We start from the raw sequence: 53442 nt of genomic DNA, 5'->3' as shown, positions 1-53442 counted from the left end.
CAGTTCTTTGTTGTCCGTAGTTGTTCTTCCGGAATGTTCGGTACTTCGAATATCATCGGCACATTAGATTTCAATCCTTTTCCCGCCACTATTGCTTGTCTAAATTTAAGTTTTGGTAATGATTTGGTAATTTCTTGTCCAAAATAGTTAGATAAAAATTCACTACTTGTTTTATCAAATTCTTGAAACGAGATTATAGTATTACATTGGGTTAGAATTGTTTTAGAAACATTTGCAGTTCTTTGCGCAATTACCAATAATCCAATATTATATTTTCTTCCTTGAAGTGCAATTTGTGCAATACTATTAAGCAATGGTTGAGAAACTTTATCTGAAACACCCGAAAAATTCCATTCTGGAATTACTGTATGAGCTTCTTCTAAAACTATACAAATTCGTTTTCCAAAGTTATTTTGAGTTTTTGCAATGTGGAATAAAAGCCTAAAAAATGTTTTTGTGTAAGTTAAAACACCAGATGTGTTTTCTACGTGTGGTAGTTCGAAAATAGAAAGACTATCATCTCCTTTAAGAAATGTCTCTACTTGTCCGTGAATTTTTTCAGATACTTCTTTTTTTCTTTTTCTGGAATTATCATTGTCTTTATTGTAATTGCTCGAAATCTCTCTTTCTATATAATCTATGTCTTTAAATAACTGTTCGCTAACTTCTTCGTCAATAGTTTTAATTGGATTTAAATCGGCAAACTTTCCAATATATTCTCCTGTAAAATCAATACAAATAACTTTGGTGTTTTCGTCCTGTAGATATTGTCTAATTAGATTTCTTGAGAAAACTGATTTTCCTGTACCTGTAACACCAACGACTGCCATATGATGAGATATAGCTGTATCTTTATTTAATACCACTGGGTAATTTGTATTTGGTATTTGTCCGATTTTATATTCATTTTCTTCAATTGCTGGTTCCGCAATAGGTGAAGCAACATATATAGGTGTATTAATTTCAGGCACCCAACCAAATTGTTCAAATTGAAATTTTTCTCCATTCCAAGTGCCAAGTTGTAAGGCTTCGCCTAATATCAAACCAGTTTGATTTTTATTTTCGAGTTGCTCAATCTTTGTTATTCCTTCTACTATTTGGTAAAGAACTTTTTGTCCTTGAATTGAAACTTCTAAAAGCTGTCCTTCACTAATTTTTATTTTTGAATTATAAATAAAGCGGATTTTGAAAATTGTACTGTTTTCTGTCACAATTCCAACGAACCTTTTTAAATAGTCATTTTCGGGAATGTTGTCTAATCGATAAACTACATCGGATTTGTGATTTTCAAAAATGTTCTTGTCAAAAATCTTTTCGATTTCATTATTTGATAAGACTTTTACCCATTGTTGTTGGTTTAACAGATATGTATCTAATAGCAAACCTTTTCTAATCTTTTTATCCGTAGAGTACTTGAATTCTACAAAGTCAAAAATTCTTGTATTAACTATTCTTTCTGAAGAATCATATAATCGCACCAAAAAAGTGTTTTTTGATTGAACTCCAAATATCTGTCCTAATGCTAATATGTTACTTTTATCTTTTCCAATTGAGAATAAATCTTCTATGGATTTAGCTAAAGAAGGAATGTTTAAGATTATGAAAATTGCCCAAAATAAAAGTAAACCATTGAATTGGTTGTTCCCAGTTCCAAATTGTTTGTAAACTCCCCAAATGAAAAAACTTGAAAAAAGTGTTTCTGGCTTTCCAATTTCCCTATTTATCCTTGATATTAATCGCACAATTTTATTTTCAAGTCCAAGACTTTTTTGCCTTAACCAAAGCAGAACATAACTACTCGTAGTTAGATAAATAATTATTGAAATGAAAACCCAAAAAATAAAATCTCGATTACTTTCATCCACTATAAGTAGTGAAATTCCAGCTGTTATCGAATTAATAAAAATATTCGAGTCTTTCGAAAAATGTGGTTGGTCTATTAGAGAGAGTAAAATTAAGAGTAATAATCCAGAGGTAAACCAAAAATGATTTAGAAGAAAATCAAAACTATCAGTTAATGCATATCCTAAAAATATTAAGATTATGAAAGAAATTCCTAAAAATGATAGTCTGTAAATTTTACTCATAGATGGTTTTCATAATTACGGGCAACTAGTCTACAACCAAATTTAACCAACGATACTCGTAAATCTATTTTAGCAAGAAGTATTTGTAATGCAACGCCTGCTGTCGATCAAGTGAGCTAAAGGTTCGATAAAGGTATGTTTTTAGAATAGCCATCATCTTGAAATCTGTATCAATGGGAAATTATTAATGCTTTTTTAAGCGTTTATAAGTGCGTGTAAACACAAATAAACGTAAGCAAACGTTTAAAATACTGTTACAGTTTTAACTCTGTCACATATTTGCACCGCCATCAACAAACAAAACATGATGACACGTAATACAAGCTAATATTAACCACGTAAAATCAATTATTATGAGCACGTTAAGAAACAAAGTACAGTTAATCGGTCACCTAGGAGCAAACCCAGAAATCAAAGTTTTAGACTCTGGGAACAAACTGGCCAAATTCTCACTCGCTACCACAGAGCGTTATAAAAACAAGCAAGGAGAGCAAGTGAGCGATACACAATGGCACAACATCATCGCCTGGGGAAAAACCGCAGACATCGTTGAGCAATATGTTCAAAAAGGAAACCAAGTAGGTATAGAAGGAAAACTCACTTCAAGATCTTATGATGATAAAGATGGCATCAAAAGATACGTCACAGAAATCGTTTGTAGCGAGTTGCTGTTAATGGGAAATAAAGCCTAACCATAAAAAGGCTCCTCGCCTTTCTAAGGCGAGAAGCCTTTAAGCTGTAATTATAAAAAAGCTCCTTTCCAGATCCCTGATAATTTGTTCCCACAAATTTCTGGGAAGGGAAAGGTGGGCAAAATGGAGCGTTGCTCAATTTTGGTCGGAAAGGTTGTGACACGCATGATATTGTAACCACAAAAGCAAGTTGAAATGAAACAAAAACCTTCCATTCATAACCTTAAGTATTTAAAAAAGTATAGAAAAACTTTGAGGAAGAATTTAACTCCTGCAGAGGCATATCTATGGAACCAGCTGAAGTCAAGGAAGTTTAAAGGCTTAAAATTCAGGAGACAGCATTCCGTAGGGAATTATATTTTAGATTTTTATTGTTCACAGTATAATCTTGCGATTGAATTAGATGGTGATTATCATGATAACCCAAAACAAAAGGAATTAGATGGTGTAAGAGATCTATTTTTAAAGGATAAAGATATTTATGTTTTAAGATATGAAAACAGATATGTGTTTGAGGAACTTGAGCATGTATTAAAGGGAATTGAGAATTATTGTTTTGGAAGTAGAGATTGAAATAATATTCAGGACTTTAAATTCATTCGTAATCCAACCACTCCTGATTCTACTTCGTCAAGCGAAGCTGAATCTGTCCTCGCCTTTCTAAGGCGAGGAGCCTTTAAGCTGTAATTATAAAAAAGCTCCTTTCCTTTGCAAGGAAAGGTGGGCAAAGTACGCGAAAGCGCACTTTGTTCGGAAAGGTTGCAGCACGCATGATTTTGCAATCACAAAACAAAAAAAGACCTGAATCCTCAGGTCTTTTTTTAATTTTCGTTCTAAAAATTTTAAATTAGCCAACAGCCAACAGCCAACAGCCAACAGCCAACAGCCAACAGCCAACAGCCAACAGCCAACAGCCAACAGCCAACAGCTCAAGCCTCACCGACTCATTAATACCTATAAACTATAGCATTAATATTCATTCCAGCACCTACACTGGCAAACATGACTACATCGCCTTTTTCTACTTTATGATTTTCCATTTTACCTCGCACCACTAGATCCATCACGGTAGGAACGGTAGCCACAGAGCTGTTTCCTAGTTTGTGAATGATCATAGGCATGATGTCCTTAGGAACTTCCATATCATAGAGTTTATAAAAACGTTCTACGATCGCCTCATCCATTTTCTCATTGGCCTGATGTATAAAAATCTTTTTTAAATCTTTAATATCTACACCAGCTTGATCCATAGCGGTTTTCATCCCTTCGGGAACTTTAGAAAGCGCAAAGTTGTAGATGCGACGACCATACATTTTTATATACTTCGTCTTGTCTTGTAAATCTTTGTTATATGAGGTTTCATTAAAAATAAAGAACGCCTCTTCTTCGGTGTAAGTAGCTGTAGCCTGACCTAGAATACCGTGATCATCTGTGCTAGGTTCTACTACGGCAGCACCAGCACCATCAGAATAGATCATAGAATCCCTGTCATGTGGGTCTACCACACGAGAAAGTGCCTCAGCACCTATAACTAAGACCTTTTGAGCAAGACCAGATTTTATAAAAGAGTCGGCTTGAGTTAATCCCAGTACCCATCCTGGACAGCCAAAAAGTACGTCATAAGCCACACAAGCTGGATTTTTAATTCCCAGTTTGTTCTTCACACGACTCGCCAGACTAGGTACCATATCGCTAGAACCACCATCAGGTTTTACATCACCGTAGTTATGCGCTACAATAATAAAATCTATGGTTTCGGGATCACATTGCGCATCGGTTATGGCTTTTTGAGCAGCAAAGGTGGCAATATCGCTAGTTTGCAAGTCATCACTCATGTAGCGGCGTTCCTCAATTCCTGTAATAGCTACAAATTTTTCTATAATAGTAGCATTATCACTGCCAAAGGAACTACCATCATTATTCAAGAACTCATGATTCATGAATTCTTCGTTTTTACGCACGACATCAGGTATATGACTACCTACTCCAGTAATTTTTGCTCTCATTTACTTCTTATTATACCAACAAAAAAAGCGATAAATGCTATGTTTTCCTAATTATCGCCAGCTTAATATATATAAGTTTTTCAAAACTTAAGAATCTTTCATCATTACATCGTTTTCGTTACGAATAATATAATGCACTGCATAGTAAATGGTTGTAAGTTATAGATTTTATGATACTTCCCATTTTTCGTATTGTCTTTGAAATGATTCCAGAGCATCTACTTTCTTTATAAGAATGAGAAATTTTATAAGAGAGTTGTTTTTAAGGAACACGCTTTCGCGAAAGCGTATATATCAACATTTAGATAATCGTAACTGGATCTCTCAGTGATTAATGTTTTATAATTACCTTTTCATAGCGCTGTGAAGACGCAGTGGTAACACGGAGCATGTAGTTCCCATTGTTAAACCCAATCGTGTTGATGCTGATCTGGTTAGAATAAAGATCACTAGTAACGCTATAAACGGAGCGACCGAGCATATCGTAAAGTGTTACCTCTCTAATATCAGTACTTTTTACAGTAAGCATGTCTCCTGCGGGATTAGGATAAACAATTATGTCAGCGAGCTGTTGAGAGGATATTTCCTGTAGGGATAATATATTTCCTTGAGGATCTGTTTTTTGAAACCAAATATTCAAATCGCCGTTGCGAGGATCGCCCCATACAGAGTAAACCACATCGTTTTCTATTTGAACTGACATAAAATCGTTTCCAGAGCTGGCTAGAATAGGGTCATAAGGAATCAATAAACTGGAAAGTCTAAAGTTAGGTTGAAATTGAGTCGCATTAAATGGTCTGTAAGCGGCATATATTTCTGAATCTGTGGCATAAGTGCCATCGCTACCATTTCTTCTATCTCTCCAGGTAATGATTAAGTCGCCGTCGTTATCAAAATCACCCCAAATCAGATCTTGCATTCTATTATTTGAAATAGGGTCATCATTTACACGAGTAGGAGTACTCCAGGTGGTACCAGCATTAAAAGATTCTGTAAGAAACACATCCAGATCACCATTTGTAGTTCTAAGTCCTATGACGGCTAGGTGGTTGGCATCGGCAGGATTAGAGAGGAGAAGTCCAGCTTTTTTAGCATCAGGGAAGTTAGTTAATGGAACTGGATTAATAATATTACCTACGGGCTGATGTGATAAAGTGGCACCAGCATCATTAGAACTGGCTAGAAGTAACCGAGCAAATGGACTTTGAGCAATGACATAGGAAGGATAGCTCGCATAAAAAATACCAGTACTGCTTACCACTGGCGATGGCATGGGTAGATTATTAGTACTTCCAGCGAGCCAGTTAGGTGCGTCTAAATATGTCGTGGAAAAAGTAGCGCCATTATCTGTGGAGATAGAAACATAGGGATTAAAAGGCGCATTAGTACGGTTTAAATTCATGCTGGTGACATAAATAGTACCTTGTGTACTTGTTGTAGAGCGATCTATAGCAATCCATGGTCGGTCGATAGGCCATTTATTTCCATCATAGGTGGTGTCTATCACATTCACTGGATTTCCCCAAGAGAGTCCGCCATCTATGGATTTAGTGATGTAAACGCCACCTGTTACAGGTGGAGTAGTTCCTGTAAAATCTACGTAGGAGATAAAAACCTCGCCAGCGTTATTAAAAGCGATCGCAGGATCTGCACTAGAATATGTACTAACTACATGCGGAATAAGAGCAGTATTACTCCAGCTGTTTCCTGCATCAAAACTAGCCTTGATTTTTATTTGAAACCGGTTAGCGGCATTTACCCATCCCATCCATGCGACAACTATGTTACTAGCATTATTAGGGTTGATCGCTACATAAGGCTCACCGTCAAAAACGGTTCCGTTAGACAGATTTGTGTTTTGTGAAAAGCCTTTTAAGATGCTTAAAAGTAAAAAAACGATTATAGTGTAAACTCTCATGTCTTTAACTGTAGCTTTAAAGAAGCACAAGGTATATATTTTTTAAACCATATCTCGACTTCCGCTCGATATTGCATAATCGATATTGATTATTCGATCTTCAAAAAGTCTTTTTTCAATTTCAAGTTCAAGTTCAATTTCAAACCAAGCTTTAGCTGAAACTAAAGGATGAGTTTTTTATCACCATATCTCGACTTCCGCTCGATATTGCATAATCGATAATCGATATTCGATCTTCAAAACGTCTTTTGTCAATTTCGAGTTCGAGTTCAATTTCAAGTTCTACATATACTCCTCCATAGGAGCACAAGTACACATTAAATTACGGTCACCAAAAGCATCATCAGCACGGCGTACTGATGGCCAGAATTTATTATCGGCTACGTAATCCAGTGGATATGCAGCTTGTTGTCTGGTGTATGGTAAGTTCCAGTCGTCTGTGGTGATCATTTGCAACGTGTGCGGACTGTTCTTTAATAAATTGTTAGGCTGATCTGCACTGCACGAAGCAATTTCTTTTCTTATAGAGATCATCGCATCACAAAAACGATCCATTTCTTCTTTAGATTCAGACTCAGTAGGCTCAATCATCATCGTTCCATTTACCGGGAATGATACGGTAGGAGCGTGGAATCCATAATCCATCAATCTTTTAGCGATATCAACTACCTCAATCCCATGTTCTTTAAATGGACGACAGTCTATGATCATTTCATGAGCAGCACGACCTTTTTCACCGGTGTACAGACATTCATAAGAACCTTTTAAACGTTCTTTGATATAGTTTGCATTAATAATCGCATATTCTGTAGAGCGTTTTAGTCCGTCAGCGCCTAGCATGCAAATGTATCCGTAAGAAATCAAACAAGCGAGAGCACTACCGAAAGGTGCTGCACTAATAGGCGTAATTGCTTGCTCACCGCCAGTAGGCACGATAGGATTAGTAGGTAAGAATGGAACCAGTTGTGGCGCCACACATATAGGTCCTACACCAGGTCCACCACCACCATGAGGAATGGCAAATGTCTTGTGTAAATTCAAGTGACACACATCAGCACCTATGTTTCCAGGATTAGTTAATCCTACTTGAGCATTCATGTTTGCTCCATCCATATAGACTTGACCACCATTTTCATGGATCAAACCTGTAATTTCTTTAATCGCACTTTCATAAACACCATGAGTCGATGGATAAGTTACCATTAACGCACTTAAGTTGTCTTTATATTTTTCTGCCTTTTCACGTAGATCATCTACATCGATGTTACCGTTTTCTAAGGCTTTAGTAACCACGACTTTCATTCCTGCCATTACTGCGCTCGCTGGATTAGTTCCATGAGCACTAGACGGAATTAAACAAATGTTTCTGTGATGATCTCCACGACTGTGGTGATAGGCACGTATAGCCATTAATCCTGCAAATTCTCCTTGCGCACCAGAGTTAGGTTGTAACGATGTGCCAGCAAAACCAGTACATTCATTGAGTTGAAGTTCTAATTTCTTCAACATTTCTTGGTATCCTTGTGCTTGATCTAGCGGTACAAATGGGTGAATATTTCCCCATTGCGGATTAGAAAGTGGCAGCATTTCTGCCGCGGCATTCAATTTCATCGTACAAGATCCTAGGGCGATCATCGAGTGATTTAAGGCAAGATCTTTGCGCTCTAATTTCTTGATATAACGCATTAATTCGGTCTCAGAATGGTAGGAATTGAACACGTCATAGGTCATGAATTCCGTTTGGCGTCCTTCTCCTAAGTGTGTTGATTCTAATAATTCTGTGATAGGAGTGAATTCTTTGTTTACCGCTTTCGCGAAAGCAGAAACAATATCATTCAAGTCTGCTAGAGAAGTTGTTTCATTTAAAGAAACCTGAACCGTATTTGCATCTGGATAGTAGAAGTTCATTTCTAGTGCTAATGCTTCTTTCTTTACAGCCTCTGCATCAACTTTGAAACTTAGCGTGTCAAAGAAGTTCTCATTAGTTTGGTAAATGCCTAGTTTCTCCACAGCATCTGCCAGCGTTGCCGTCTGAGCATGTAATTTACTGGCTATAAATTTTAAACCACGAGGTCCGTGATAGACGCCATACATACCAGCCATAACAGCAAGTAATACTTGTGCAGTACAAATATTTGAAGTGGCTTTATCTCTTTTTATGTGCTGCTCGCGCGTTTGTAACGCCATGCGCAGGGCACGTTTTCCATCAGTATCTTTAGTAACACCTATGATACGTCCTGGGATTTGTCTTTTAAATTCTTCACGTGTTGCAAAATAGGCTGCGTGAGGTCCACCATATCCTAGTGGTATTCCAAATCGCTGTGTGGTTCCCACGACTACATCGGCGCCCCAATGTCCAGGAGCTTCTAGCAATACCAGTGATAAAATATCGGCAGCTACGGCTATACGGATGTTTTGTTCTTTGCACGTTTTTGCAAAAGCGGTATAATCTACCACATTTCCACTCGCACCAGGATATTGTAACAGAATACCGTAGTATCCAGCGTTCATATCCATTTCTTTAGGATTTCCTTCTACTAGCTCAATCCCAAGCGGAATCGCACGAGTTTTCAGTAATTCTTTAGTCTGTGGTAAGGTATCTTGATCTACAAAAAACTTAACGACGTTTTCTTTTTTCTGAGCACGTTCCCTTACGGAGAAAAGCAAGGTCATCGCCTCTGCAGCAGCGGTAGATTCATCAAGTAAAGACGCGTTTGAAAGCTCCATTCCGGTTAAATCGGTTACCATGGTCTGGTAGTTCAACAGCGCTTCAAGACGACCTTGTGCAATCTCTGCCTGATAAGGCGTGTAAGCGGTGTACCATCCTGGATTTTCTAGAATGTTTCTCTGAATTACTGCTGGAGTAATAGGTGCATTATACCCAAGACCTATAAAAGATCTGAATTGCTTGTTCTTATCACCTAACTTATTGATGTGGCTCAAGAACTCATATTCACTCATCGCTGGATCCAAGTTTAAATCTTGTTTTAAACGGATGTTATCTGGAACGGTTTCATAAACGAGTTCATCAATGGAAGAAACTCCTATGGTTTCTAGCATAACGGCAAGGTCTGCCTTGCGTGGTCCTATGTGTCTAAGGGCAAAACGATCTGTATTCATAGTACTTATATGGTCTATTTTAAAGATATTGAACTCTTATTGAATTCATTGCAAAAGTAGTCGTTTAAGGTATGTAAACTAACAGACGTTCGTTAAGAAATCTATCTATTTTTCAACCTTTTTGAGTGAGTTATTAACTATGCGGCGTAAATTTGAATGATGAGGTTTTTAAAAAGCATTTTAGACTTTTATATACGCAGTAGTTTGCATGTGGCGGTTTGTTTTGTGGCGTTGTTTATAGTTTTTCAGTTTTGGAACTTTAAGAGTATTGATCTTTCTTTACTTGGCTTGGTGTTTTGTGGAGTGTTTATTGGGTATAATATTATTAAGTACGCTATGTTAGTGCTTCAAAAAGAAGGCTTTAGATTTAAAAAATATATTTTAATTCTCATGTCTTTGGCCTTGTTAATAGCAATTTATTTACTGGCTCATGATAATTGGTGGACTGCTTTAATGGCTTTAATGGCTTCGTCTTGTTCTTTGCTATATGCTTTTCCATTATTCAAGTATCGCAACTGGAGGCAGATACCTATTATAAAATTATTAACGGTAGCTATTTCATGGGTTATATTAATAGGTCTTTTACCGCTTAAATCTAATTATGTAGAATTTGCTTATGCTTACTCCTGTGATGTTGCTCCGGTGGTGAGTTCAGGTTCAATTCTTTATATATTAGATCTATTTCAATTATTTCTCCTGATAATTGCTTTGTGTGTTCCTTTTGAAATCAGGGATTTAAAGTATGATTCTGTGTCGTTGAAAACGCTGCCTCAGCTCATAGGCGTTTTGAATACTAAAATTCTGGGAATTTCTATATGCGTTATTTACGTCGTTATTGAGTACCTACAGTTTGGGTTTTTAATCGATCATGAATTTCTAATTAACTACTTTATTTTATTCTTAGTAGCAACATCCATCTGGTTCTCAGATAAATTCAAATCAGATTACTATGCTAGTTTCTTTGTAGAGGCGATTCCTGTGTTGTGGTTGGGATTGTATTTGATAATATAAGCACATTTCAATTTTAAAAGATATTCAATTCAAAACACACATAAAAAAAAGAGCCAAGTGGCTCTATAATTCTTGAAGGCTGTGCAATGACATCTACTTTTTCATAGCAGCTTTAAGCTTTTCTTTAATTGAATTTTTCTGAGGATTGGAAAGTTTTACCCAACCCAAGCCGTTAAGAGTTCTAGAAAATAGACGCGACTTTTTATTAAAACTTCTACAACCTATACAGTGGCCGTTGTGCAGTTTGTGTCTAAACTTTTCTTTAGGTGAAAGATCGTTATACTGATCTCTAGTGCTTAATATGCTAGCCTCATCACAGGAGATAAAAAATTTACTCATTCTATTAATCCTTCTTGTACCATTTAGTATTTAAGCAATCCATCAATTGTACTCTTGCGCGATGAATGATTACCCATAAATTGGACGCCGTAATATCATGTTCCTTACAGATCGTTTCAGTGTCCAGTTTATCAATGGTTTTTTGTACAAATATAGTAGCATATCGTTCAGGTAAGGCAGCGATACATTTATTTAATGCTTCTCCCAGTTCTTTTTGCTCTATTTCATCTTCCACATTAGGATTGCGCAAATCTCTTACTTGCTCCTCCATCCAGTCACCATTTTGGTCGCTATTCTCTAGGTAACTCATGCGTACTTCGGCTTTTCCTTTTTTAGAGTTAGACTTTCTGTAATGGTCTATAATCTTGCGTTTGAGTATGGAAATGAGCCAGGTGCGCTCTGTAGATTGCCCTTTAAAACGATGAGCGCTTTTTAAACCTGCCAGAAAAGTTTCAGAAACTAAATCTTGAGCCATAATCGGGTCATTAACACGCGATATGGTGAAATTAAAGAGATAGTCTGAATAGCGATCTACCCATTTTTCTGGTATGAGTTTTATTTCTGGCATTTTTTGTTTTAAACTGTTCTCAAGGGCGCTCGAGCTAATATTATTTTTTAAAATTCGTTATGCGTTATTCTGTTTTATCATTTCGGGCAGAATAAATTCTGCCCCATTGAATTTTTGGTCGCCTTGCGGCGTTTTTGTTTGTTAATGTGGAATGAATTCCACATTTTTATAAACTCATTACTCCTAAGCTACTAATCCAGCTCTTTTGAGCAGTGCGTCTATTTTGGGTTCGCTTCCGCGGAAGCGTTTATATAACACCATCGGGTTTTCTGTTCCTCCTTTAGAGAGAATATGATCTTTAAAACTAGTTGCTGTAGTTCTATCAAATATTCCTTTTTCTTTAAAAACTTCAAAGGCATCGGCATCGAGAACTTCGGCCCATTTATAGCTGTAATATCCTGCGCTGTAGCCACCTTGAAAAATATGTCCAAAGGCCGTACTCATACAGCTAGTAGGCACGTCTGGATATAGATCTGTTTTTTCAAAAATTTCACGCTCGTGTGCTTTTACGTCTTTTACATTATTAGGGTTAATGCCGTGCCAGTGCATATCTAACATACCGAAAGACAATTGCCTCAAGGTTTGTAATCCTTCTTGGAAATTTGCCGCCTTTTTAATCTTTTCAATATATTCCAGCGGGATTACTTCATTAGTCTCATAATGTCTGGCAAAAATTTCTAACGCTTCTTTTTCATAGCACCAGTTTTCTAAAATCTGACTCGGTAATTCTACAAAATCCCAGTACACAGATGTCCCTGAGAGGCTACGGTAATTTGTATTTGCCAGCATGCCATGTAAAGCATGACCGAATTCATGAAACAACGTAGTTACTTCATTAAAGGTAAGAAGTGATGGTTTAGTTTTAGTAGGCTTAGTGAAATTGCACACATTTGAAATATGTGGTCTGTGATTGATACCATTTTCTACATACTGACTTTTAAAAGAAGTCATCCATGCACCATTACGTTTTCCTTTACGTGGAAAGAAATCTGCATAGAAAATAGAGTTGAGGCTACCGTCTTCATTCTTTACTTCATAGGTCATGACATCTTCATGATATCGATCCACTTTATCAGTCTTTTCAAAGCTCAAACCAAACAAACGACTCGCCACTTCAAACGCACCTTCTATTACATTTTCTAATTTGAAATAAGGTTTTAATAACTCATCATCAAGTTCAAAACGTTGCTTTTTTAATTTCTCTGCATAATAAGCGGCATCCCATTTCTCTAATTTGCTCAACTGCTCCTTTGTTTCAAGTCCAGAAGTGGTTGCGATAGCAAAGTTTTGTAATTCTTCAAAATCTCTTTGAGCTGCTGGTTTAGCCTTTTCTAGAATGTCATTTGAGAATTCCATGACTTTCTCTGGTGTCATGGCCATGCGTTCTTCCAGTACAAAATGAGCGTGCGTTTCATATCCTAAAAGCTGTGCTCTCTCATAGCGTAGCTTTGCAATTTGGAGCACGTTTTCTTGATTATCGTGCGCATCGTTAAAAGCTTTGGCGCCCATCGCTAAAGAGAGTTCTTTTCTCAACTCACGATCATCCACATAAGTCATAACAGGAATATAACTCGGGTAATCTAGCGTGAACAGGTAACCATCCTTATTTTTAGATTTGGCAAGTTCTGCTGCTGCTTCTTTGGCACTTTCTGGTAAACCAGCAAGTCTAGAATCATCTTCTAAGTGTAGTTCAAAAGCATTTGTGGCAGCGAGTACATTCTCACCAAATTTTAAGGTCAACTCTGATAGTTCACTATCGATTATGCGCAAGCGGGATTTTTTATCTTCACTTAAGTTAGCACCATTACGAGAAAAACTCTTATACCTTTTATCGAGTAAGGTTGCTTGTTCTGGATTTAACTCCAGACTTTCTTTTGTGTCATACACCGCTTTTACACGTTTGAACAAATCTTCATTAAGTGTAATATCATTACCGAATTGTGATAACTTAGGACTTACTTCACGAGCTATGCGCTGGATTTCGTCATTAGTTTCGGCACTATTAAGATTAAAGAAAATACTGGTGATTCTGCTTAATGTGTCTCCAGCAGTATCCAGCGCTTCAATGGTGTTTTCAAAAGTAGGTGCTGCGCTATTTTTTATAATCGCGTCTATTTCTCCACGAGCTATTTCTATAGCACTGAGTATAGCTTCTTCAAAATGAGACTCTTTAATTTTTGAAAAAGGAGCTGTGTCTTGAAAAGTGTTGAAATTCTTTAATAAAGGATTATTTGTCGTTTTCATGCCAGGTAAAATTAATCTTGAAAAGGTAATTAGTTCTAATTATATTGTTAAACTTTTTAATTAAAAAGCTAAACAAAAAAGTAACCATAGCCGCCTAAGGCAACCATAAGAATACTGTGTATAAGTCCTAGATAATTGTAACGAGATGTTACAAACTGCCTATTAATGATGATGGACATTAAAAAATGAATACCACCAGCGGTAAGGAATTGCCATTGTGGCGTGTATTTATCAATTCCTAAAGTAATGAGCCAAAGGACAGTTATAAGAATTATAGCAATAGAGAAGATTTGAAACGGCTTACTCATTATGACGCATCTCTAGAGCTGCTTGAGTCACTTTTTCCCGGAGACTGTCTTTATAAGAAATAATGCGCTCGCGTACCTCTTCTTGTGTTGCGCCTATGATTTGTGCAGCAAGAATTCCAGCGTTTTTTGCACCATTAAGCGCAACAGTTGCTACAGGAACACCACCAGGCATTTGTAAAATAGATAAAACACTGTCCCATCCATCTATAGAGTTGCTAGATTTTACAGGAACTCCTATCACTGGTAAAGGCGATAAACTCGCAACCATTCCAGGTAAATGTGCCGCTCCACCAGCACCAGCGATGATGACTGCGATCCCTTTTTTATGAGCGTTTTTACCAAATTCAAACATCTTTTCAGGTGTGCGGTGAGCACTCACCACATCTACTTCAGTTATTATATTTAATTCCTTAAGGATATCTATGGCGTCTTGCATTACGGGCAAGTCGCTTGTAGAACCCATTATAATTGCTACCTTTTTATTCATGGCTTAAAAGTAAATATTTTGAGCGTAATCGAGGTTTAAAAATCTGTTTTTTACATTCTTATTTGTTCACAATATTGCAATGATTCTCTAGTTTTAACGACCTAATACTTAACAAATTTTAATAATGTACAGCAATAAAACGCTGTAACTTTACCTAAAAGAAATTTATGAAATACCTAATAAGTAGTATAGCCTTAATAACTCTTATAAGTTGTAAAAACGCAACTACCGAGTATGCTCAAAATGATATTCAAGAAAAAGTATATCAAGTCACTAAGAGTGATGCACAGTGGAGACAGGAACTAACTGCAGCAGAGTATAATGTCTTGCGCAGATCGGGAACAGAGCGACCACACACGAGTCCACTAGATAAAAACTATGATGCTGGGACATTAATTTGTGCAGGTTGTAACGCGCCTTTATATGATAACGCAAATAAATTTGATTCAGGAACGGGCTGGCCTAGTTATGACCGTGAGATAGAAGGTCAAGTGGAGCGTGATGTAGATTATAACATAGGATATGCTCGTACTGAGTTAAAATGTAATACTTGCGGTGGTCACTTAGGACATGAATTTAATGATGGACCACGCCATACCACAGGAAAACGCCATTGTATTAATGGAGTTGCCCTTGATTTTATTCCAGCAGGTCAGGAACTTCCTGCTTTAAATAAATAGTTTTTTAGCTTTCGCGAAAGCGTATTTAAAACAACATTTCATGATAGAAAAAACAGAAGCCGAGTGGAAAAAAGAACTCACTCCAGAGCAATATAGAATTTTAAGAGAAAAAGGAACCGAGCGACCATTTTCTGGCGAATACAACACGCACTATGAAGACGGAACATATAGCTGTGCTGCTTGTGGAAATGAGTTGTACAAGTCTGCCACAAAATTTGATAGCGGTTGTGGATGGCCATCTTTTGATGATGAAATAGAAGGAGCCATTATGAGAAAACGAGACACCACTCATGGCATGATCCGTAGCGAAATTATGTGCGCTAACTGTGGCAGTCACTTAGGTCATGTCTTTAACGATGGTCCTACAGCGACTGGAATAAGACACTGTGTGAATAGTGTGAGTATAGAGTTTAAGAAAGGTTCTTAATTTTCTATTTCGAGATCAGAAACTAGCTTTACTAGTCTTTGTCTTTGAGGAATTTTAGTTTCAGGATAATTCCAATATTTTAAAACTAAAATTCTTTCTTTTCTGATATGATCAAGTTCTTGTAGACTTAATCTTCCAAGATTTTTATTGAAGTTAAGAACAGAAAGGCTATCCATATATTTGATATAAGATTGAATAAATGTATTCAGTACCGTTTTACTGATTTCTTCATGGGCTTTTTTATCTCTATCAAAGCTTAATTCGGTTCTTTTTTTATAAGAATAAATCTCTTTCTTGTCTGAAATTATTTGGTCTGTTATGCTTAATAGTTCTAAAGAATCAGTTACTATTTCTTCTTCTAATAAGATTTTATGATTGCTGTTAATCAGAATTTGAACAACATTCTTTACCCCACAGTATATAGAATTCTCACAAGGTTGTTGTAATCTTGCTGCGATAGTTAAACTATCAATCTTAATATTAAAATCTTTGAATGTTTCACAACCGTTAGGAAGTATTTTTCGGTTTAATTCGTCAAAAAACAAGGAATCAGGTTGATCAAATTTTATTTCTAAAGTTGGGACACTATTGGGATGACTCAACAGGTAACTTTTATGATCAAATGGAGTATTGGCTTGAACGATTGGACCGTTTTCTTTTTTACAAGAATAGAAACATAGCACTAAACAAATTAAAATGTAAAAACTGTTTTTACTCATATGCTGGAAAGAATAAAGTGATTTGCTTCTCATTTTTAAGTTTTTGCAACTGATCTCTATGCAACTCTCTTAACGGCTTTTTATATTTAGCAATGCTTAATTCTTCCATGCACTTTAAATAAGCGTTAATCATTTTATTAAAAATTGTTCTAACGATTTCATTATTTGTTTTTGAGTGATGAATAATGGAAATTAAATGATTATTATCCCTATTTGAACTAAAATTTAAATAAAAAACTTCATCCATTTCTTCTATGGAATAAAGGGATGAGTTATACAATATTTCATTTCTAAAATTAACTATTAATTCTGTAGAATTAAATTGTCCAATTGGAATTTTATCATGTTTGAAATCCCACAACTCTGAACCAATTACGTATCCATAGATCTCAGCGTTAAAATCATAGATGGGTAAATCGAAAATTGCGAAAGCCTGACTGATTTTTGCTGGTGTTTTTTCATAGTCAAAATCTTCTAGTCGAATACTAATTACACCTTCATTATTCTTCAATAAATAAGCTTTATAATCAAAGGTTACTTCTTCTGGAAGATTAGTTTCAATAGAGTCTTTACATGAAATAAAAACAGGAAGGAAAAGAGAAAGTAGCAATAGTTTTTTCATACTAACAAGTCATCAAGTTTTATGCCTTTTAATATTTAAAACTTAAACTTAAACTTAAACTTAAACTTAAAACTGCAACTGCGATTGAAAACTTAAAAAAGACAGCCTGCTACTTAGAATTCCACTCAGGTAAATCCTCAGTCCAGACTTTTATTTTCATTTTCTTTTGAATGACGCGCCAGTGGTGTGCTTCTTCTGGACTTATGAAGGTAATGGCTTCTCCTTTATTCTCTGCACGACCAGTTCTTCCTATACGGTGTACAAAATCTTTAGGAGATCGTGGTAATTCATAGTTTACCACAAAAGGTAAGAACTCGATGTCTATACCTCGAGCGAGCAAGTCGGTAGAAACAAGTGCTGTTAATTCTCCTGTTTTGAATTCTGTTAAAGCTGAGTTCCTCGCGCCTTGACTTTTTTTACTATGAATCGCTTTAGAGGCGATACCGTTTTTCTTGAGTTTATCATTCACATGGTCCACTTGATAGGTGGAGGAACAGAAAATCAAGACTTGAGTCATCTCTTTTTCTTTCATGAGATGTCTTAACAAGGCTCCTTTTTTATTTTCGTTGACGCGATAACCTAGTTGTTTGATTAAAGAAATATCTTCTTCCTTTTCTTCAACTGATGCTGTTACTGGATTATGGAGCAATACTCCTTGTAATTCATTAATATCATCACTTAACGTGGCAGAGAATAATAAGTTCTGTCTTTTACTGGGTAATAGTTTTAGAATTTGCTCCAGTTCTTTTTTAAAACCTTTAGTAAGCATTTTATCAGCTTCATCCAGCACAAGAGCTTTTACTTGATTTAAATGAACTGCGTTTGACTCTATGAGTTCTAGTAATCTTCCTGGAGTTGCGATGAGAATATCCACATTATTCATCTTCCTCATTTGCGGATTAATGGAGGTTCCTCCATAAACGGCCATGGTAATTAATGGCTGTGCTAGTGTTTTAGAAAACGGAATAAATACATCACTTACCTGTGCAGCAAGTTCACGTGTGGGAACGAGTACTAGTGCTGTAATATGTCTGTTTTTTGATTCAGTTCCTTCCAGTCGTTGCAACAGCGGTAGGGCATAGGCCATGGTTTTTCCTGAACCTGTTTTTGCGATTCCTAGGAGATCTTTTCCAGCCAAAACATGGGGCATGGCTAGTTTTTGAATAGGAGTAGGATGAGAGAAATGATGTTCTCGTAGTGCAAATAATAATTGATTAGATAATCCTAAGGATTCAAAAGACATAGTATGAATTATACGGCAAAGATAGTTTGTTTTTTAGGTCTGAGGAATCAATTATTATGGGTCATTACTAAAAGCAATAGCGATGAAGTACTCAGTCATTTTCAAAGTGAGAAGTTTTTTATGTGATGTTCATTTTGGAATATGCAGTCAATTTTGTTTTTTCTTTTCAACCACTTCTTCTCTAATTCCAGTAATATGAATCTCAACTCTACGGTCATAATAATCTCCTTTTCCTGTTTTAAAATTAGATTGCTTGCCTACCGTGGTTAATCGGTCAGCAGCGACGCCATATTTAACCATAAGTTGCTTGACTTGATCTGCTCTGGCTTGAGATAAATTCCATAGACCTGTGTCCATATCTCTACCATAAATGCCAGGTGCTAAGCAGCAAATGTGCCCTTGAATTTCAATTTCATATTTTTTGTGCAGTAATAAGGAATTTATAATGGAATCCATTACGGGAAAGGAAGATGGTCTTAACTTGTGTCTACCTGGATAGAAAATAACATTGTTGAACACGAGTTTATCACCTATTTTCAGTGAATCCTTAAAAATATCATAGCTGGCGGCACCAGTTAAAGTGTCTGTTGAAACCGCTGAAATTTCAGGGATAGGTAGCTTTCTCTCATAGGTGATTTCTAGATCTACACGTCTGTTGTTTTTACGTTGTTGATTGATGTTTTTTAAGTTTACTAATGGGACTTCACCTATCGCGACCTCACTAAATGTACTGTAATTGTATTGAGGTTTTAAGTAATCAATAATGGACCAGATGCGTCTGGATGCTAGTGTTTTATTGTATGAAATAGATCCACGATCATCACAGTAACCTGTTAGAAAAATATTAGTGATCGATGTTACCGAATCTAGGGCTAGGGCTTGATCAATACTAGCTTTTGATTCTAGCGATAAAATGAATTGATCTGTCTCAAAATAGACGCTTGTTTTCTTAGTCGTTGTTTGAGCAGCAATGCTGATGGAAATCAATAAGATGATGTAAGTAAAGCTTTTCACATTTTTAAAAACGATTGTTTTGGTTAAAACGTACATTTCCATCATAGAAATTTGATGTGGTTAATTACGCTTTCGCGAAAGCGTAACTACTAAAACTCTTGTCGCTAACTACGAAATCGAGCTAAGAATTCTGCTCGTTTTGCTCTAGCTACTGGTACAGCAATATTTCCTTCTAGCACGACATATCCATCATTTAAATATTTAGTAATATGCATAGTGTTTATCACATAAGATTTATGAATGTGACAAAAATCTGGATGAGTGAGTAGCTTTTTAAAATGCCCTATACTGTGAGAACTTAATATAGGCTTTTGATCTAAAAAATGGATTTTTGTGTATCCATCCACGCCTTCACAATGAGTAATGGTTTTTACTTCTACAAACTCGAGCCCGTCTGTAGAAGGAATAACGATTTTCTTTTTCTGGAAGTTTTCTTGACTTATGTTTTCTAGTAATTGCTTGTTTTTTAAGAAAGCGTTTTTCTTTTCTATGTTAGTAGTTGCGTTTATGACTGCTTCTACAAGGTCTTCATTATCGACGGGTTTTACTAGGTATCCTATGGCGCATTGTTTAATAGCATCAAGTGCATACTGATCAAAAGCGGTGGCAAATATGATCTCAAACTGTGGATTTTTAAATTGCTCTAGGACGTCAAAACCGCTCATTCCAGGCATGGCTATGTCTATAAACACAAGTTGCGGCTGCAATTCATTTATAATATCAAATGCCATAGAAGGTTTTTCTATAGTTGCGACTATTTCTAGGTCTGGACAGAAACGCTCAATCTTATTTTTAAGTATAGCGATAGCCTTAGGCTCGTCATCTATAAGGACGGTTTTTATGCTCATGAATCTTGTAAATTTAGTATGGTTAGTTCTACCATCGTGCCTGTACCATCGTTCAAATCTGAACGGTCTGTAATCTTATAGTCAATTTCCCAATCGCCACTATCGTTTAAAATTTCAAAACGCTCTTCTATCACATGACTAGAATGTGCACTTGCGATTCCTGTGCTTTTTTTATGAATTGTTTTAGTTCTATTAATACCTATTCCATCATCTTTTATTTGCACTATATATTGATTTTCAATCATTGTTCTTGACAGTTCTATCTCAATAATTCCAGCACTAGTTTTGTGAAATATTCCATGATTCACAGCATTTTCTAGCATAGGTTGCAATAGCATGGTAGGTATACTATGCTGATTAATATCTAGTGATTTATCGATCGTTATTTCGTACGATAATTTATCTTCAAATCGTAGTTTTTCTATTTCTAGATATTTATTAATGAAGCTTATTTCTTCCTCTAGTGTAATGGTTTTAGTACGTGAATAGTCAAAGAACAAACGCATCAATTTTGAAAATTTAGTGAGGTAATCTTCACTTATTTCTACTTCATTACGCTGGATGTAATACTGAATAGCATTCAAACTATTATGAACAAAATGTGGATTCAACTGACTGCGCAGCGCATTAAGTTCAGTAGCGTGTTGTCTTTTTTGCGCTGCCAGTTGATCTTCTAGTTGCTGCTGTAATAGTTGGTTTTTACGGTTGTTGAAGGTTGCAAATATTATTGCCATACCTACCACTACAGCAAATACTGAGATAAAGAATGTGATATATAAAGTGGTAAGATCACTCATCATTTTTTATTAAGGCTAATGCCGTAAGTAAAACTTGAATATAAAATGAAGCTAATAACCCCAAGAACTGAAACGTACATATTGATATTTGCTGCTATTAGCTTTTTGGAGAGTAAAAAGAAAATTGATGCCAGTATTAATTGATACACTAAAATACCTAATGAAATCCAGAATGCAGGTTCTTTATAATAAGTCAACACTTCATTCCTTAACAGCAAAGTTCTAAAGTAAATTATCGTGTTTATGATTAATAGAATTGATATGATAAAATTAGGGAAATGATAGATTTTATATAAGAAAGAAGAGAAAAATGAATTAACGATAAAGGATATTAAAATGACAACTATACTTACGATCAATACATTCTTTTTTCTTGTATATTCATAAAACCAATACATCAGGATTGAATTAGTTATTAGGATGATAATATTATTAAACACTATTATTTTAGACTCAATAGACTTTAGGTAAAATGCTGGTATTTCTAGCATAACGGTGGTAAATAAGAAAAGGACGATCCATCTTTCAGGTTTGTTTTTAATGCTATTCCACCGTAAAATGGAGTAGGCTAGAGCTAATAGCATACTACCGTAAATTAAACATTGTGAAATATCAACAACACCCATTTTTTAAGGGTTTGTTAATTGCTGGCTGCCAGTTGCTACTCCATATGGAGGCATGCCAGTACTGCCGTGATTTAATAAATTTGCACCTTCAATATTGGGGTTTAAAATAGAGTTTTCTGCATTGGATTCATTAAGAGTGCCAGTAGGAGCGAAAACAATAGTAGTGACATCTTTCCCATCTTTATTTTCTATAGCCATATAAGCTCTTAACCCTAAATTAGTATAATCTGTGCCATATGTTTTCTCTAAATCCTTTAAATAACAAATAACATCATCAACTTTAAAGTGAACCTCAGTTGATAGACTTACTTGTTTTATGGCACCTTTATTGTCTTCATAGGTAATTATACCATTGCTAATGGAAGAAGATGAGTTCCTCATCGTTACAAATTCATTGACTTTATTTACACCAATTTCCCGATCCATTTTTCCATAATTATACTCACAGTCTAGATCTGCGCCTAGACCTTTATCACAAGAGCTGATAAGGAGTGTTGTAGCTACAATTGCAAAAATATTTTTTAATTTCTTCATAATTTTTGGTTTTTTGGGTTGTGTTAAAGTTATCTAATTTTATTTTTAAAAAAAGGACCAGCGTAGGAAATTTACTTTATACTACGCTATCCCCTTGAAGATGATTATTCTCTAATCAGGCAGTACTCGTCAAATGCGATAAACATTTTACCAAAATCTGGCAGTGGTAAATGACTATTTGTAATCATAATATGGCTAAATCCAGCTGTAGGCATGGTTAAAGTACTAGTGTCAAATGGTATCGTGACAGTAGTATAACTATTTGTAGATCCAGACGGTACTACCACTTCACCTAAATACACTGAGTTTCCTGTTCCGTATAAATTAAGATTAGAAGGTGTTTGCATACCAGTAGGATTAGGTGGCAAGGTGCCTCCAAAATTAACACCATAGATTCCTATTTTAACTGGATTACTCGAGTTTGTACTCATTACAGCATAATCAAATGTTAAGGAATAGTTTCCCGAGTTAGGTGATATGGAGGCATTTAGTTGATTAAACATTCCTTCTCTGAAACTAGGACTTGAATTATTAGAGTTTTCAATCCACATTCCTGCAAAAACGCCATTTGCAGGTGTAGGAGCAACAAAACTAGAACTACCAAAAGATGTAGTCGTAGCGTCAAATAAGTCTGCCAGGCTACCACTGGCCCATAAAGGTCCCCAGAATGTGGCAAGGTCTATGTCATTATCTATAGTGGAATTAGGATCACCAGTAATGGTTTCAAAATCACCATTTTGCATCAGCCCTTGACATGCTGTAGGTACTATTACGGAATCTTCTATACATTCACAAATATTGCTTACCGTTCCATCATCAACTCCGTCGCCGCTGCTATCACAAGGATCGCCTATGTTTAACATTAGATTAGGGCAATCAAAGGCCTGTTCACTTATACACTCACAAAATTCGTTAACAAGTCCGTCGAGATTTCCATCACCATTACTATCACAAGTATCTCCTATGTTTGCATCTATGATAGGGCAATCCTTCTCATCATCTCCATCATAGCCACAAGCTTCATCTGTATCACAAGCTATCATAGTGGCTATTATTGCTACTATGGTTAGTGTTTTATATATAGTTTTATATGTTTTCATCATTATAAGTTTTAGTTACCAGCGGTATCATTACCGCTGGTTATTTGTAAATATTTTATTGTAGACAGATTACTTTCATTTCTGTTCTTCTGTTCAGTTGATGTTCCACCTCACTACATTCAGTACCATCTGCACAGCGATTTAGTAATTTACTTTCTCCATATCCTACACCTATAACACGATTAGCGTCTATCCCTTGTGATGCGATATAGTCTCTTGCGGCGCTTGCGCGGTTCTGAGAAAGAGTTTTGTTATAATCATTTGAACCTCTAGAATCTGTGTGAGAAGATATTTCTATACGTACACCTGGATTATCTTGCATGAATTGTACAAGACGATTTAATTCAGGTTTAGCGTCTGCTCTTATGTAGTATTCATCTAGATCATAAAGAATATTTTTAAGACCTATGGCCGTTCCACAATCTGCCTCTTCTAGACATACTTCTAGTTTTACAAATAAGGTGGTGTTACGATCGTAAGAAGCCGTAGAAATGGTTTCTGTTTGTGAAAAGTAATTTGCTTTTTTTCCACGTAAGGAGTAAGTAGCCTGTTGTTTTATGTTAAATATAAATTCACCAGCTGTATTTGTTAAGGTGTTTTTCTGTTCTGCAACGTCCATATTATTTAGAATCACAGAGACTCCATTTAATGGTGTGGTGGTATTACATACTACCGCATTTCCTTTTAAAATAAAGTTCAAATCACCATAAATGATTTCTTTTTGGACAGTCTCATTTGCTTTAAACTCATTCTTAACGACTGTGTTGCCTTCTAGATTTACTTCATATAGTTTTCCTTCTATGGTATAATCATCTTTTTTAATATCATTAAAAACGGCAACACCATAGGCATTTGTAGTTGCAGATTGTACGATTTCACCAGCGGTATTCTTAAGGACTACATCAGTATCTGGTAAAATTTCACCAGTATATTTATCCTTAGCGGTTACCGTTAAATTATAGGTATCGCATACTTGACAGCTTTCATCATCATGTTTTTTAAGTTTATAACTTACTCCCGCAAAAATTCCTACTGATGAAATGTCACAGTCACATGGCTCTGATCGCTGTCTGTAAGTACGTTGTGTTAAAATGTTAACATCTTGATCATTGTTAAATTCATGATAACCTGTAGAGATACCGCCTTCATCAGATTCAGTAACGTTAAGATGTCTCATGTAATAAGCGCCTGCATGTACGCCTAATCCATTGTTAAAGAAGTAATTAAAGCGCACTTGTAGTTTATAAGTTAAAGCGCTTCCTATATCATATCCAGCATGAAAATTTAACGGGATATCAGTACTAGTTGCAGTAGAACCTTCATGAGTTAATCTTCCTCCTTTAATTGAGGCTAGTCCTATTCTAGAATTAAATTCAGAGCTGAATTTCCTACTCGGGCTGCGGTATTGAAAATTAGGACCTATACCGTAAAAAAGGCGGCTAATTCCATTTTCTGAGGTGTTAAAGGAAGTAAACGGTGATCCGTCAAAATCGAGCAACCCATCTGTAGGATAAATATTTTCTGGACTGTTACGTATGTAATCTATATCTGCACCTATTCCTATCCAGTTCCAGTAATAGTCTACACTTAATCCTGCCATAATTCCACCATTATAATCTATATAAGGTGTGTTATTATAGTAAGTAGGGAAATCATAACCTATTCTAGGTGAGATTTGTAAGTAATTATCTGTGGCATGATCTACTTGAGCATGTAGTAGGTTTCCTAGTCCTAGGAAAAATACCATTATCATTGATATTCTTTTCATTGGTTTGATCTTTAATTATATTTTCAAATTGTTACAGTACAAATGTGGATATAAGTAAGAGCTTTTTATAGCGTTAACTGACCATCGGTAAGTTTGAATCCATTAACGGTCGTATTGTTTGAATGATAAATTCTGTCAGCTTGTCATATGATCTGTTTTGGTATTTCTTTTGAGTAGCACTGAGAACATATTATAAATAATGCTTTTTGGAATTACGCTTTCGCGAAAGCGTTATCCTAAAAACAGAGCGTGTTTAACACGGTATTTAAACGATATAAAGAATTTAAAAAACAATTAACATGTCACAACAAGGAACCATTAACGTAGCGGTAGAAAATATTTTCCCGCTTATTAAGAAGTTTTTATACAGCGATCACGAGATTTTTCTACGTGAATTAATCTCAAATGCGACAGATGCAACGCTGAAGCTAAAACACCTAGCACGTATAGGTGAAGCGAGTGTGGAACTAGGCGATCAACAAATCGAGATTAAGATCAATAAGGATGCAAAAACACTTCATATCATAGATCAAGGTCTAGGAATGACAGAAGATGAGGTGCAGAAGTATATTAACGAAGTAGCCTTTTCTGGAGCTGAGGAATTTCTAGAAAAATACAAAGACACGGCGCAGGATAGTGGAATTATAGGGCATTTTGGTCTAGGGTTCTACAGTGCATTTATGGTAGCAGATAAGGTGGAGATCCTAACGAAGTCATTTAAGGATGAACCAGCAGTTCACTGGACTTGTGATGGATCACCTAACTATACTATTGAACCAGCAGATAAAGAGGCTTTTGGTACAGAGATTATACTTCATATCAGTGAAGATGAGACAGAATTCCTAGAGGAATCTAGAATACGTGAGCTATTAACTAAGTATAATAAGTTCATGCCTGTGCCTATTAAATTTGGTATGCGTACAGAGACTTTACCTAAGCCAGAAGATGCAAAAGAAGATGATCCAGCACCTACTCAAGAGGTAGATGATATCATTAATAACCCTAATCCAGCCTGGACTAAACAGCCTACAGAATTAGAAGATAAAGATTATAAGGACTTCTACCGCGAGTTGTATCCTATGCAATTTGAAGAGCCTCTATTTAACATACACTTGAATGTAGACTATCCTTTTAATCTTACTGGAATCTTGTATTTCCCTAAGATGACTCAAGATTTAAACGTGCAAAAGGATCGTATCCAGTTATACCAGAATCAAGTATTTGTTACTGATAATGTAGAAGGAATCGTTCCAGAATTCTTAACCATGTTACGTGGTGTGATAGACAGTCCAGACATACCTTTAAATGTATCACGTTCTTATTTACAGGCAGATGGTGCTGTAAAGAAAATCTCAAGCTACATTACACGTAAAGTAGCAGATAAATTAAAGTCGTTATTCAATGAGGACCGTAAAGCTTTTGAAGAAAAGTGGAACGATATTAAAATCGTGATTGAATATGGAATGTTAAGTGAGGAGAAATTCTTTGAAAAAGCAGATAAGTTTACCCTATATCCTACAGTAGATAATGAATACTTTATCTGGGATGAGTTAATAGAGAAGATTAAGCCTACTCAAACAGATAAAGATGATAAAACCGTAATCCTTTATGCTAGTAATAAAGAAGAGCAACATTCTTATATCGCTGCCGCAAAAGCAAAAGGTTATCAAGTTGTACTGCTAGATTCACCTATAGTTTCTCACTTGATGCAAAAGTTAGAAAGCTCTAAAGAGAATATCACTTTTGTAAGAGTAGATGCAGATCATGTAGATAACCTTATTAAAAAGGATGAAGATCAAATCTCTAAATTAACAGATGAAGAGAAAGAATCTTTAAAAGAAGTTATTACTACTACCATTGCAGACTCTAATTATACTGTACAGGTAGAAGCCATGAGTAGTGACGCAGCACCATTTATGATTACACAACCAGAGTTTATGCGACGCATGAAAGAAATGCAAGCTACCGGCGGTGGTGGTGGAATGATGGGCTTCGGTAACATGCCAGATATGTATAATCTAGTAGTTAATGGAAATCACGAGTTAGTACAGGAAATATTTAATACTAAAACAGCTGAAAAAAAGGAACGCTTGATTAAACAATCTGTTGACCTTGCAAAGTTGTCTCAGGGCTTGTTAAAAGGAGAAGCACTTACAGATTTTGTAACCAGAAGCTATGAGTTGATAAAATAGACTCAAATTAGTAATGAGATTTAAGCCGCTCGTTAAAACAGGAGCGGCTTTTTTATGTCTACTATTATTTAGTGAATATCATGACTTGATAAACCGTTTCATTTTTACTTAAGATTATTGCGATAGCTGCCGCTATGCAATTTTTTTTTACAAAACAATTTGAAATTTAAGTTTAAAAATTAGGTTGTTTAGTCACTCTATTTAGGTGCCAGTAAAAGACATCAATTTAAAACTTATTAACGCTAGAACTGATCGCATAATTCTAGGAGCGTTGTTGTCCCTACTTGATATATCATACAATCTAAAAAAAAGGACGGTTATTAACAGGTTATCATTGTAAGAATTAGTTATTTTGTTAACTACTGTAAGACATCGTCACAATTTAAAAACATCTATAAAACATTACTTTTGACTCTATGGAAAAAATTAAATCATTGGCCACTTCTAAAACTGATAACAGCATGGTGATACCTCTAGAAAGAGGGAAAATACCGCCGCAAGCTGTTGATTTAGAAAAGGTTGTTCTAGGTGCGTTAATGATTGATGGTAAAGGAGTAGATGAGGTTATAGATCTTTTAACACCAGAAGTTTTTTACCAGAAGTCGCATCAGTTCATCTTTGATGCGATAGATAAACTCTTTAAAAGCGGTAGTCCAGTGGACTTATTAACCGTTAGTGCTCAGTTGCGCAAGGATGAGAAAATAGAAGCCGCTGGAGGCGACCATTATCTCGTGCAATTATCTCAACTGGTGAGCTCTACTGCACACATAGAATTCCATGCAAGGATTATCCAGCAAAAGTTCATCCAGCGTAGTCTGATTAAACTTTCTACTGAGATCATTTCAGATTCCTATGAGGAATCTACAGATGTTTTTGATTTACTCGATAAAGCAGAGTCTAAACTCTATGAGGTAACTCAAGGAAATATTAGAAAAAGCACAGAGACTGCTATGGATCTGGTAAAACAGGCTAAGCAACGTATCGAGGATATTGCAAACCGTGATGGATTGAGTGGAATCCCGACGGGTTTTACAGATCTAGATCGTTTAACCTCAGGATGGCAGCCTAGTGATTTAATCATTATCGCCGCACGTCCAGGTATGGGAAAAACGGCATTTACACTTTCTATGGCGCGTAATATTGCGGTAGGATCTAATATTCCTGTGGCATTTTTCTCCCTGGAAATGAGTTCAGTACAACTCATTACTCGTTTGATCTCTTCTGAGACTGGATTGAGTAGTGAAAAGTTAAGAACCGGTAAGCTAGAGCCTTTTGAATGGGAGCAATTAAACGTAAAAGTAAAAGACTTAGAACGTGCTCCTATTTTTATTGATGACACGCCATCACTTTCCATATTTGACCTTAGAGCAAAATGTAGAAGACTGGCCTCTCAACACGGTATAAAGTTGATCATGATTGATTACCTGCAATTAATGACCGCTCAAACGGGTAATAAAGGTGGTAATCGAGAACAAGAAATCTCTACAATCTCGCGTAACTTAAAAGCACTTGCAAAAGAATTAAGCGTTCCAGTAATAGCCCTATCACAATTATCTCGTGCAGTAGAGACACGTGGTGGTAGCAAGCGACCATTACTGTCTGACCTGCGTGAATCTGGTGCGATTGAGCAAGATGCAGATATAGTTTCTTTTATCTACAGACCAGAGTACTATAACCTTGAAGAATGGGATGATGATGATCAGAGTCCTACAGCAAATCAGGCAGAGTTTATTGTAGCAAAACACCGTAATGGTGCGACAGATGCGATACGATTGAAATTCCTAGGACAATTCGGTAAATTTGATAACCTCGATGATTTCTCGACACCTTATGAATTTGGTTCTAAAATGAACGCCGCAAATGACGACACCACTAAGCCAGATGCGCTAGATACAAGAAGCTTACCTAGTGCAAAGGAAGCCTTTGGGGATTTTCCAGAAAACCCAGAAGATGAGGTGCCATTCTAGCATGTCGTTAAAGTTTACTCACTTTTTTCTAGAACTACAGTGTTCTTTGCTATCTTAGCACAGGAGCATTATTGTGACTTTTTTTATGATAAAGGTTTTTGTGATTACGCTTTCGCGAAAGCGTGCTGACCCAACTACTTGCTCAGAAATTGAAATTCTATGATGAAGAAATTCTTATTTTATTTGCTGGTTTTACTAGTGTCGCAAAGCATGACGGCACAGTATTTATTTGTGCCTATGGACGCAGAAACGCAAAGTGATCACTTAAAAGCTTATGGAGTTTCTTACTGGGTACTTAGTAAAGGAACAAAGGTGAAATGGTTACTGAATTATCGTGGTGGCTCATTTTTAATGCCTCATGTAGAAGAAATAAAAAAAGAACTGATCGTACGTGGTGTGAGCTATGAAGAAATGACTGAAAGTGAGGTCAACTCTATACTAGCCCTAGTGGCGAGTCCATCACAAAATATGCAAGAAGTACTACTGGAAAAAGCGCCAAAAATAGCCGTTTACACACCTACAGGAAAATTGCCCTGGGATGATGCAGTTACCATGGTACTTACTTATGCAGAGATTCCGTATACTAAGGTTTATGATGAAGAAGTGTTAACAGATCAACTCTTATTATATGACTGGTTGCACTTACATCACGAAGATTTTACGGGCCAGTATGGTAAATTTTACCGCAGCTTTAAAACAGCACCATGGTATATTCAAGAAAAGAAAGAAGCCGAAGAACTGGCTGCTAAGCTAGGATATGATAAGGTAAGTGAGGAAAAACGTGCTGTAGCTCTTAAAATACGTGACTATGTAGTAGGTGGCGGTTTTATGTTTGCAATGTGTAGTGCAACAGACAGTTTTGACATAGCCCTAGCTGCTGAAGGTGTGGATATTTGTGAACCCATGTTTGACGGTGACCCGAGTGATGCCGCTTATCAAACTAAGATTGATTACACAAAAACGTTTGCTTTTACAGACTTTACATTAGAACGCTCGCCTAATGTCTATGAGTTTAGCTCTATAGACATGACTCAAAAACGTGGCATTAAAAAAGAACTGGATTACTTTTCCTTAATGGATTTTTCAGCAAAATGGGATCCTATTCCTACCATGCTTAATCAAAATCACACCAGTCTTGTAAAAGGTTTTATGGGCCAGACTACTAGTTATGATCATAGAGAAGTAAAGAAAAACGTATTAGTACTAGGAGAAAACCGTTCTAACAAAGAAGCAAAATACATACACGGAATACGTGGTAAAGGATTCTTCACATTCTACGGTGGTCACGATCCAGAAGATTACCAGCATAGAGTTGGAGATCCACCTACTGAGCTTAGTCTTCACCCTAATTCCCCAGGCTACAGACTGATTTTAAATAATGTTTTATTTCCAGCTGCGAGAAAGAAAAAACAGAAAACATGATGTGTGTTATATTGCTAGATACCGTTAGCTTTAATAGATGTTGCGCCGTAAACTTCTCTTAAAACAGGTGCGTTGTGAATTTGAATTATCAAGTTTTTAATTCAAAACATCAAAATGAAAAGAAACAACCGGTTAGTTTACTGCAAATAGGAAAATAAAAAAGGGTTTCAATCTCTTGAAACCCTTGCTATACTTCGTGAGCCCAACAGTTGAATCGTCTAACTTTTTAGTTGACTTAAATCATATTTTATCTTATAACTCTCGACTAGTTAAATCTAGCACAAAAAAATATTCCCAAGAATAAAAAAATATTCTTGGGAATAAGTGGTGACCTCGACAGGATTCAAACCTGTAACCTCTTGAGCCGTAATCAAGTGCGCTATTCAGTTGCGCCACGAGGCCAAAATTGCTATGGACTTAGTACCTTAGCGGCTGCAAATATAAAACTTTTAATAATATTACCACAAAACTATGATGGTATTATTTTAATTATTATTCTAAATTAATACGTCGTTTACGAGGATGTTTTACTCGGTACGAGAATCGCTCTTTTCTCTGTTCACCACTCGGTAGAACCATTTGCCAAGTTAGGAGTTGGGTATCTTCTTCCATTTGTGCGCTACCTATTTCAACATTATCCACCTTAATGTCGCTGTTACCGCTTATAGGTAAGCGATCTTGTAATTTAATGCTAACAGGCTTATTGCGATTATTTTTTACGGTAATCTCGTAGTTTTTATATACTATGCGATTACTCCCTAAAAAGGACTTGGCCTTAAAGTCTTTGATATCTTCTCTGCTCACACTTATTTGTGGATCTATACCTAGACCTACAATCAGGTCTTCTTTGATAGTATCTGTATCAAAGTAAGTCTTACCGATGTAAGCATCTTCAAAATACACATTTGCTTCTCCAGGAATTAAGTTTAAGTTTTCCCAATCAGAAAGTGTTGCAGTGAGAAATACATTTTCATTGATTACCGGTGCAGTATAATAGGAGTACGTTGCAGCAACCTTATCATTAGATATTTCTATGTCTGTAGATTCTCCAGTACTTTCGATGGAGTAGCGCTGGGATAGTTTAAAAGTACGAGAAGCGATGTTCTCTTCTACATTATCTACTACTGGTGGAATGTATTCATCAGCCAGTTCAGCTTCTTCGGCATCATATTCAAAGCGGTTTGTAGAACTATTGCTCATAGAGCGATATCCCATTACTACGACCGCATCTAGTGACCCTTCCATAGTAACATTCATAGTAGAAGCATATACAGGTAGCTCTTGTGGATCATAACCAGCAAAACTATAAACTAGCGTTTTTCCATCTTCCACATTAATACTATAATTTCCATCAAAATCACTTGTAGTGGTAATCGAGGTGCCTTTTACCATAATTGTTGCTCCTAAAACAGGTTCTCCACCAGCATCAATTACTTTACCACGCACAGTTTTCACCAACGGGTTGTACCTTTTATTACTTCTGCTCGTTGCTCGGCTAGAATAATTATTTCTTATAAAGCCTAAGCGTTTTGGATTCAGCTGTGGCATATGGTGATCTAGATCAGGATCACCTGTAGAAATATTCAGTTTGACATCTGTCCAATCGGTACCAGTAGCTTGGTAAGCTTGAGCTTTAAAGACTATGTTGATATCTTCATCGGCTCCTTTTGCTATAATATCATAAATAGGAACCCATCCAGCACTGTAAATATTGTAATTAAAGGCAATGTTATAGCTTCTAGTACTTGGAACTACCACCTTAAGAGTAATGAATCCACGATTCTCATTTGCCTCTGGATTCAGTTTTTCTTTTTCAAGCTTTAACTTGTTGAGTCGCTCAGTAGCAGTAACTATTAAATCATTATTTGCATTACGAGATTTAATAATCTCAGTAAAACGTGTTCTGAAATAGGAACCAAATTCTTTAATCTTAGCTAGGCTTAATCCAGTTTCTTTACTATTTAAATTGCGGTTGTTTTCCAGTAGTATATGTTCCTGGTCCAGGCCATTATTGATGGCACGTAAACTTGCGATTTCTTTTTCTATACTATTTATTTGTTGATCTAGAGATTCAACTTTGGCGCTAGTATCTTTTTTTTCTAGTCCCGTTGAACCATAGCTCAGTCCATTAAGACGCAAACCGTCTAAACTTGTAATGTTAATACTGGCCTCATCAACATCTGGTGATAGGTCATTCAATCTTATTTCATGAGTCCCTTTTTCTAGTTGAATCGTCGCGCTACGTTCTAATCGCGCACCTTGTAAGTACAAGGTTACTTCATTAATTTGTGAAGAAGTATGATTCTCTTGACTCATAGAGATCATAGACCAGCAAAGGGTTATAAATAGAAAAGCTCACATAGTATAAGGTTTATCTCAAATTTACACATAAAATAAAAACAACTTCTTACATTTAGCTCATGAATAATGAATTTATAGCCACACTGGTTCACGATATTCCTGATTTTCCTAAAAAAGGAATCGTTTTCAAAGATATTTCTCCATTGTTAGCTTCCGCGAAAGCGAGGTCCATCACCACAGAATTACTGGTTAGAGATTTTAGAGCTCAAACCATAGATGTAGTTGTAGGGATAGAGTCTAGAGGATTCCTCTTCGGTATGTTACTAGCAGATGCTCTTCAAGCAAAGTTTGTAATGCTGCGCAAACCAGGTAAACTACCAGGCAAGCTCGCTACACAAGAATATGATCTGGAGTATGGTACAGATACATTAGAAGTTCAAGAAAGCGCTATTAGTCCTGGCGATAATGTATTGATCCATGATGACGTCCTAGCTACTGGAGGAACAGCCTTTGCGGCTGCTCAACTCGTTGAGAAAATAGGAGGTACCGTTGCTGGTTTTAATTTTGTGATTGAATTAGATTTTTTAAAAGGAAGAGATCTATTAAATAAGTACCCTATTACTTCGGTGTTACATTATTAAAGATCAGTTGATTATTAATACTCAAAGGACTATTTCATTGTTGTTTTAGGTATAACCACTGCCTTTTCTAAAGTGTGAATAATAAGCTTTCAAGAAATGAAAACAAATCGGTAATCAAAATTCTCATTTCACGAGGTAATAGGAATATATACTGTAGAAATTTATGGATATAAAAAAAGTCCCAGATTTCTCTAGGACTTTTAAGGGTGGAAGACGGGATTCGAACCCGCGACTTCCGGCACCACAAACCAGCGCTCTAACCAACTGAGCTACAACCACCATATCTATGTGAGTTTTATTAAAGTGGATCTCAAGAATTCAACCACTGCGCCGTTAAGCGGATGCAAATTTAATGCATTTCTTAATATTCAAAACACTTTTTAAAAATTATTTTAAATCAAATATATGATCCACTCCAGGATAACGTTCTGACTTGAATCCTTCAGCATGTTCTGTCCCTAAATATCTTCCTAAGTTAGCAGCTCGATATTTTATGGATTCAAAGAAGTTCTTATTACTTATAGGTGTTTCAGGCTCGTCTGAATTAGGATCATAGAATTGAGAACCATAAGCTGCAACAGATGCGATTTTAGTATCCATATAACCGCTTATATCTACTAAAAAGTCAGGTTCCATATCTTGCCATTGTATATAATGATATACGTGTTTAGGTCTCCACGATTCTTGAGGTATCCCATCGAGCGCTGTTTCTATCTTGCGCAACCCAGATAAAAAACAGCTCTTACTAGCTAGTTCAGAACCCATTCCATGATCTGGATGACGATCATAAAAAGCATTACACAGCACTATTTCTGGTCGGTATTTCCTTATGATTTTAATGATTTCCAGCTGGTGTTCTTCATCATTTGTAAAAAAACCATCACGAAAACCCAAGTTCTCTCGTACTGAAACGCCTAATATTTTTGCGGCCGCTGCGGCTTCTTGATCTCTAATTTCGGGTGTGCCTCTAGTGCCTAGTTCTCCTCTGGTTAGATCGAGAATACCGGTGATTTTTCCATTTGCGGCCTCTTTTGCTAGAACTCCAGAACAGCTCAATTCTACATCATCAGGATGCGCTCCTATAGCTAAAATATCAAGTTTTAAATTTTCTACCATATTGCAATTTTACGGCTTTTCTCAATGGCTTGCTCTATGTCTTCTATTAAAGTAGGCACTGTACCTGCATCGCGGTAATCATAAGAGGTGGATATATAAAGTGCAGCAGTAGCACCACCGTATTTTTTATCTTATAGAGTTCCAGTGTTACACAAATAGTGTTTGTAGATCGTTTTTAACGAGCCATAATCTGTTTTTAAAGCGGTTCAAGTTACCTAATTATTATGTTAAGTTTTTCTCAACTTAAAAGTCTCTTATGTAAAGGTTTTAACAAGCTTATTAAAAATATTATCTTCACGTTATGTCTATATTATTTACTCATATAAAAGAACTGGTTCAAGTGCGTGAGCATACTCAAGAACCATTAAGAGGTGCCGCTATGGATGAGACACCTTCTATTAAAAACGCTTATTTATTTGTAGAACATGGTTGTATCATAGATTATGGTTCTATGGATCAACTCCAGCCACATCCTGCCGAAGAGGTTTATAATTGCGAGGATCATATCATTACACCAGGATATGTAGATTCTCATACCCATTTAGTTTTTGCGGCTACAAGAGAAAAAGAATTTGAAGACCGTATCCACGGACTTAGCTATGAAGAGATCGCTGCTCGTGGCGGTGGTATTCTTAACAGTGCCGCAAAACTGGCGTCTATGAGTGAAGAAGATTTATTTAATCAAGCACAACAGCGATTAAATGATCTTATGGCAATGGGAACCACATCTATAGAGGTGAAAAGCGGTTATGGATTAAGTGTAGAGAGTGAGCTCAAAATTTTAAGAGTCGTAAATAGACTTCAAGAGAAAAATCATATTCCTATTAAAGCGACTTTTCTAGGTGCTCATGCTATTCCATTAACTTATAAAGAAGATCGCGATGGTTATCTTAAACTCATTATAGAAGAGATGCTACCAGCGATTGCAAAAGAACAACTAGCCGATTATATAGATGTTTTTTGCGAGAAAAATTACTTTACTGTGGATGAGATGTTGCGAGTTATAGAAGCTGGTAGTGCTTATGGATTAAAGGCCAAAGTTCATGTAAATCAGTTTAATGCGATAGGAGCCATCGAGGCTGCTGTAAAAGCTGGTGCAGTAAGTGTAGATCACCTAGAGGTAATGACTGCTGTAGATTATGAGGCACTAGCGGCATCGAGTACCATTGCTACGGGACTACCTAGTTGCTCTTTTTTTCTAGGACTGGATTATGCGCCCATGAATGAAATGATCGATCAAAACATAGCTGTAGCACTTGCCACAGATTATAATCCCGGAAGTACACCATCTGGAAATATGAATTTTGTGTTTTCCCTGGCTTGTATAAAAATGAAAATGACGCCACAACGCGCTTTTAATGCCTTAACAGTTAATGCTGCTCATGCTATGGGATTACAAGATGAAGTAGGTAGTATTACTAAAGGAAAACGAGCTAACTTGTTGTTCTTTAAAAATATTGACTCGATCGCTGCGGTGCCTTATAATTTTGGTAATTCTATCATAGATAAAGTATTTGTGAATGGATATGATATAAATAACTAGTCATGAATCTCAATCAAGTCACCATACCATCATTAGACTTAACGCGATCCATTCCGTTTTATGAGAAACTTGGCTTGAAATTGATTGTAAAATCGTTGCCTTATTATGCTAGGTTTAAATGTCCAGATGGAAATTCAACTTTTTCTATTCATCAAACAGATAAACTACCGGTAGGAGATGGTATTTATGTTTATTTTGAGTGTAAATATTTAGACGATAAAGTTGAGGAATTGCTGAGTTCAGGAATTGAATTCACTCTTAGACCTACAGACCAGACCTGGCTATGGCGTGAGGCCAGATTGAAAGACCTAGATGGGAATCAAATTATTCTTTTCCATGCCGGTGAGAATAGATTAAATCCGCCTTGGAGAATTAATTAAAATGAATAATGGTCATGAGCCGTTTCAAGTGGAACAGTGCTCTGTAAAAGTATCTTTTATATAAGAAAAAATCATTTACAAATAACCATCTTACCGTTTCCTTAAAGGTAGAACTTATAAACCTAACACATGAACCATTTCAATTTTTTAACTCGTCAAGATTTGTTGAAGTATTATAGTGAACGACTTTCCATAGAAGATTCTTCAGGAATTGAACTAGAAGACGATTCAAAAACCTTTGCTCATGCCGTAGCAACTTGTTCTAGCATAGAAGAACTTAAAAAATCTACAGCCGATTATGTTCTGATAGGAATTCCAGAAGACATAGGAGTACGAGCAAACTTTGGTAGAGCAGGTGCAGCTGGAGCATGGAGTGCTTTTTTAGGAGCTTTTCTCAACTTACAACATCATGAGGATAATGATGCTGGCCGTTTTTGTGTGCTCGGTAATGTAATAGTAGATGATCTCATGAACGCTTGTGAATCCTTACACGCCGCTCATCATGATCAAAGAATACAATTAAGCAAAGCGGTTGAGAAATTAGACGGTCGAGTTACCATCGTTATAAAGGAAATTATAGCAACAGGAAAAATACCAGTGATTATAGGTGGTGGACATAATAACTGTTATCCTATTTTAAGAGCCTTTAATGGAATAGCCGCCATAAATATAGATGCTCATACAGATTTGCGTACTGCTAGTGGAAGACATAGTGGTAACGGTTTTTCTCACGCTATAGAACAAGGCTATTTGCGTAACTATTATATGATAGGCTTACAAGAAAATTATTTGAGCCAGCCCATGAAACGTTTACTACATGATGATTTGAGGTTAGCATATTCGAAATATCAATATGATTATACTAATGTTACAGAAGAGGTGCAAAAAGCAATAAATCATGTTGATTCTGCAAATTATGGTTTAGAAATAGATATGGACGTGGTTGCAAACTTTCCTTCCAGTGCTCAATCACCTACAGGCATAACTATGGAGCGATTGCGCAAAACGGTTAAAGAAATTCTAGAGATGAGCGATGAGCTACCACAGTATATTCATATTTGTGAAGCGGCACCCGTTTATGGTTACCCTAATCAAGTAGGTAAAGCGCTGGCACATCTAGTAAACGATTTGCCATAGCCTTAAATGGAGCTGCATCATGCCATTTGTTTTTTGTCTAATTGTCTTAATAAAGAGACTTAAAGCTGTATAGATATATGATATGCTGTGTATCACGCTTTCGCGAAAGCGTTTTCAAAATATGTTACCCAAAAAATACACCATGCAAATATCTTCCTGGAACTAATGTAAAACCACCTGCAATCATTATGGCGCCTACGTAGAGCAGCACCATTTTAATTTTATGCTTTTTTATTTGTCCTTTTTTTACAGCAATAAGCGCCGTAGGAATGCTGTATAGTGTTAGTAAGCTAAATAAATGAATCCATCCAAAATGTTTTAAGAATTGTGGTCCCACTAAGGCAGGAAGAAATAAAGAAAGGATGGCAGTGAACATCATTAAAGTCATATATACCTTACCGAGCACTTTATGTAAGTTGTTCCCTTTTCTAAAGAGTAGGAGATAAGCACCTAAAAATATACAAGGAACTACAGTTTCTAAATGCAGGTACATTAAAATAGTATATGACGTGCTGTATAGTGACATGATTTTGATTTTTATTAAAGATAGGTATGGTTGAACTTGTCACCTTTCTATTCTTTACTCAATGGTAGTATAGGAGTGCTGAATCGTAAAAAAAAATCCCGATTGTAAAACAATCAGGATTTTAAACAGAAATATTGGACTATTTAATTGTTGTTTTTGATATTATCCTATTATCGCATTAAGGGTTTCACTAGGTCTCATCGCTTTTTCTTCTTTGGCAGGATCTGCTTTATAGTAGCCGCCTATGTCCATAGATGTTCCTTGAACAGCGATAAGCTCATCGTTAATTTTTGCTTCATTATCTGCCAGTTGTTTTGCAACGGTAGCAAACTCTGTTGCTAGCATATCATCTTTAGTTTGATTTGCAAGCTCTTGAGCCCAGTACAGAGCAAGGTAATAGTGGGATCCACGATTATCTAACTCATTTACCTTACGAGATGGAGATTTACGATTTAACAAGAATTTTTCTGTAGCTTTATCCAAAGCATCGGCTATGGTTTGTGCTTTAGTATTATCATACTTTACAGCAAAATGTTCTAGAGATACAGCAAGTGCTAGAAACTCTCCTAGAGAATCCCATCTTAAGTGGTTTTCCTGTTCAAATTGTTGAACATGTTTAGGAGCACTACCACCAGCACCGGTTTCAAATAATCCACCACCATTCATTAATGGTACGATAGATAACATCTTTGCACTTGTTCCTACTTCAAGAATAGGGAAGAGGTCTGTGTTATAATCACGCAATACGTTTCCTGTTACAGAGATAGTGTCTTTTCCATCTTTCATGCGACGCAATGTGCGCTCTGTAGCCTCAATAGGCGAAGCAATAGAGATATCTAATCCAGTAGTATCATGATCTTTAAGGTAAAGATTTACTTTTTCAATAATTTGTGCATCGTGTGCACGGTTTTTATCTAACCAAAAAATGGCTGGAGTCTGGCTTGCACGAGCGCGAGTTACTGCGAGTTTTACCCAGTCTTGAACAGGTGCATCTTTAGTTTGGCAAGCTCTCCATATATCACCAGCTTGAACAGTGTGTTCTAAATGTACCGTACCATCAGTATCTACTACTTGTACTTTTCCTGCTGTCTGTACTTCAAAGGTTTTATCATGGGAACCATATTCTTCAGCTTTTTGAGCCATAAGACCTACATTAGGAACAGTACCCATAGTGGTAGGGTCAAAAGCTCCATTCTTTTTACAGAATTCTATGGTTGCGTCATAAATACCAGCATAAGAGCTGTCTGGACTAACGGCTTTAGTGTCTTGGGATTTCCCGTCTTTATTCCACATCTGACCAGAGTTTCTAATCATAGCCGGCATAGAGGCATCTATAATAACATCACTAGGAACGTGTAGATTAGTTATTCCGTGATCACTATTTACCATGGCTAGATCTGGACGGTGATCCATTACTTGATCTATAGCGTTTTGAATTTCTTTTCTTTTATTTTCTGGTAGATCTTTTAACTTACTCAATAAATCACCGAAACCATTATTTACATCTACACCTAGTTGATCAAAGTCTGCTTGGTATTTATCAAAAACGGGTTTGAAGAAAGTGCGTACTGCATGACCGAAAATAATAGGGTCAGAAACCTTCATCATAGTAGCTTTCATGTGTAAAGAGAAAAGTACATTTTTTTCACGAGCGTCTACCATTTGATTTTCTAAGAAATCAAGTAATGTGGCTTTACTCATGTAAGTTGCGTCTAGTATTTCTCCTTTTAGTAGAGCTAAGTTTTCTTTTAGAACATGAGTCTTACCATCTTGATCTACTAATTGAATATGAACAGTCACGTCTTTATCTGTGGTAAAGCTTTTCTCGTTATGAGCAAAGTCACCTTGGGTCATAGTAGAAACATGAGATTTTGAATCGTTACTCCATGCTCCCATGCTATGTGGATTATTGCGCGCATACATTTTTACGGGTTTAGGAGCTCTACGGTCAGAGTTACCTTCACGCAATACTGGGTTTACAGCGCTACCCTTAATTTTATCATAGCGTTGTTTAGCGTCTTTTTCTTCGTCAGTTTGAGGATCTTCAGGATATTCAGGTATGTTGTATCCTTTGGCCTGTAATTCCTTAATGGCATCATTAAGTTGAGGTATGGATGCGCTTATGTTAGGTAGTTTAATAACATTTGCCTCAGGCTTTTTTACTAACTCACCTAACTCTGCCAGTGCATTTTCTTCTTGTTGACTTGCTTCCAGGCGATCGTTAAAAGATGATAAGATACGTGCGGCTAGTGATATGTCTTTAGTTACTATGTCTATGCCAGCTGGAGCAATGAATTTTTTTACGATAGGTAAAAAAGAAGCTGTGGCTAGCGCAGGAGCTTCATCTGTTTTTGTATAAATGATAGTAGGTTTATCAGACATGTATTGAGTTTTATGTATTAGTAATAAATTATTCTAAAAATTAGATTTAAAGAAGTCTCACAAATATAATATTTACAGAGCTTATTTAAAATCTTATTGGTATAAGAGGTGAAAATGATTTTAAGATTTTCATGTTAGTGTATAAAAAAAGCTGCCTAAAAAGGCAGCTTTTAAAATTGTATAAGAAGATAGATTATTTTCTACGAGCTTCTTTGATACGAGCTTTCTTACCAGTAAGCTCACGGAAGTAGTAGATACGCTTTCTACGTACAGATCCTGCTTTATTTAATTCAATTTTTTGAATTGCTGGAAGATTGATAGGGAAGATACGCTCTACACCTATGTTTCCACTCATTTTTCTAATTGTAAATGTCTTTGTAGCTCCAGTTCCTCTAACTTGGATTACTACACCACGGAAAAACTGAGTACGACTCTTTTCTCCTTCTTTAATTTCATAAAATACAGTAATGGTGTCACCAGCGCTGAACTTAGGGAAATCTTTTTTTTCTATAAATTCGTCTTGAACGAACTTTACTAAATGTTCCATAATAAATTGGAATTAAATGTTTTTACTAAAAAGCAACATACACGATTATCGTCAGAGGTTATTTTTTACAGACGGCAAAAGTACAAACTTCTTCAATTCCAACAAAATAAATATAAAAAAATAAAAAGTAAACTTAAATGTTTTACTGTATGATCAGTTTTTTTACAATACTCTGATCATCACTTGAAATACGTAAGAAATAAATTCCAGCAGCAAGTTTAGATACATCAAAGTTCATGACTTGCTTGTTAACGGCGCTTTTTACTGTAAAAACTTGCTCGCCTAATGAGTTAATGATGGTTACAGCCACATTTGTGGTGTTAGTTTTATTTACTCGTAGTTTTAAAACACCATTCTTTACAGGATTAGTAAGTAATGTAAATTCATCTTCTGTGTCTAGATCTATATTCTCTAGAATTACCACGTTATGATTAACTGGCGCAGCAATCATTGCTGGGCTAGTAATGGTCATAATGAATAAGAAGAGTATAAAATGTTTCATGACTTAGTAATACAGCAGTAAAGTTAAACTTTTAAATGAATAAGAAAAGTTAAATATCGTTTAAAAGATCAGGTCTTCTTGCTTTAGTGCGTTCCAGCGCCTGTTCTTCACGCCATAAGTCTATAGCAGGCAAGTTGCCACTTAATAGGATTTCAGGTACTTTGTGACCTTTATAGTCTGCTGGTCTGGTGTACACCGGTGGTGCTAGTAATCCGTCTTGAAAACTATCTGTTAATGCGCTAGTCTCATCACTAATCACTCCAGGTATTAATCTTATGATAGAATCACATAAAACAGCTGCACCTAACTCGCCGCCACTTAATACATAATCTCCTATGGATATTTCTCTAGTGACATATAAATCTCTTACGCGTTGATCTACTCCTTTATAATGACCGCATATAATCATTAAATTTTCTTTGAGTGAGATGTGATTTGCGATGCCTTGATTTAAGGTTTCACCGTCTGGTGTCATATAGATAATTTCATCATAATATCTTTTTGTTTTTAATTCTGAGATCATTTTATCAAGGGGTTCTATCATCATTACCATTCCTGCGCCACCACCATATTGATAATCATCTACTTGATTGTACTTGTTAAGACCATACCTTCTTAAATCGTGCATGTGTACTTCTACCAGATTCTTTTCAATGGCTCTTTTTAATATGGAGGCTTCAAAGGGACTTTTTATGAGTTCTGGTAAAAGAGTGATGATATCTATGCGCACAATGTCTAAATTTTATAATGCAAAAATAAGCTTATTCCTTAGTTCAATAATGGAGCCAACTCATTTTACCAGTCGCGTTCTTCAAAACCTTCGTTTCCTTTGTTTTCTAATCGTTTAACAATGAGGTAAATGGTTATTCCCACGCAGGTCATTATTCCTAGGCCATATAAGAGCATGATAAAAAGGGCTATCATATCACTTAAGTTTGACCGCAGTACCATAAGCAAGTATTTCGCTCGCTCCTTGCATAACCATTGAAGAGGTAAGTCGTATATTAATTACAGCATCTGCACCTAATCTTCTGGCATCATCTACCATGCGTTGCATCGCTTGATCTCTGGAATGGGCTTGTAGTTTTGTGTATTCGTCGATTTCTCCACCTACTAGATTCTTTAATCCAGCAAATATATCGCTACCTACATTACGTGCTCTTACGGTACTACCTCTAGCGACACCTAGAATAGCGCCTATTTCTTGTCCTGGAATAAAATCTGTTGTTGTAACTATCATAATACGTTTTTAATTATTTTCACGGTCTTTAATCAACCATATGAAATTTAAAGTTACTATAATTTGTTGTTTTCTCGCTTTCGCGAAAGCGGAATTCTCAAAATCCCAGAATGATCTAGGGAATGTTCTTACTGATATGTTGCTTATTACTGATCGATACGTACAGCCTGCTGCAGAGGCGTCTGTAATGCAATCTAGCGCAGGATGGTATACTAGTGCTCGATCACTAGATACATTTAAAGTCACTGTAGGGTTGCATGGAAACGCTCTGGTATTTCCAGAAAATAAAAAGAACTTTAGTATCGATAATTCAGAACTACTCAATTTAAGGATAAGAGACGGACAGGCTGCTTCTATCCCTACAACTCTAGGTGGTGAACAGCGCACTTTTTTTGACTTCACGCTAGATGGTGAAAGTTATGAATTTCAGGCTTTTGAAGGTGTGGATACAGGTTTTTTAGCATATCCCTTTTTGCAAGTAGGTGTAGGGTTGTGGCAGGAAACTGAGCTGGTTTTAAGATACTCACCAAACATAAAAATTGATAAGTCTAATTATGCGATTTATGGAGTAGGAGTGAAGCATAACCTTGCTCAGTACTTTTTTAAAGAAGAACGTCCAGTGGAAATTGCTTTTTTAACGAGTTACTCTTTATTTGATTTGAATCTATTCTTTGACACCTATGAGCTGCGATCTAATGAAAATGCGCAGCCTCTTGCTGTAATTGATGGCTCTCTAGTAGATGCTCATGCCGTTTTATTTCAGGTGATTGCGAGTAAGAATTATGATAAATGGACCTTTAACACGGCGCTCGCTTATAACCGCAGCTGGATCGATTACAAATTAATGGGTGATGATGGTATATTCTTGCGCACCTTAAACGAGGTTCTTGAGATTCTCAGTGAGACGCAGGAAAGTTATAAAGTAGATCTAGGTGCAACTTATCATTTTACTAACTGGGACTTAACGACACAGTTAAGTGCTGGTAATTTTATAAACCTTAATATAGGAGGCGTTTATAGATTGAATTAAAACTTTCTTAGGTGTAAAATTTGGGTATGTGATAGATGGAAATATGTAAATAAAGTATGAATATTAATATAATGCTGTTTTCTAGTGGTGTGATTTGTGCTATTGTAGTTTATGTAATCGCTCATTTTAGTGTTAAGTATATGCCTAAAAAGCGCCATTATATGTATATGAATAATGTGCCTAAGGCTGCAAGACAGTCAGATGAGGCTTATCGTTTATGGAATATTACTTTTGCAAAGCAGCTTAAAAAGCATTGCTGGGTTTATGGAATAGGAGTAATAGTTTCCTTTTTTATACCACCTTTCTATGCTGTTGATTCTGCTAGTAAAGAGCTATGGACTGTTGTGACGGTGATGGTGTTAACTATACTTATAGTGATGAATATAGCTATAGCTTATTTTAAATCTCTTAAAATACTGGAGGAGACGCTGTTTTAGTGTCTGATATGAGTGTATAAAAAAAATCCCATCATTGCTGATGGGATTTTCTATTTGCGAGAGGTGGTTACACCTTAATTATTTTACTTTGTTTACTACAGCTTCAAAAGCTTCTGGGTGATTCATTGCTAAGTCTGCAAGAACTTTACGATTTAACTCGATGTCATTCTTCTTAACAGCTCCCATAAACTGTGAGTAGCTCATTCCATGCATGCGCGCACCAGCATTGATACGTGTGATCCATAGGGCACGGAACGTTCTTTTCTTATTTCTTCTATCGCGGTAAGAGTAAGACATCGCTTTCTCTACTGCGTTTTTTGCTACTGTCCATACGTTTTTGCGACGTCCGAAGTAACCTTTTGCTTGTTTAAGCACTTTTTTTCTACGAGCTCTGCTCGCTACTCTGTTTTTTGCTCTAGGCATAATTTTAATTTTTTAGTAGGAGGCGATTCTTTAATGAATTCTTGATAAGCCTTTCTACTGGGTTATTTATTAATTAATAAACCATCAAGGTTTACAGCAGTGTCTTATTTAAGACGCATTTGTAACTTGATATTGTCTTCATCTGCTTTGTGCACAAGTCCTGAGTGCGTTAAAGCTAGTTTACGCTTCTTACTTTTTTTAGTAAGGATGTGACTCTTAAAAGCGTGCTTTCTTTTAATCTTACCAGTACCAGTAAGCTTGAAACGCTTCTTAGCACTAGATTTAGTTTTCATTTTAGGCATAATTTCCTTTTTTAATTCTCGCATTCTCAGCCTGCTGGCTGTAATATGTAAAAACAGCCCTCATTTTGAGGACTGCAAAAATACTATTTTTATTGATATCTACCTATTTTTTCTTAGGGGCAAGAAACATATTCATGCGTTTTCCTTCTAGTTTAGGCATTTGCTCTACTTTACCTAGTTCTTCTAGGTCTTGAGCAAGTCTTAATAATAGAATTTCACCTTGATCTTTATAGATAATAGAACGTCCTTTAAAGAAAACATAAGCTTTTAATTTTGCTCCTTCTTTAAGGAATTTTTCAGCGTGCTTTCTTTTAAACTCGTAATCGTGATCATCAGTATTAGGTCCGAAACGAATTTCCTTGATGACTACTTTTGAGGCGTTAGCCTTCATCACCTTTTCACGTTTCTTCTGTTCATAGACAAACTTTTTGTAGTCCATGATTTTTGCTACCGGCGGATCTGCTTTAGGTGAAATCTCTACAAGGTCTAATTCCATCTCACGGGCTTTGGCAAGCGCATCGCGAGTGTCTATAACTTGTGGTTCAACTCCTTCACCTACTAGGCGTACTTTTCTGGCACGTATTTTTTCATTAATTGCGTGCTTGTCTTCCTTGATAATTCGAGCCGGTCCGCGGCTTCTGCGTCTTCTTATTGCTATGGCTATATAATTTTAACCCGACTACTCGGGTATGTTAAACTTCAAATGTTTTTATGGTAGAGGCAACTTCGTCTTTAATATGTTGGCTAAAAGCTTCAACACTCATACTTCCTAAATCATCTCCACCATGTTTACGTACAGAAATTGTGCCGTCTTTTTCTTCTTGTTCTCCTACTATGAGCATGTAAGGTAATTTGTTCATCTCTGCCTCACGTATTTTTTTACCCATAGTCTCGGCACGATTATCGATCGTAGTGCGAATTTCGTTAATTTCTAGCAAATTAGCCACTTGTTTAGCATAATTTTCATATTTCTCGCTGAGCGAGAGAATAGTACACTGCTCTGGCATCAACCACAGCGGGAAATTACCGCCTGTGTGCTCTAATAAAATAGCAATAAATCGCTCCATACTACCAAAGGGTGCTCTATGAATCATTACGGGTCTATGTGACTCATTATCAGTTCCTTTGTACCATAGGTCAAAGCGTTCTGGTAAATTGTAGTCTACTTGAATAGTTCCTAGTTGCCAGCTGCGACCTAGTGCATCTTTCACCATAAAGTCCAGTTTCGGACCATAAAAAGCAGCTTCGCCTTCTTCTATGATATAATCCAGTCCTTTATCTTTTGCGGCACTAATAATTGCATTTTCAGCAATTTCCCAGTTTTTAGTGTCGCCTATATATTTTTCTGGTTTTTTAGGATCGCGTATACTTACTTGAGCTGTAAAATTCTCAAAACCTAATGAACCGAAAACATAAAGTACTAAATCAATAACGGCTTTAAATTCTTTATCCAGTTGTTCTGGCATACAGAATATGTGTGCATCATCTTGAGTAAAACCTCTTACACGTGTTAAACCGTGTAGTTCTCCACTTTGTTCATAACGGTACACGGTACCAAACTCTGCAAAGCGTTTCGGTAAATCTCTATAGGACCATTGTGCACTTTTATATATTTCACAGTGGTGTGGACAGTTCATAGGTTTTAATAAAAACTCTTCATCATCATTAGGAGTTTTTATAGGTTGGAAAGAATCTGCTCCGTATTTTTCATAGTGGCCTGAGGTTTCATACAGTTCCTTAGAACCTATATGTGGACTTACCACCATTTCATAACCAGCTTTTTTCTGTGCTGCTTTTAAGAAATTTTCTAATCGCTCACGTAAAGCAGCTCCTTTAGGTAGCCACAATGGCAATCCTTGACCTACACGTTGAGAGAAAGTGAATAACTGTAGCTCTTTACCTAATTTTCTATGATCGCGTTTTTTAGCTTCTTCAAGTAGTTCTAGGTATTCTTTTAAGTCCTTTTGTTTAGGGAAAGAAGTCCCATACATACGAGTAAGTTGAGGATTGTTCTCATCTCCACGCCAGTATGCACCGGCGATACTCATGATCTTAACAGCTTTTATAATTCCAGTGTTCGGAATATGACCACCACGACATAAATCTGTAAATGTGTCGTGATCACAAAAGGTGATCTCACCATCAGTAAGGTTTTCTATAAGCTCTACTTTAAAAGGATTGTTTTGGTCTTTATAGAATTTTAGGGCGTCGGCTTTAGAAACGCTACGCATGTTAAATTCATGCTTACCACGCGCTATTTCTAGCATGCGTGCTTCTATTTTAGGGATATCGTTTTCAGAGATCGCATGTTCTTTAAAATCGATATCATAATAAAAACCATTTTCGATAGCAGGTCCTATAGTAAGACTTACACCAGGGAAAAGCTCTTCTATAGCTTGTGCCATTACGTGTGATGTAGAGTGCCAGAACGCTTCTTTACCAGCGGCATCTTTAAAAGTATAAAGGACTAGACTACCATCTGTTTCTAGTGGGGTTTTTGTTTCTACCTTAGTATCGTTAAAGCTAGCGCTTATGACATTACGAGCAAGTCCGTGTGATATGCTCATGGCCACATCCATAGGAGTGGTGCCTTTTTCCATTTCTTTAATACTGCCGTCTGGCAATGTTATTTTAATCATAACTACAAAATATGAATCGACAAAGTTACACGCTTTAATGGTTTAAGCAACTTCTTAAAATGAAAGAAATTTAAAAAGATTTCATGGATGTTATTTTGAAGGATTCCAGTCCGTGTATTCTATTTGAAAAATATCTTGAACAGGAACTTGAAACACTTGCGCCATTTTAAGTGCTAGTAGTGTAGAGGGAACATACTTTCCTTTTTCAATGGTATTAATAGTCTGACGGCTTACCTGTATTTTATCGGCTAGGTCTTGTTGTGTATAATCATGTATGGCACGATATACTTTTAGTTTATTCTTCATCGCTAGCAGTTTTTAATCGATATTTCATCCATTGGAATCTAATGTAGAATACGATGAGAGGTGTGAAAATGTTTAATACTAGTACCTTAATGTAGGGCATGCCATAAATAAGAACTGAAACGATTATAAACAACGTATAATTAACATACAATGCCCATATTAAAGAACTTTTCCTGATTTCTTTAATTAGTTCATCTTCTATTTTTTCTTTAGAAAAGCACATTACAATCCCTGACATCACGGCAATTATTATTAAAATTTCATCTTGAATATTGTTGTATTCCCATGGACCTGGTACAATATCTGACAAAAAACCAGAAGAATTAGCTGGAGAAAATACAATGATTTCTAGAAATTCAAATCTCCATTCGTTTAATTCAGTAATGATTAAGGTAATAAAACTGAACCAAAATATAAGGGTTGCAAACATCTTATAACGATGCAGGAATAAATAATTTTTCATAAGAGTAGGTTTTATATCATTTTACAAATGTATGCTTTGTTTGAAGAAAAGTAAAATAAACTTTACTTAAAGTAATGTAAAGTATTCTTAAACTATTTATTTAGTTTCATAACTACGATAATAGTTTCATAACTAAAAAAATAGTTATAGATTTGAAACGCGATAAGGATAGAGGCAAGATACCGTGTATCGCCGATAGCCTGACCTAGCCAGAAAGGCTAGGGATCGCCCGAAAAAAAAATAAATGATTATGGAAAAATTAACCCAAAAAGAAGAAGAAATCATGCAAGTGCTATGGCGATTAGAAAAAGCATTTGTAAAAGAGATCGTGCCAGAACTATCTGGTACTAATCATTATAATACCGTTTCTACCATAGTACGCAAGCTTGAGGAAAAGGGTTATGTGGGTTATGAAGCTTTTGGTAAAACACATCGTTATCATCCACTGGTAGATAAAGAAGTCTATCGCAACACCTTTGTAAATAGTGCTATGACGCGATATTTTAATAACAGTTATAAAAATATGGTCTCGTTTTTTGCCAGTGAAGAAAAAATCTCTGCCTCAGACTTACGGGAGATTTTAGAAATGATTGAATCTAAAGAAAAGTAATATGGAAATTGTACTAGAATATGTTTTTAAGAGTGCCGGCGTGCTGAGCATCTTTGTGTTAGTATATCATTTTTTATTGCGCAGGCTCACTTTTTTTCAAGCAAACAGGTGGTTTTTGTGGTTAGGTATCATAGCATCCATAACGTTTCCTCTCATAGAAATTACTCAGGTCGTTTATGTGGAGCAACCGCCAGTAACTTATGATTATGCGCCGCAACAATTTGCCACGCCCATGGCTATGGTTCTTGAGCAACCAGCCTTACCAGTAGAAACCCCATTGGATTACGGGCAACTATTGATCTTTTTATATGCAGCTGTTGTTACCTTTTTTCTTGGTAAAATGGGTATAGAGCTCAGCTCGTTATACAGGCTGATCGCAAGTGGAAAGAAAGTGAAAAGGGGAAACTTTGTGATGGTTACGCTTTCGCGAAAGCTAACTCCATTCAGTTTTTTTAATTACATATGCTATAGTGAAGATGAGGAGCATAGTGCTGCTCTGGATATTATTCTAGATCACGAAAAAGTACACGCACGCCAGTGGCACAGTATGGACGTGCTGTTGAGTCATTTATATCGAGCGGTGTTTTGGGTGAATCCGCTGGCGTGGTGGTTGAAAAAGCAAATAGGAGAGAACCTAGAATTCATAGCCGATGCTGAGGCCAAAACGCATACCAAGTCAGGAATGAGTTATGAGCGTGCTTTATTGAGTAGTGCCGCGTTCCACTTGCAACCAGCGCTGGCAAATAATTTTTTCACACCATTCATTAAAAAACGCATCATCATGTTACAAAAAGAAGCCAGTGCTGGATGGAATATGTATAAATATGCGCTCATTTTACCAGTCATTGTGGTATTTCTATACAGTTTTAATGTCGTTACTGAGGTGGAGTATGTGGAGAACTCAAACGCTAAGTCTGAAATTGAGAAAAGTGATCAAAATGAAGAAGATGAACAACATGAAAACTCTTTTCACTTAAAAAATGTGAATTATGATGATGCACTGGTTTACATTAAAATCACATCAACGACTACTAAAGAAGAATTAGAAAAATATACAAAATCTTTAAAGGAAGATCATCATGTAGATTTAAAATTTAGCAAGCTCAGGTATAGAAAAGGTAAGCTTACTTCTATAAAAATGAGTTTAAATGATAATCGTGGTCATAAAACAGAACATATATTAAAAAATAATAAAGGTATCGATGATGTATGTTTGATAGGAGATGTAGAAGGTGATGACAGATTATGGAATTTCACTAATTGTAAAGATATTTCTAAGGCTATCTTATCTAAAGATGATACGTTTTATAAGGTTCCTTCTTCTTCTTCTTCTTCTTCTTCTGATATGGAGTTTATAGAATTACCCCAAGAAGATGTCATGACTTTAATTAAAGAAGAGTTTGATCGCACCATTAAACAAGAAAAAGTAAATTCACCACAAGCAAACTCTGTGAGAAGTAAGATTGCTCAACGTATGGGTAATGACACTGTTAAAATTTTTATTACTGCACCTGTAAAGTCCACTGTTACTAGTCAAAATGTGATCTACAGTTATGCTGTACCTGAATTCAAAAAACCAGAAAGAATCTCACAGGTAAAAAAGCCACTCGTTATTATAGATGGAATTATTAATGAAGATCCTCTTTATGAACAAAAAATTAATGACCATGATATAGAATCTGTAACTGTATTAAAAGATAAAAGCGCCACCACGCTATATGGTGATGCAGGAAAAAATGGAGTGGTCGTTATTGTTACTAAAAAAGGTCATGTCACTTTCTATAATGCGACTAAAAATAACAAAGCCTTTGTAATATCAAATGGTAAGAAGTACATTTTTGAAAAATCTACAATTCAAAAAATTGATACTTTATATATCAATAGAGGAAATGGTAGGTATCTTTTTAAAGTAGAAGGTGAAGCATCAAAACAATATAAAGGTATAGATCCGGCAGCTATAAATGGTGATCAAAAAAGCTACTTATTCCCTGAAGAAAAAGAAGAATTTAACGAGACTCAGTCTTTTTACATTCAAACTCCTAAAAGTAAAAACATAATATCAGGTACTCCACATTTTAAAAGTGCTAGGCCTGCTGTAAGATGGACTATAGGTGAATATGATGCTGTAAATGAAAACGATGACCCAAATGCGGTTTATCTATATGAAGATAAAATTATTAGTAGAGCAGAGTTTAATTCATTTAAAAAAGGAGCTATTTATAAAACTATAAAAATGGATCCTTCTTCTTCTGCACGTTTATTAAAAAATATTTATCCTTTAAAAGAAAGTCAATACTTGATCATTCTACGATTATCACCACTGGGTGATGCAGACTTTATTTTGAAAAAGGATAAAGAAATATTATATCAATTAAGCCCAGAAGAAAGAGATGTTATAAATGCTTATCAAGCTGAAGGCGAGAAGTATCAAGATGAGTTGAGAAACGCAGAAAAGGCAAACCTTATTTATGGTAAAAAAGTCCAAATCGATTCATTAAGAAATGTGAGTAAAGAACGTTTTAAGAACAGAAAAAATGAGCTCTTGTTAAAAAGGGATTTTGAATTTGCTACTAAGCCAAAGTTTAATGGAACATATAAAGTAAATAATAGAGTAAAATATCATTCACTAGACGCTGTTCAAATTATGTATTCATTACCTAGACAAGAATCTAAAGCGTTAAAACTTGAATACTATGATCGTGTTTTTATAAATGTGGATACACCAGACTCGCAATTAAATGCTTATGAGAATAGAATTAAAAAACTAGGTGTAGATTTTGAGTTTAAAACGGTAAAGCGCAATTCGTTAGGTCAGTTATTTAAAATAGGTTTTGTAATGGATGGCCGGAACTATAAAATAAGCAATTCTGATGGGATAGATGAAATTATCATTCATATTAATAATCGCGATGGCATAATTACCTATCAGTAAAACACATGTTATACCAAATTGAATTTATAAAGTTTTCATAGTTTTCTTTTTCACTTAAAATTATTTCCGTAGCATAAGGCTATGCAAAGAATTTTCAGCCTCAATTAAGCAAAAAATAATTCAATTTATATTAATGACATTATAAACACAAAATGGTAATAATGAGCCCTAAAAGCCTATCCTATTAAACGGGTAGGCTTTTTTTAATGATCTCAAAAAAAGGGAAGCCTACAAGGCGTTTTAGCTGGTACTCGCTTATTCTTTGGTTATTAAATTGTCTGAGTAAAAATACAGAAATTTTCTTACATCACAGCCTCACAATAAGCTTTTAAAACGTCTTATTCGCTTTATATGATGTTCTTGCCAGTTGTCCTGCGTAGGCGCAAAATGAACCAAGTAGACAATTGGCCAGAACGGTCTAGTATAAGAATAGTAGCGGATTTATACACACTAACTTTTCGGTTAAACACAGACCTTTTTTATATTTACTTACTTTCGTTTTAGCGATTAAACCGCTATTATTTTTATACATTGTTAGGCAACGTTTTTTATCTTTTCAGTAATTCGGTTCTATGATATTCTAAATATTCTTTTCGACCATCAACTGGCAAATGGCTAAATGTTTTTCCATCACTTATTCCCAATTTTGAATATGTCATTTTCGATAAGAAAGGTGATAAAATACTTTTCTTGTCGTCAGTAAAAGAAAGGAAACCTCTGTCAAACATAAAGTCGAAGGTTGGCGATAACATAAATCCATTTAATGGGTCGGTTTTCTCAAAATCGTTTGATTTCGCCCAAGGTTTGATATGACTTGCTATTAGCATTCTATCATCAGACACTAAAGTTATTGGGCAGAAAGGACATAATTTTAAAAGTTCCTCTCGATATTTTCCTTGACCAATTCGAGCTCTTGATAATACTTTCTTTTCTTCTGTATTTTCGAGTTCATCGATTTCTTGTTGCTCTTTTTCAATTGTGTAAGGATGCTGAACGTCTCCAAAATAGTCCGCAAATAGTCGGAAATAATAAAATACTTTACCATTGTTATCTAGTAATTTAACAGCTGAAATGTAAGTGATATTTGGTAGAGAAAGTTCTCGTATTAATTTATACGCTTTATCATTAGACTTTATATAAATCCTTGGTCCATCAATTTGAGTTTGTTCAGTAACCTCAAATTCAATTCGTTCAGGTAATTCACTAACTTTTTTAAGTCTTTCATTCCAAAGATTTGGAAGTATTT

Annotated in this window: 50 protein-coding genes and 2 tRNA genes; 16 read left to right on the top strand and 36 right to left on the bottom strand. The window is 35.9% G+C overall.

The window, feature by feature from the left end; translation table 11 throughout:
• A partial coding sequence (locus ACTF48_RS05490) for an ATP-binding protein (protein ID WP_438962140.1) occupies positions 1–2087 on the bottom strand: 2087 nt, incomplete at its 3' end.
• 353 nt (positions 2088–2440) lie between these two features.
• Here ACTF48_RS05490 and ACTF48_RS05485 point away from each other — a divergent pair.
• A complete protein-coding gene (locus tag ACTF48_RS05485; protein WP_438962139.1) occupies positions 2441–2779 on the top strand; it encodes a single-stranded DNA-binding protein in 339 nt (112 codons plus the stop codon).
• Between the two features lie 195 nt (positions 2780–2974).
• A complete protein-coding gene (locus ACTF48_RS05480; RefSeq protein WP_438962138.1) occupies positions 2975–3352 on the top strand; it encodes an endonuclease domain-containing protein in 378 nt (125 codons plus the stop codon).
• A 374-nt stretch (positions 3353–3726) separates the two neighbouring features.
• Here ACTF48_RS05480 and ACTF48_RS05475 read toward each other — a convergent pair whose 3' ends face one another.
• From ACTF48_RS05475 to gcvP, 3 genes are all read right to left on the bottom strand, one after another.
• Positions 3727–4785 carry a 3-oxoacyl-ACP synthase III family protein gene (locus ACTF48_RS05475; protein ID WP_438962137.1) on the bottom strand — a complete coding sequence of 353 codons (1059 nt, stop codon included), beginning with the start codon at positions 4783–4785 and terminating at the stop codon, positions 3727–3729.
• A gap of 331 nt (positions 4786–5116) precedes the next feature.
• Positions 5117–6703, bottom strand: coding sequence for a T9SS type A sorting domain-containing protein (locus ACTF48_RS05470; protein ID WP_438962136.1), 1587 nt, complete (start codon positions 6701–6703; stop codon positions 5117–5119).
• Between the two features lie 282 nt (positions 6704–6985).
• Positions 6986–9823: an aminomethyl-transferring glycine dehydrogenase gene (gene gcvP / locus ACTF48_RS05465; protein ID WP_438962135.1), complete on the bottom strand. Its 2838-nt coding sequence runs from the start codon at positions 9821–9823 to the stop codon at positions 6986–6988.
• A gap of 390 nt (positions 9824–10213) precedes the next feature.
• Between gcvP and ACTF48_RS05460 the strand changes: the two genes are divergently transcribed.
• Positions 10214–10834, top strand: a complete 621-nt coding sequence (locus tag ACTF48_RS05460) for a hypothetical protein (protein WP_438962134.1) — start codon at positions 10214–10216, stop codon at positions 10832–10834.
• 93 nt (positions 10835–10927) lie between these two features.
• On the opposite strand, the gene ACTF48_RS05455 is transcribed toward ACTF48_RS05460, so the two are convergent.
• The 5 genes from ACTF48_RS05455 to purE form a co-directional block, all read right to left on the bottom strand.
• The gene (locus ACTF48_RS05455; protein WP_438962133.1) at positions 10928–11173 is read right to left on the bottom strand and encodes a hypothetical protein; all 246 of its coding nucleotides are present in this window, start codon (positions 11171–11173) and stop codon (positions 10928–10930) included.
• A 4-nt stretch (positions 11174–11177) separates the two neighbouring features.
• On the bottom strand, positions 11178–11741 hold the full coding sequence (locus tag ACTF48_RS05450; RefSeq protein ID WP_438962132.1) for a sigma-70 family RNA polymerase sigma factor: 564 nt from the start codon (positions 11739–11741) through the stop codon (positions 11178–11180).
• 183 nt (positions 11742–11924) lie between these two features.
• Complete coding sequence (locus tag ACTF48_RS05445) at positions 11925–13985, bottom strand: M3 family metallopeptidase (RefSeq protein ID WP_438962131.1); 2061 nt, start codon at positions 13983–13985, stop codon at positions 11925–11927.
• Between the two features lie 68 nt (positions 13986–14053).
• Entirely contained in the window at positions 14054–14293 is a 240-nt protein-coding gene (locus ACTF48_RS05440) for a hypothetical protein (protein ID WP_438962130.1), read from the bottom strand.
• Positions 14286–14780 carry a 5-(carboxyamino)imidazole ribonucleotide mutase gene (gene purE, locus ACTF48_RS05435; RefSeq protein WP_438962129.1) on the bottom strand — a complete coding sequence of 165 codons (495 nt, stop codon included), beginning with the start codon at positions 14778–14780 and terminating at the stop codon, positions 14286–14288. Before purE ends, ACTF48_RS05440 begins: the two co-directional genes overlap by 8 nt.
• A 167-nt stretch (positions 14781–14947) precedes the next feature.
• Here purE and msrB (ACTF48_RS05430) point away from each other — a divergent pair, with 167 nt between their 5' ends.
• Together msrB (ACTF48_RS05430) and msrB (ACTF48_RS05425) are read left to right on the top strand one after the other, a co-directional pair.
• Positions 14948–15460, top strand: coding sequence for a peptide-methionine (R)-S-oxide reductase MsrB (gene msrB, locus ACTF48_RS05430; protein WP_438962128.1), 513 nt, complete (start codon positions 14948–14950; stop codon positions 15458–15460).
• Between the two features lie 40 nt (positions 15461–15500).
• Complete coding sequence (msrB, locus tag ACTF48_RS05425) at positions 15501–15887, top strand: peptide-methionine (R)-S-oxide reductase MsrB (RefSeq protein ID WP_438962127.1); 387 nt, start codon at positions 15501–15503, stop codon at positions 15885–15887.
• On the opposite strand, the gene ACTF48_RS05420 is transcribed toward msrB (ACTF48_RS05425), so the two are convergent.
• The 9 genes from ACTF48_RS05420 to ACTF48_RS05380 form a co-directional block, all read right to left on the bottom strand.
• The gene (locus tag ACTF48_RS05420; protein WP_438962126.1) at positions 15884–16639 is read right to left on the bottom strand and encodes a hypothetical protein; all 756 of its coding nucleotides are present in this window, start codon (positions 16637–16639) and stop codon (positions 15884–15886) included. The two genes, msrB (ACTF48_RS05425) and ACTF48_RS05420, sit on opposite strands and share 4 nt — an antisense overlap.
• Positions 16599–17228: a hypothetical protein gene (locus tag ACTF48_RS05415; protein ID WP_438962125.1), complete on the bottom strand. Its 630-nt coding sequence runs from the start codon at positions 17226–17228 to the stop codon at positions 16599–16601. The genes ACTF48_RS05420 and ACTF48_RS05415 overlap by 41 nt, the downstream gene beginning before the upstream one ends.
• A 109-nt stretch (positions 17229–17337) precedes the next feature.
• Positions 17338–18471: a DEAD/DEAH box helicase gene (locus ACTF48_RS05410; protein ID WP_438962124.1), complete on the bottom strand. Its 1134-nt coding sequence runs from the start codon at positions 18469–18471 to the stop codon at positions 17338–17340.
• A gap of 147 nt (positions 18472–18618) precedes the next feature.
• On the bottom strand, positions 18619–19458 hold the full coding sequence (locus ACTF48_RS05405; protein ID WP_438962123.1) for an OmpA family protein: 840 nt from the start codon (positions 19456–19458) through the stop codon (positions 18619–18621).
• Positions 19459–19589: 131 nt separating this feature from the next.
• A complete protein-coding gene (locus ACTF48_RS05400) occupies positions 19590–20333 on the bottom strand; it encodes a LytR/AlgR family response regulator transcription factor (protein WP_438962122.1) in 744 nt (247 codons plus the stop codon).
• A complete protein-coding gene (locus tag ACTF48_RS05395; RefSeq protein WP_438962121.1) occupies positions 20330–21133 on the bottom strand; it encodes a sensor histidine kinase in 804 nt (267 codons plus the stop codon). Before ACTF48_RS05395 ends, ACTF48_RS05400 begins: the two co-directional genes overlap by 4 nt.
• Positions 21134–21759: 626 nt before the next feature.
• Positions 21760–22290 (bottom strand): hypothetical protein, encoded by a 531-nt coding sequence (locus ACTF48_RS05390; RefSeq protein WP_438962120.1) that lies wholly within the window; start codon positions 22288–22290, stop codon positions 21760–21762.
• Positions 22291–22394: 104 nt separating this feature from the next.
• Positions 22395–23390 (bottom strand): hypothetical protein, encoded by a 996-nt coding sequence (locus ACTF48_RS05385; protein WP_438962119.1) that lies wholly within the window; start codon positions 23388–23390, stop codon positions 22395–22397.
• 55 nt (positions 23391–23445) lie between these two features.
• Positions 23446–25158, bottom strand: a complete 1713-nt coding sequence (locus ACTF48_RS05380; protein WP_438962118.1) for an OmpA family protein — start codon at positions 25156–25158, stop codon at positions 23446–23448.
• Between the two features lie 299 nt (positions 25159–25457).
• Here ACTF48_RS05380 and htpG point away from each other — a divergent pair, with 299 nt between their 5' ends.
• The 3 genes from htpG (at position 25458) to ACTF48_RS05365 (ending at position 30739) form a co-directional block, all read left to right on the top strand.
• Entirely contained in the window at positions 25458–27350 is a 1893-nt protein-coding gene (gene htpG, locus ACTF48_RS05375) for a molecular chaperone HtpG (protein ID WP_438962117.1), read from the top strand.
• A gap of 416 nt (positions 27351–27766) precedes the next feature.
• Positions 27767–29317 carry a replicative DNA helicase gene (gene dnaB / locus ACTF48_RS05370; RefSeq protein ID WP_438962116.1) on the top strand — a complete coding sequence of 517 codons (1551 nt, stop codon included), beginning with the start codon at positions 27767–27769 and terminating at the stop codon, positions 29315–29317.
• A gap of 162 nt (positions 29318–29479) precedes the next feature.
• Positions 29480–30739, top strand: a complete 1260-nt coding sequence (locus tag ACTF48_RS05365) for an asparagine synthetase B (protein ID WP_438962142.1) — start codon at positions 29480–29482, stop codon at positions 30737–30739.
• A 325-nt stretch (positions 30740–31064) separates the two neighbouring features.
• On the opposite strand, the gene ACTF48_RS05360 is transcribed toward ACTF48_RS05365, so the two are convergent.
• Both ACTF48_RS05360 and ACTF48_RS05355 read right to left on the bottom strand, forming a co-directional pair.
• A tRNA-Arg gene (locus ACTF48_RS05360) sits at positions 31065–31141 on the bottom strand.
• A gap of 90 nt (positions 31142–31231) precedes the next feature.
• Positions 31232–33055 carry a mucoidy inhibitor MuiA family protein gene (locus tag ACTF48_RS05355; RefSeq protein WP_438962115.1) on the bottom strand — a complete coding sequence of 608 codons (1824 nt, stop codon included), beginning with the start codon at positions 33053–33055 and terminating at the stop codon, positions 31232–31234.
• 104 nt (positions 33056–33159) lie between these two features.
• Here ACTF48_RS05355 and ACTF48_RS05350 point away from each other — a divergent pair, with 104 nt between their 5' ends.
• On the top strand, positions 33160–33681 hold the full coding sequence (locus ACTF48_RS05350) for an adenine phosphoribosyltransferase (protein WP_438962114.1): 522 nt from the start codon (positions 33160–33162) through the stop codon (positions 33679–33681).
• A gap of 204 nt (positions 33682–33885) precedes the next feature.
• On the opposite strand, the gene ACTF48_RS05345 is transcribed toward ACTF48_RS05350, so the two are convergent.
• Positions 33886–33961 (bottom strand) — tRNA-His (locus ACTF48_RS05345).
• 107 nt (positions 33962–34068) lie between these two features.
• Positions 34069–34797 carry a bacillithiol biosynthesis deacetylase BshB1 gene (bshB1, locus tag ACTF48_RS05340; RefSeq protein ID WP_438962113.1) on the bottom strand — a complete coding sequence of 243 codons (729 nt, stop codon included), beginning with the start codon at positions 34795–34797 and terminating at the stop codon, positions 34069–34071.
• Between the two features lie 301 nt (positions 34798–35098).
• On the opposite strand from bshB1, the gene hutI reads away from it, so the two are divergent.
• The 3 genes from hutI to ACTF48_RS05325 all read left to right on the top strand — a co-directional run bounded on the left by hutI (position 35099) and on the right by ACTF48_RS05325 (position 37857).
• A complete protein-coding gene (hutI, locus tag ACTF48_RS05335) occupies positions 35099–36340 on the top strand; it encodes an imidazolonepropionase (RefSeq protein ID WP_438962112.1) in 1242 nt (413 codons plus the stop codon).
• Between the two features lie 2 nt (positions 36341–36342).
• A complete protein-coding gene (locus ACTF48_RS05330) occupies positions 36343–36720 on the top strand; it encodes a VOC family protein (RefSeq protein ID WP_438962111.1) in 378 nt (125 codons plus the stop codon).
• Positions 36721–36849: 129 nt separating this feature from the next.
• Positions 36850–37857 carry a formimidoylglutamase gene (locus ACTF48_RS05325; protein ID WP_438962110.1) on the top strand — a complete coding sequence of 336 codons (1008 nt, stop codon included), beginning with the start codon at positions 36850–36852 and terminating at the stop codon, positions 37855–37857.
• Positions 37858–37981: 124 nt separating this feature from the next.
• Here ACTF48_RS05325 and ACTF48_RS05320 read toward each other — a convergent pair whose 3' ends face one another.
• From ACTF48_RS05320 to ACTF48_RS05290, 7 genes are all read right to left on the bottom strand, one after another.
• The gene (locus ACTF48_RS05320; RefSeq protein WP_438962109.1) at positions 37982–38383 is read right to left on the bottom strand and encodes a DUF2306 domain-containing protein; all 402 of its coding nucleotides are present in this window, start codon (positions 38381–38383) and stop codon (positions 37982–37984) included.
• Positions 38384–38545: 162 nt separating this feature from the next.
• On the bottom strand, positions 38546–40765 hold the full coding sequence (locus tag ACTF48_RS05315; RefSeq protein WP_438962108.1) for an NADP-dependent isocitrate dehydrogenase: 2220 nt from the start codon (positions 40763–40765) through the stop codon (positions 38546–38548).
• 193 nt (positions 40766–40958) lie between these two features.
• Complete coding sequence (rplS, locus tag ACTF48_RS05310; RefSeq protein WP_438962107.1) at positions 40959–41312, bottom strand: 50S ribosomal protein L19; 354 nt, start codon at positions 41310–41312, stop codon at positions 40959–40961.
• Between the two features lie 142 nt (positions 41313–41454).
• A complete protein-coding gene (locus ACTF48_RS05305) occupies positions 41455–41814 on the bottom strand; it encodes a T9SS type A sorting domain-containing protein (protein WP_438962106.1) in 360 nt (119 codons plus the stop codon).
• Positions 41815–41863: 49 nt separating this feature from the next.
• Positions 41864–42544 (bottom strand): tRNA (guanosine(37)-N1)-methyltransferase TrmD, encoded by a 681-nt coding sequence (gene trmD / locus ACTF48_RS05300; protein ID WP_438962105.1) that lies wholly within the window; start codon positions 42542–42544, stop codon positions 41864–41866.
• A gap of 65 nt (positions 42545–42609) precedes the next feature.
• Complete coding sequence (locus tag ACTF48_RS05295) at positions 42610–42738, bottom strand: hypothetical protein (protein WP_438962104.1); 129 nt, start codon at positions 42736–42738, stop codon at positions 42610–42612.
• A 1-nt stretch (position 42739) separates the two neighbouring features.
• Positions 42740–43054 carry a YbjQ family protein gene (locus ACTF48_RS05290; RefSeq protein ID WP_438962103.1) on the bottom strand — a complete coding sequence of 105 codons (315 nt, stop codon included), beginning with the start codon at positions 43052–43054 and terminating at the stop codon, positions 42740–42742.
• A gap of 40 nt (positions 43055–43094) precedes the next feature.
• Here ACTF48_RS05290 and ACTF48_RS05285 point away from each other — a divergent pair, with 40 nt between their 5' ends.
• Positions 43095–44084, top strand: coding sequence for a DUF6588 family protein (locus ACTF48_RS05285; protein ID WP_438962102.1), 990 nt, complete (start codon positions 43095–43097; stop codon positions 44082–44084).
• Positions 44085–44140: 56 nt separating this feature from the next.
• On the top strand, positions 44141–44521 hold the full coding sequence (locus ACTF48_RS05280) for a hypothetical protein (protein WP_438962101.1): 381 nt from the start codon (positions 44141–44143) through the stop codon (positions 44519–44521).
• Between the two features lie 78 nt (positions 44522–44599).
• Here ACTF48_RS05280 and rplT read toward each other — a convergent pair whose 3' ends face one another.
• The 6 genes from rplT to ACTF48_RS05250 form a co-directional block, all read right to left on the bottom strand.
• Positions 44600–44944: a 50S ribosomal protein L20 gene (rplT, locus tag ACTF48_RS05275; protein WP_438962100.1), complete on the bottom strand. Its 345-nt coding sequence runs from the start codon at positions 44942–44944 to the stop codon at positions 44600–44602.
• 104 nt (positions 44945–45048) lie between these two features.
• Positions 45049–45246: a 50S ribosomal protein L35 gene (gene rpmI / locus ACTF48_RS05270; protein ID WP_438962099.1), complete on the bottom strand. Its 198-nt coding sequence runs from the start codon at positions 45244–45246 to the stop codon at positions 45049–45051.
• 103 nt (positions 45247–45349) lie between these two features.
• A complete protein-coding gene (gene infC / locus ACTF48_RS05265; RefSeq protein ID WP_438962141.1) occupies positions 45350–45865 on the bottom strand; it encodes a translation initiation factor IF-3 in 516 nt (171 codons plus the stop codon).
• 73 nt (positions 45866–45938) lie between these two features.
• On the bottom strand, positions 45939–47885 hold the full coding sequence (gene thrS / locus ACTF48_RS05260) for a threonine--tRNA ligase (protein WP_438962098.1): 1947 nt from the start codon (positions 47883–47885) through the stop codon (positions 45939–45941).
• A gap of 90 nt (positions 47886–47975) precedes the next feature.
• Positions 47976–48191 carry a helix-turn-helix transcriptional regulator gene (locus tag ACTF48_RS05255; RefSeq protein WP_438962097.1) on the bottom strand — a complete coding sequence of 72 codons (216 nt, stop codon included), beginning with the start codon at positions 48189–48191 and terminating at the stop codon, positions 47976–47978.
• Positions 48181–48654, bottom strand: a complete 474-nt coding sequence (locus tag ACTF48_RS05250; RefSeq protein ID WP_438962096.1) for a hypothetical protein — start codon at positions 48652–48654, stop codon at positions 48181–48183. The genes ACTF48_RS05255 and ACTF48_RS05250 overlap by 11 nt, the downstream gene beginning before the upstream one ends.
• Positions 48655–48904: 250 nt before the next feature.
• Between ACTF48_RS05250 and ACTF48_RS05245 the strand changes: the two genes are divergently transcribed.
• Positions 48905–49264, top strand: a complete 360-nt coding sequence (locus ACTF48_RS05245) for a BlaI/MecI/CopY family transcriptional regulator (protein ID WP_438962095.1) — start codon at positions 48905–48907, stop codon at positions 49262–49264.
• A 1-nt stretch (position 49265) separates the two neighbouring features.
• Positions 49266–52196 (top strand): M56 family metallopeptidase, encoded by a 2931-nt coding sequence (locus ACTF48_RS05240; protein ID WP_438962094.1) that lies wholly within the window; start codon positions 49266–49268, stop codon positions 52194–52196.
• A gap of 548 nt (positions 52197–52744) precedes the next feature.
• Here ACTF48_RS05240 and ACTF48_RS05235 read toward each other — a convergent pair.
• On the bottom strand, positions 52745–53442 hold a 698-nt coding region (locus ACTF48_RS05235), incomplete at its 5' end, for an HNH endonuclease (protein ID WP_438962093.1).

This window comes from Nonlabens sp., assembly GCF_965660805.1.
Lineage (GTDB): Bacteria > Bacteroidota > Bacteroidia > Flavobacteriales > Flavobacteriaceae > Nonlabens.
The sequence above is the reverse complement of the archived record's forward strand: the minus strand, read 5'-3'. Positions and strand labels throughout refer to the sequence as shown.

Bases quoted from the DNA above. Each gene is read 5' to 3' on its own strand.
- ACTF48_RS05485 (WP_438962139.1), top strand. From the start codon at position 2,441: ATGAGCACGTTAAGAAACAAAGTACAGTTAATCGGTCACCTAGGAGCA.
- ACTF48_RS05480 (WP_438962138.1), top strand. From the start codon at position 2,975: ATGAAACAAAAACCTTCCATTCATAACCTTAAGTATTTAAAAAAGTAT.
- ACTF48_RS05475 (WP_438962137.1), bottom strand. From the start codon at position 4,785: ATGAGAGCAAAAATTACTGGAGTAGGTAGTCATATACCTGATGTCGTG.
- ACTF48_RS05470 (WP_438962136.1), bottom strand. From the start codon at position 6,703: ATGAGAGTTTACACTATAATCGTTTTTTTACTTTTAAGCATCTTAAAA.
- gcvP (WP_438962135.1), bottom strand. From the start codon at position 9,823: ATGAATACAGATCGTTTTGCCCTTAGACACATAGGACCACGCAAGGCA.
- ACTF48_RS05460 (WP_438962134.1), top strand. From the start codon at position 10,214: ATGTCTTTGGCCTTGTTAATAGCAATTTATTTACTGGCTCATGATAAT.
- ACTF48_RS05455 (WP_438962133.1), bottom strand. From the start codon at position 11,173: ATGAGTAAATTTTTTATCTCCTGTGATGAGGCTAGCATATTAAGCACT.
- ACTF48_RS05450 (WP_438962132.1), bottom strand. From the start codon at position 11,741: ATGCCAGAAATAAAACTCATACCAGAAAAATGGGTAGATCGCTATTCA.
- ACTF48_RS05445 (WP_438962131.1), bottom strand. From the start codon at position 13,985: ATGAAAACGACAAATAATCCTTTATTAAAGAATTTCAACACTTTTCAA.
- ACTF48_RS05440 (WP_438962130.1), bottom strand. From the start codon at position 14,293: ATGAGTAAGCCGTTTCAAATCTTCTCTATTGCTATAATTCTTATAACT.
- purE (WP_438962129.1), bottom strand. From the start codon at position 14,780: ATGAATAAAAAGGTAGCAATTATAATGGGTTCTACAAGCGACTTGCCC.
- msrB (WP_438962128.1), top strand. From the start codon at position 14,948: ATGAAATACCTAATAAGTAGTATAGCCTTAATAACTCTTATAAGTTGT.
- msrB (WP_438962127.1), top strand. From the start codon at position 15,501: ATGATAGAAAAAACAGAAGCCGAGTGGAAAAAAGAACTCACTCCAGAG.
- ACTF48_RS05420 (WP_438962126.1), bottom strand. From the start codon at position 16,639: ATGAGAAGCAAATCACTTTATTCTTTCCAGCATATGAGTAAAAACAGT.
- ACTF48_RS05415 (WP_438962125.1), bottom strand. From the start codon at position 17,228: ATGAAAAAACTATTGCTACTTTCTCTTTTCCTTCCTGTTTTTATTTCA.
- ACTF48_RS05410 (WP_438962124.1), bottom strand. From the start codon at position 18,471: ATGTCTTTTGAATCCTTAGGATTATCTAATCAATTATTATTTGCACTA.
- ACTF48_RS05400 (WP_438962122.1), bottom strand. From the start codon at position 20,333: ATGAGCATAAAAACCGTCCTTATAGATGACGAGCCTAAGGCTATCGCT.
- ACTF48_RS05395 (WP_438962121.1), bottom strand. From the start codon at position 21,133: ATGATGAGTGATCTTACCACTTTATATATCACATTCTTTATCTCAGTA.
- ACTF48_RS05390 (WP_438962120.1), bottom strand. From the start codon at position 22,290: ATGAAGAAATTAAAAAATATTTTTGCAATTGTAGCTACAACACTCCTT.
- ACTF48_RS05385 (WP_438962119.1), bottom strand. From the start codon at position 23,390: ATGAAAACATATAAAACTATATATAAAACACTAACCATAGTAGCAATA.
- ACTF48_RS05380 (WP_438962118.1), bottom strand. From the start codon at position 25,158: ATGAAAAGAATATCAATGATAATGGTATTTTTCCTAGGACTAGGAAAC.
- htpG (WP_438962117.1), top strand. From the start codon at position 25,458: ATGTCACAACAAGGAACCATTAACGTAGCGGTAGAAAATATTTTCCCG.
- dnaB (WP_438962116.1), top strand. From the start codon at position 27,767: ATGGAAAAAATTAAATCATTGGCCACTTCTAAAACTGATAACAGCATG.
- ACTF48_RS05365 (WP_438962142.1), top strand. From the start codon at position 29,480: ATGAAGAAATTCTTATTTTATTTGCTGGTTTTACTAGTGTCGCAAAGC.
- ACTF48_RS05355 (WP_438962115.1), bottom strand. From the start codon at position 33,055: ATGAGTCAAGAGAATCATACTTCTTCACAAATTAATGAAGTAACCTTG.
- ACTF48_RS05350 (WP_438962114.1), top strand. From the start codon at position 33,160: ATGAATAATGAATTTATAGCCACACTGGTTCACGATATTCCTGATTTT.
- bshB1 (WP_438962113.1), bottom strand. From the start codon at position 34,797: ATGGTAGAAAATTTAAAACTTGATATTTTAGCTATAGGAGCGCATCCT.
- hutI (WP_438962112.1), top strand. From the start codon at position 35,099: ATGTCTATATTATTTACTCATATAAAAGAACTGGTTCAAGTGCGTGAG.
- ACTF48_RS05330 (WP_438962111.1), top strand. From the start codon at position 36,343: ATGAATCTCAATCAAGTCACCATACCATCATTAGACTTAACGCGATCC.
- ACTF48_RS05325 (WP_438962110.1), top strand. From the start codon at position 36,850: ATGAACCATTTCAATTTTTTAACTCGTCAAGATTTGTTGAAGTATTAT.
- ACTF48_RS05320 (WP_438962109.1), bottom strand. From the start codon at position 38,383: ATGTCACTATACAGCACGTCATATACTATTTTAATGTACCTGCATTTA.
- ACTF48_RS05315 (WP_438962108.1), bottom strand. From the start codon at position 40,765: ATGTCTGATAAACCTACTATCATTTATACAAAAACAGATGAAGCTCCT.
- rplS (WP_438962107.1), bottom strand. From the start codon at position 41,312: ATGGAACATTTAGTAAAGTTCGTTCAAGACGAATTTATAGAAAAAAAA.
- ACTF48_RS05305 (WP_438962106.1), bottom strand. From the start codon at position 41,814: ATGAAACATTTTATACTCTTCTTATTCATTATGACCATTACTAGCCCA.
- ACTF48_RS05295 (WP_438962104.1), bottom strand. From the start codon at position 42,738: ATGATAGCCCTTTTTATCATGCTCTTATATGGCCTAGGAATAATGACC.
- ACTF48_RS05290 (WP_438962103.1), bottom strand. From the start codon at position 43,054: ATGATAGTTACAACAACAGATTTTATTCCAGGACAAGAAATAGGCGCT.
- ACTF48_RS05285 (WP_438962102.1), top strand. From the start codon at position 43,095: ATGAAATTTAAAGTTACTATAATTTGTTGTTTTCTCGCTTTCGCGAAA.
- ACTF48_RS05280 (WP_438962101.1), top strand. From the start codon at position 44,141: ATGAATATTAATATAATGCTGTTTTCTAGTGGTGTGATTTGTGCTATT.
- rplT (WP_438962100.1), bottom strand. From the start codon at position 44,944: ATGCCTAGAGCAAAAAACAGAGTAGCGAGCAGAGCTCGTAGAAAAAAA.
- rpmI (WP_438962099.1), bottom strand. From the start codon at position 45,246: ATGCCTAAAATGAAAACTAAATCTAGTGCTAAGAAGCGTTTCAAGCTT.
- thrS (WP_438962098.1), bottom strand. From the start codon at position 47,885: ATGATTAAAATAACATTGCCAGACGGCAGTATTAAAGAAATGGAAAAA.
- ACTF48_RS05255 (WP_438962097.1), bottom strand. From the start codon at position 48,191: ATGAAGAATAAACTAAAAGTATATCGTGCCATACATGATTATACACAA.
- ACTF48_RS05250 (WP_438962096.1), bottom strand. From the start codon at position 48,654: ATGAAAAATTATTTATTCCTGCATCGTTATAAGATGTTTGCAACCCTT.
- ACTF48_RS05245 (WP_438962095.1), top strand. From the start codon at position 48,905: ATGGAAAAATTAACCCAAAAAGAAGAAGAAATCATGCAAGTGCTATGG.
- ACTF48_RS05240 (WP_438962094.1), top strand. From the start codon at position 49,266: ATGGAAATTGTACTAGAATATGTTTTTAAGAGTGCCGGCGTGCTGAGC.